The following is a 56401-nucleotide window of genomic DNA, read 5'->3' on the forward strand; positions in this document are numbered from 1 at the left end:
GTCCGACGCGGCCAAGGCCCTGCAGCAGCTGGGGCCGGCCTGGGTGCTGGTCAAGGGCGGCCATCTCGAGGGCGAGGCGGCGGACCTGCTGCTCGGCCCCGACGGCGCCGAGCACTGGTTCCGTGCGCCCCGCTACGACAACCGGCACACCCACGGCACCGGCTGCACGCTGGCCAGCGCGATCGCCTCGGAACTGGCACTCGGTCTGGCCGTGCCGCAGGCGGTGGCTGTGGCGAAGGAGTACGTCACCGGCGCGATCGCGGGCGGCTTCGCCCTGGGCGCGGGCATCGGCCCGGTCGACCACGGCTGGCGGCTCCGCTCGCTCCCCGGGTCGTAAGGCCGGACGGGTCCTGGGTCCAACGGCGGTTCGGGGCACAGCAGAAGGCCGGTCCACCGAGAGGTGGACCGGCCTTCAGAAGCCTGGGCTCAGGTGACCGCGTCAGCGCGACACCTTGCCGGCCTTGATGCACGAGGTGCAGACGTTGAGCCGCTTCGGCGTACGCCCGATCACAGCGCGCACCGTCTGGATGTTGGGGTTCCAACGACGACGGGTACGGCGGTGCGAGTGGGAAATACTGTTGCCGAAGCCCGGCCCCTTGCCGCAGACGTCGCAGTTGGCAGCCACGGGAGTCACTCCAAAGACTTCAGATGCACTTACGTTGACAACCCCGGTGGCGCGGAGGCCGTGGTAGCGACAGAGGTGTTTGGCGACTGCGCTGCTACCGAGGGGTGGCCCGGAGGGATCCGGGCAACCGGAGCAGCATACATCGGCTCACTCCGTACAACGAAACTACCACGTGACCACTGCTTGCTCCGCATCCGCCCGCCATCGCCCGACCACCACACCTGTCCGAGGCGCCACCCGCCGCCCCCAGCTGGCAGTGCGGATAATCTCACCTGGAAGCCACCGCGCGCCGCGTACCCAAGGAGACCACCAGGTGCTGGACACCCTAGACGCTCCCTCCGTGCGCACCTGGTGCCGACTCTCGCTGGCAGCCCTCGGGGAGGCCCGCGAGGAGATCGATGCCCTCAACGTCTACCCCGTCCCCGACGGGGACACCGGAACCAACCTCTACCTCACCGTCGAGTCCGCCGCGGAGGAGGTCGACGGACTGTTCGGCGCGGGGACGCCCGCGCCGTCCCTGCCGCAGGCCCTGCGGGCCATGGCGCACGGCGCGCTGCTGGGGGCCCGCGGCAACTCCGGTGTGATCCTGGCGCAACTGCTGCGCGGCATCGCCTCGGCGATCGGCACGGACCCCGCCGACGGCCCCGCGCTGTGCCGGGCGCTGCGCCGCGCCGCCGACGCCGGGTACGAGGCCGTGGCCAAACCCGTCGAGGGGACGGTGCTCACGGTCGCCGCCGCCGCCGCGAGCGCCGCCGAGCTCCTCGACCCCCGGGCCGGCCTCGCTGCCGTTGCCGAGGCCGCGTACGAGGCGGCCCGGGTCGCGCTGGCCCGCACTCCGCTGCAACTCGAGGTGCTGGGACGGGCCGGAGTGGTCGACGCGGGAGGGCGCGGTCTGGTCACGGTCCTGGGCGCGCTCGCCGACGCGGTCACCGGACACACGCCGATGGGACCGCTGGCGCTGGCCGGAACTCGCGCGGCCGAGCCGACGCCCTCCGGAGTGCACCTAGCGGTGGAGGGCGGCCCCGCCTACGAGGTGATCTACCTGCTGGACGCCCGCGACGAGGCCCTGCCCGCGCTGCGCACGGCACTTGCGGCGCTCGGCGACTCGCTGGTCGTCGTCGGCGGCGAGGGGCTGTGGAACGTCCACGTCCACGTGGACGACCCGGGCGCGGCCGTGGAGGCCGGGGTCGAGGCCGGACGGCCCTACCGGATCCGGATTACGCACTTCGCCGGCGCCGCCGCCGCGGAAGCCGCCTCCATAGCGGCGGCGGCCGGCGCCGACGCGGTCGCCGAATCGCGGGGAGTGGTCAGCGTCGTGCACGGCGCGGGCCTTGCCGGACTGTGCACCGACTCCGGCGCGACCGTGCTGCACGCCGACCCCGACCGGCCGCCGTCCAGCACCGAACTCGCCGCGGCGATCCGCCGGGCACGCGCCCGCGAGGTTGTGCTGCTGCTCAACGACACCGAACTGCGGGCCGTGGCGGGCGCCGCCGCCGAGCAGCTGCGCGCCGAGGGCGTGCGGGTCGCGGTCATCCCAACCCGGTCACCGGTTCAGGGCCTGGCGGCGCTGGCCGTCCACGAACCCGCACGGCGCTTCGACGAGGACGTCGTCGCGATGACCTCGGCCGCCGGGGCCACCCGCTACGCCGAACTCGCCGTCGCGGAGGGGGAGTCCTGGACCATGGCCGGGGTCTGCCAGGCCGGGGACGTGCTGGGCCTGATCGACGGCGATGTCGCCGTGATCGGCAGTGAGATCGGACAGACCGCCGCGATTGTGCTCGACCGGATGCTCGCGGCGGGTGGCGAGATGGTGACGCTGATCCTCGGCGAGGGCGTCCCGGACTCGGTGGCCGACCGTCTGGTCGCCCACGTGCGGCGGGCCAACCCGGTCGTGGACACCCTGGTCTACCGGGGTGACCAGCCCTCGTCGCCGCTGCTCATCGGTGTCGAATGAGTCGGTGCCCATTGAGTCGGTGCTCGATGAGTCGGTGCCCATTGAGTCGGCGCCCATTGAGTAGGCGCTCGATGAGTCGGTGTCGAACGGGCGTGATGCCGCCGGTTGTCAGTGGGCTGGTGTAAAGCTGTGGTGACCGGAGGGAGGCAGAACACCGGATGTCCGCGCTCGACGAACCCCTGAAGATCCTTTTCGCCGGGAACACCGCCAAGGTGCTCGCCGACGGACTCGGTCTGCACACCAACGGCGACCTGCTGCACCACTACCCGCGCCGCTATGCCGAGCGCGGCGAGCTGACCAGCCTGGACGAGCTGGAGCTCGACGAGCACGTCACGGTCATGGCCCGGATCGAGAAGTCCGAGGTCATCCCGTTCCGGGGCCGCAAGGGCAACCGGCTCGAAGTCGTGGTCACCGACGGCCGGGGCCGGTTGAAGCTCACCTTCTTCAACCAGGCCCACCGCGTGCACGAGCTGCGGCCCGGCCGCCAGGGGCTGTTCGCGGGCAAGGTCGGGGTCTTCAACCGGGTTCGGCAGCTCGCCAACCCCGACTACCAGTTGATGGACGAGGACAGCGCGGGTCTCGCCGAGGAGTTCGCCGGGCGGCTGATCCCGGTGTATCCGGCCGTGGCGACCATGCCCTCGTGGAAGATCTCCAAGGCGGTCGACACCCTGCTCGGCAGCCGGGTCCTGGAGGACGTCCCGGACCCGCTGCCGGAGGCGCTGCGCCTCGAACGCGACCTGCTGCCGTTGCGCGACGCGCTGGAGCGGATCCACCGCCCGCGCACCCACGCCGACCGCATCCAGGCGCAGGAACGGCTCAAGTGGGACGAGGCGTTCGTCCTGCAGGTCGCCCTGGCCCGGCGACGTGCCGCCGACTCCGCGCAGCCGGCGGTGGCGCGCGTCCCCAGCACGGGCGGGCTGCTGGACGCCTTCGACGCCCGGCTGCCCTTCGAGTTGACGGAAGGTCAGCAGACGGTGACCGCCGAGATCTTCGGCGACCTGGCCCGGGAGCACCCGATGCACCGGCTGCTCCAGGGAGAGGTCGGTTCCGGCAAGACGATGGTGGGGCTGCGGGCGATGCTCGCCGTCGTGGACACCGGCGGGCAAGCCGCGATGCTGGCGCCCACCGAGGTACTGGCGCAGCAGCACCACCGCTCGATCGTGGAGATGATGGGAGACCTGGCGGAGGGCGGAATGCTGGGCGGCTCCGAGCTGGGCACCAAGGTGGTGCTGCTGACGGGGTCGATGGGCGTCCCCGCGCGGCGTCAGGCCCTGCTCGACCTGATCAGCGGTGACGCGGGCATCGTCATCGGCACACACGCTCTGATCGAGGACAAGGTCCAGTTCCTCGACCTCGGCCTGGTCGTCGTGGACGAGCAGCACCGCTTCGGCGTGGAGCAGCGCGACGCGCTGCGGGCCAAGGCCGACCGCCCGCCGCACCTGCTGGTGATGACCGCGACGCCGATCCCGCGCACGGTCGCCATGACGGTCTTCGGGGACCTGGAGACCTCCGTGCTGGACCAGCTCCCGGCCGGGCGCTCGCCGATCGCCTCGCATGTGGTGCCCGCGTTGGAGAAACCGAACTTCCTGACCCGGGCCTGGGAGCGCGTGCGCGAGGAGGTCGGCAAGGGCCATCAGGCCTACGTCGTCTGCCCGCGGATCGGCGACGAGGACGAGAAGGCCGTGGCCAAGTCGGCCGGTGACGACGAGCGGCGCCCGCCGCTGGCAGTCCTCGACATCGCCGAGCAGCTCTCCGGGGGACCGCTGTCCGGGCTGCGCGTCGAGGTGCTGCACGGGCGGATGCAGCCGGACGCCAAGGACGACGTGATGCGCCGCTTCACCGCCGGCGAGGTGGACGTGCTGGTGGCGACGACGGTGATCGAGGTCGGCGTCAACGTTCCCAACGCGACCGTGATGGTCATCATGGACGCCGACCGCTTCGGGGTGTCCCAGCTGCACCAGCTGCGCGGCCGGGTCGGCCGGGGATCGGCGCCCGGACTGTGCCTGCTGGTCAGCGAGATGCCCGGCGGCAGCCAGGCCCGCCAGCGGCTCGACGCCGTCGCCGGGACGCTGGACGGCTTCGAACTGTCCCGGATCGACCTGGAACAGCGCCGCGAGGGCGACGTCCTGGGCCAGGCGCAGTCGGGGGTGAGGTCCTCGCTGCGCGTGCTCTCCGTGCTGGAGGACGAGGACGTCATCACCGCGGCCCGCGAGGAGGCCGTCCGACTGGTCGGGGCCGATCCGGAACTGACGGACCATCCGGCGCTGGCGAGCACGCTGCGGAGCCTGCTCGACGCGGATCGCGCGGCCTATCTTGAAAGAGGTTGACGCAGCTTGGAGAAGGGCTGACGGTCCGTCGGCGACGGTCGACTGTCAGTGCAACGCGCGACAATGGACGTGTTCAGAACGCCGCTTCACCAGCACGTTTGTGGCGTTCAGTCCCAACGGACTCTGGGGGCACAGCCATGGCTTTCCGTCACCTCAACGAGCTGCCGCTCGGTGACAAGGTCTTCCGGGTAGAACTCACCAGTGAGGACGACCGCGAGGTCACCCTCACCCTCACCGGGTGGCGCGAGGGCCACTCCGCAGAACCGATCGCCTCCGGCCGGCTGCGGCTGCCGGTCGAGGACGTCTCCTCGCTGCGGATCGCGCTCAACCGCGCGCTGCGCGCACTGGCGATCGTCGCCGACGTCTCCGAGCCCATCCCCGACCGTGACGTGCTGCGCGAGCTCTACCCCGGACACGGCGCCCCCTGGGTGCCGCAGCACGAGGAGGAGGCGGTCCGCCGCTTCCACGACAACGAGACCATCGCCCGGATAGCGGCCCGCTTCGGCCGTACGCCGGACTCCGTCCGCACCAAGCTGCGCGAGCTGGGCCACGACCCGCGCCGCCCCGAGTACTGCCCGCCCGACGGCTGCCTCTCCTGGTCCCGCTACGCCTCCCCAGCGCTGCTGGGCGCGGCCGAGCCGGTCGTCGACGGGTCGTAGAAGATCGTCGACGGGTCGTAGAAGAATGGAAGGGTGACTCCGCGCGGTCGCCCCCCGCGCGTACGGATAGCGTGGTGGGCGACCGCCAAGCCGAGCCGCACAAGAGCACAGAGCAAGGACCCAGCAGATGACCCGCGTGATCGCCGGATCAGCCCGTGGCCGCCGCCTGGCCGTACCCCCGGGCGAGGCAACCCGGCCCACCTCCGACCGCGCCCGCGAGGGTCTGTTCTCGACCTGGGAGTCGCTGCGCGGCTCCCTGGCCGGAGCGCGCGTGATCGACCTGTACGCCGGGTCCGGGGCGGTGGGACTGGAGTCGCTGTCGCGCGGGGCGGCGAGCGCGCTGCTGGTGGAGGCCGACCACGCGGTGGTGAAGGCGATCCTGGCGAACGTCCGCACGCTCGGCCTGCCGGGCGCCGAGGTGCGCTCGGGGCAGGTCGAGAAGGTCATCGCCGGATCGGCGCCGACCCGGCCGTACGACATGCTCTTCCTCGACCCTCCGTATGTCGTGACGGACCACGACCTGCGCGAGATCCTGATCACACTCCGGGCAGAGGGCTGGCTCGCCGACGAGACGATCGTCACCGTGGAGCGGAGCACCAGGGGCGGGGACTTCGCCTGGCCCGAGGGCTTCTCGGCGCTGCGGGAGCGCCGTTACGGCGAGGCTACTCTCTGGTACGGTCGCGCCGCCGTCAGCGAAGCCGGGAGTGAGTGAGGTATGGCCGTGCAGGAGAAGTCAGGCGTCCGCCGCGCCGTCTGTCCGGGGTCCTTCGACCCCATCACCAACGGGCATCTCGACATCATCGAGCGGGCCTCGCGCCTGTACGACGTGGTCTACGTCGCCGTTCTGATCAACAAGTCCAAGTCGGGCCTGTTCACGGTCGAGGAGCGGATCCAGATGATCGAGGAGGTCTCCGCGCCGTACGGCAACGTCGTGGTGGAGTCCCACCACGGCCTACTGGTCGACTACTGCAAGGACCGGGACATCCCCGCGATCGTCAAGGGCCTGCGCGCGGTGAGCGACTTCGACTACGAGCTGCAGATGGCGCAGATGAACATCGGTCTGTCGGGGGTGGAGACGCTGTTCGTCCCGACCAGCCCGACCTACAGCTTCCTGTCCTCCTCGCTGGTGAAGGAGGTCGCCGCATACGGGGGCGATGTGTCGCATCTCGTACCGGAGTTGGTGCACCGGCGGCTCGTTGCGAGGATCGCCGAGCGTAAGTAGCGGGATGGCGCAGTAGAGTGCGTACCTCCCAGTCCATTGCCTCCTGTGGAAGACGTGAGCTCAGGTGGACGTGCAGCAGAAGCTCGACGAGATCACCGCAACCGTCGAGAACGCCCGTTCGATGCCGATGTCGGCATCCATTGTGGTCAACAAGGCCGAACTGATCGCCATGCTGGCTGAGCTGCGCGATGCCCTGCCGACCGAGCTCGCGCAGGCGCAGCAGACCGTCCAGCAGGGTGACCAGGTGGTCCAGGAGGCCCGCCGCGAGGCGGAGCGGATCGTCATGGAGGCCCAGGGCGAGCGCGGCCGGCTGATCTCCGGCACGGAGATCGCCATGCACTCGCAGGCCGAGGCGGACCGGATCCTCGCCGAGGCACGCACCGAGTCGGACGAGGAACGCCGCGAGGCCGACGACTACGTCGACAGCAAGCTGGCGAACTTCGAGGTGGTGCTCACCAAGACGCTCGGCGCGATCGGCCGGGGCCGCGCGAAGCTCCGGGCCGGTGGCGCGCCGGTCGAGGGCGAGGACGGCGAGGAGTTCGCCCAGGACGCGTTCCGCTCGCCCAGCCCCGAGGTCGACGAGTACGTCGACGTGAAGCTGGCCGCGCTGGAGACCGCCCTCAGCAAGACCCTGGACGCGGTCGGCCGAGGCCGGGACAAGCTCCTCGGCAAGCGCCCCATCGACGACCTCGGCGCGTACCTGGCCGCGGCGGACCACGCCACCGGCGTCAAGCAGGACGGCAACCGCGGCGTCGACCAGGGCGGGGACCGCCACGCCGCGGTCGCGGCAGAGCTGGCCCAGGCCGGCCTGCTGCCGCCGGAGGAGCAGCCGCACCAGCCGCAGGCCGAACCGCAGTACTGGCAGCCGGTCGAGGTGGACCAGAACGGCTACCCCTACCCGCAGCAGGGCGTCTACCAGGACCCCTATCAGCAGCAGGTCCCGCAGCAGCCGCAGTACGACCCGTACGCCTACCAGCCGCAGCAGGCCCAGCAGCCCCAGCAGGTTCAGGAGTACGACCAGTACGGCTACCCGCAGCAGGTCCCGCAGCAGGCGTACGACGCCTACGGCCAGCCGGTCTTCGAGCAGCCCGTCTTCGAACAGCAGAGTCCGCACCAGCAGCAGGCGGGGCTCGACGAGACCAGCTTCTTCGACACCGGGTTCATCGACGTCAGCAGGCTGCGTGAGCTCGGCGGCGGGCACCAGTAGAGCGCCCGGCGGGGTGCCTGGCCGGGGCGAGTTGGGTCGCGGTCCACTCGTCCGGTAGTCTGACCTCTCCGGCCTGTTCAGCGCCGGGGATTGTCGGCTGCCCCGAACGTCTCGCACGTTCGTCGCCGACGAGCAGATCACCGCAGTCGTGGTTACGACGCGCGCCGTAGAGAGCAGGAAACCCTGAACCGCCTTGACCACCGCAACCCGCTTGTGTTTGACACACACGAGGTGGGGCGGCGACCTGGGTCGATGCGCAAGGTTTCCCGTTCCCTCCCGGCGCCGGAGGGCCTCGGTATCGAGGTGATCGGCGTCCCCGAAGGAAGCGTTGTCGAGCTCGACCTCCGTCTTGAGTCGGTGGTCGAGGGTGTTCTCGTCACGGGCACTGTCGAGGCCGGGCTGAAGGGCGAGTGCGTACGCTGTCTGGAGCCCGTCGAGCAGGAGCTCGAAGCGGAGTTCCAGGAGCTGTACTACTACCCTGACGCCGACATGAACCGCTACGGCGGAGCCACCAAGGACTCCGACGAAGCGGACGAAGAAGCTTCCCGACTCGAGGGCGACCTGTTCGACCTCGAGCCGGTGCTGCGTGACGCGGTGGTGCTCGCACTGCCGCTGCAGCCGGTGTGCCAGGAAGACTGCCTGGGCCTCTGCTCCGAATGCGGAGCACGGCTCACGGACGACCCGGACCACCACCATGACGCCGTCGACCCCCGGTGGGCGGCTCTGCAGGGACTCTCGGCTCTCGCATCTGAGGCCGGAAGCGAAGACAGCGGTACCCGTGAGGGTGCTGCCGAGAACCAGGAGAAGTAGCCGTGGCTGTTCCGAAGCGGAAGATGTCGCGCAGCAACACGCGCCACCGCCGTTCGCAGTGGAAGGCTGCGGTCCCCGCCCTGGTGGCTTGCGACCGCTGCCACGAGCCCAAGCTGGGCCACATCGCGTGCCCGAGCTGCGGCACGTACAACCGCCGTCAGGTCCTGTCGGTCTGATCGGCTGGTGACCAACACGATGTCAGCGTCTGCGCTGCAACACGCCGACACCGGGTACGCCGTCCTGGAGGGGCGGCTCGGGTACACACTCGAGCCGGCCCTTCTGGTACGTGCGCTCACGCACCGCTCGTACGCGTACGAGAACGGCGGCCTCCCCACCAACGAGCGCCTGGAGTTCCTCGGTGACTCGGTGCTGGGCCTGGTGGTGACGGACACGCTCTACCGGATCCACCCCGACCTCCCGGAGGGCCAGCTCGCGAAGCTGCGCGCTGCGGTGGTCAACTCGCGCGCCCTGGCGCAGGTCGCACGCGGCCTGGAACTGGGCTCGTTCATCAGCCTCGGGCGCGGTGAAGAGGGTACCGGCGGACGCGACAAGTCCTCCATCCTCGCCGACACCCTTGAGGCGATCATCGGCGCGGTCTACCTCGACCAGGGTCTCGACGCCGCAGACGAGCTGGTGCACCGCCTGTTCGACCCGCTGATCGAGGAGTCCTCCAACCTCGGTGCCGGCCTCGACTGGAAGACCAGCCTGCAGGAGCTCACCGCCTCCGTCGGCATCGGTGTCCCCGAGTACGTCGTCTCCGAGTCCGGTCCCGATCACGAGAAGACGTTCATCGCCGCCGCGCGCGTCGCCGGCGACGACTACGGCACCGGCACCGGCCGCTCCAAGAAGGAAGCGGAGCAGAAGGCCGCGCAGAACGCCTGGCACTCGATCCGCGAGAAGCACGGGCTGTCGACCGAGACCGAGACCGTGAAGCCTGCCGACGACACCTCGGCCAGTGCCTGAGCTGCGCCGTGCCTGAGCTGCCTGAGGTCGAGGTGGTCCGTCGCGGCCTGGAACGCTGGGTCAGCGGCCGCACCGTGCGCTCTGTCGCCGTGCTGCACCCCCGCGCCGTGCGCCGCCACGTCGCGGGCTCCGAGGACTTCGCGGCGCAGCTCGCCGGTCGCACCCTCGGCCCGGCGCAGCGGCGCGGCAAGTACCTGTGGCTGCCCCTGCCCGGAACCGGAACGTCCCTGCTCGGCCACCTCGGCATGAGCGGACAGCTGCTGGTCCAGCCCGAGGAAGCCCCCACCGAGACCCATCTCCGGGTCCGGTTCAGCTTCGCCGACAGCGACGGGACCGAACTCCGCTTCGTCGACCAGCGCACCTTCGGAGGCCTCGCCGTCGAGGACGCCGACCCCAGCGACCCGGAGGCGGCCCCGCTGTCGCTCGCGCACATCGCCCGCGACCCTATGGACCCGCGGTTCGACGACACCGCCTTCCTCGCCGCACTGCGTCGCCGCAGCACCGGCGTCAAGCGCGCGCTGCTGGACCAGACCCTGATCAGCGGTGTGGGCAACATCTACGCCGACGAGGCGCTGTGGCGCTCGAAGCTCCACTACGAGCGCCCGGCCGACACCCTCTCGCGGGCCCAGGCAAGCCTGCTCCTCGCCTCGGCCCGCAGCGTGATGTCGGCCGCGCTGGCCGTGGGCGGCACCAGCTTCGACAGCCTCTACGTCAACGTCAACGGTGAGTCCGGCTACTTCTCCCGCACCCTGGACGCCTACGGCCGCGAGGGCGAGCCCTGCAACCGCTGCGCCACGCCGATCCGGCGGGCGCCGTGGATGAACCGCTCCAGCTACTTCTGCCCCCGCTGCCAGCGCCTGCCCCGCGCCCGCTGACGCCTGCCCTGGCGGTCCGCCCCGTTCACCGGCTAGACCGGGCTAGAAGCCGAAGTCCTGGGTCCACCAGGGGCCTGCACCGGTGGCGAACTGCACGCCCACGCCCAGGGAGTGGTAGGAGCAGTTGAGGATGTTGGCCCGATGGCCGGGGCTGTTCATCCAGGTGGTCATTACTTCGTCCGGCGTCTGCTGGCCCATGGCGATGTTCTCGCCGCCCAGGTTCGTTATCCCGAGCGCTTTGGCCCGGTCCCAGGGGGTCTTGCCGTCCGGGTCCGTGTGGTCGAAGAAGTTGCGGACGTCCATCTCGACGCTGAAGGCCTGCGCGAGGGCGGTGAGCGGTGCGGACGCGGTGAGGGCCGCGCAGCCGTGCTGGACCCGCTGCGCGTTCACCAGGGCGAGCACCTGGTCCGCGGCGGTGCCCACCACCGGGCTCGCGGTTGCTGAAGCGGAGGGCGCGGTGGAGGGCGCCGTGGCGGAGGCGGAGGGTGCGGCGGTGGTGGCCGAGGGGGAAGGGGTCGGGGTCGGCGCGGCCGTGGGGCTGGTCCGGGCCGACGGCGTCGGACGGGCACTGCCGTGTCCGCCGCCCCCGCCGCCCGGGTTCCGGCCGGGCGTACGACCGGCGACTGGCGCGCCCGCACCGGCGGGAACCTGCGAGGCGACCGCCTTCTGGCCCGCCGGGTCACCGGCCACCACCACGCTCGCCGGCACTCCGGGCGGCAGCGGCAGCACGCCGCTGAAGATGCCGCCGGCGCCCGCTGCCAGTGCCGTGCAGCACACCGCGAGCGCGGTCCTGGGCACACGGCTCGGGCGGCGCCTGCTCGGCGCGGGCTGCCTGCGGTGCGACTCCCCGCGGCGTGTCTCCTCGCGGCTGGACTCCTCGCGGCGCGACTGCTCGCTGCGGGACTGCCTGCGGTGCGAGGGGGGCGCTGCGGCCGGGACGCCGGCTGCGGCTTCGCGGGTCTGCGCGTGACGGGGCATGGTTGGTGCGGTCCCTCCCTGGCCCCCCGACCGGACGGTTGCCTCATCGCTCACCCGTACGGGTGAGCGCAGGAGGAGCGTAGGGCATGAGGGGTGCGGCGTGGGGGAAAGTGTGCGCAAAGGGTGATGAGAGACTCAGGGCCATGAGCGAGGATGTCCGGATGACCGCGTGGGTGCGCGGCGCGGTGCAGCAGGTCGGGTTCCGCTGGTGGACCCGGTCACGCGCGCTGGAGATCGGCCTGCTCGGCTACGCGTCCAACCTCGGTGACGGCAGGGTCCAGGTGGTGGCCGAGGGCACCAGGGAGCAGTGCGAGCAACTGCTGGACCTGCTCCGTCACGGCGACACGCCCGGCCGGGTCGACGGGGTCACGGAGATATGGGGCGAATCCGACGACGGCTATCCGAGCTTCGCGATCCGCTGACCGGAGCACGCCCCGGGTCCACGGCCGGGAGCGCTGGTGCCGTCGCATGTGCCGCTGTCAAGTGGTTGCGCTCTGGTCCGGACCGTGGTTAACTCCGCACCGAGCAGTGATCGACCGGGTACTGGTCGTCACGCCGGTGACACCACAGCTGGACCACGGCCCGCAGCGTGACGAAACCGCTGCCCGGCGACGCGGTCCAGGTAGCACGCTGTGATCGTGTTGACCCTTTTCGCGTTTGGTGAGACGCTGGAAGCCCGCGCACTCGCACGTGCAGCCCAAGGCTTTCGGCCCCGTAGAGCCTTGCGAGGGCTGCTCCCGAGTGCGTACCCCAAACCACGACCCCACCTTCATCGGTCGGTCACTCAGCGTGGAGGACCATCCATCATGGCAAAGGCGCTTCTCGGTTACGTCGGCGGCCCCGACCCGCGCGTGCTCTCCGAGATGCGACGTCTCCAGCAGCGTGTCCAGGACCTGGAATCCGAGCTCGTGCGGATGCAGGCTGAGAACGACGCGTTGTCTGCCGTCGCGGACCACGACCAGCTGCTCCGCAGCATCGACGTACCCCAGCCGGTTCCCGCCTACTCCTGATCCCCACGCCAGTCCTTAGTCCGCACAAACCTGGACTGGTCCGGATCCGGTGGCGGAGACCGCTCACAGATCGTGCAAGGGACGCCCGATGCGGCGTCCCTTCGTCATTGCGGTCATTGCGGTCATTGCGCCCGTCATGCCCCCGTCATCACCCCCGGTGGGTCCGGTTACCCCCTGTTCCTGGGATGCCCTGTCTCCTCGCAGGTGAAACCCGGTCGAGCGTCCCCCGCCCCCAACGCTGCCCCCGGATAGAGTTCCGGTCTGCAAGAGGTTGTCAGCGGTCGTCGGCGGAAGGTCAAGGTGTGCATCTCAAGAGCCTCACGCTGCGCGGGTTCAAATCCTTCGCCTCGTCGACCACGCTGCGCTTTGAACCGGGGATCACCTGCGTCGTCGGCCCCAACGGTTCCGGCAAGTCCAACGTCGTCGACGCCCTCTCCTGGGTGATGGGCGAGCAGGGAGCCAAGTCCCTGCGCGGCGGCAAGATGGAGGACGTCATCTTCGCCGGAACCACCGGGCGCACCCCGCTCGGCCGCGCCGAGGTCGCCCTGACCATCGACAACACCGACGGCGCGCTCCCGATCGAGTACAGCGAAGTCACGATCTCCAGGACCATGTTCCGCAACGGTGGCAGCGAGTACGCCATCAACGGGACCACCTGTCGACTCCTCGACATCCAGGAGCTGCTCTCCGACTCCGGCATCGGCCGGGAGATGCACGTCATCGTGGGCCAGGGCCAGCTCGACTCAGTGCTCCACGCCGACCCGATGGGTCGGCGCGCCTTCATCGAGGAGGCGGCGGGCGTGCTCAAGCACCGCAAGCGCAAGGAGAAGGCGCTGCGGAAGCTGGATGCGATGCAGGCCAACCTCACTCGGGTCCAGGACCTGGTCAACGAGCTGCGCAGGCAGCTCAAACCGCTGGGACGGCAGGCCCAGATCGCCCGCCGTGCCGCCACGATCCAGGCGGACCTGCGCGACGCCCGGCTGCGGCTGCTCGCCGACGACCTGGTGACGCTGCGCCGGGCCGTCGAGGAGGAGGTCGCCGACGAGCTGGCGCTGCGACTGCGCCGCTCCGGCGTCGAGGAGGAGCTGGCAGCGCTGCAGCAGCGTGAAGCCGTCCTGGAGGCGCAGATCGCGCAGCTCGGCCCGCGGGTCGAGCAGGCGCAGCAGACCTGGTTCGCGCTTTCCTCCCTGGCCGAGCGGGTGCGTGGCACGGTCGGCCTCGCCGAGGCCCGGGTCCGGCACGCGCAGAACCCGCAGACGGAGGAGCGGCGGGGACGCGACCCCGAGGAGATGGAGCGCGAAGCCGCCCGCATCCGCGCCGAGGAGGCCGAGCTCAAGGAAGCGCTGGAGGAGGCCCAGTACACGCTCGCCGAGACGGTCGAGCGCCGGGCCGAGCTCGAACACCAGCTCGCGCAGGAGGAGCAGCGGCTGCGCGCCGCCGCGCGGGCCCTCGCCGACCGACGCGAGGGCCTGGCCCGGCTCCAGGGCAAGGTGGCCGCCGCCCGCTCGCGCGCGGTCGGCGCGGGCGAAGAGATCGGCCGGCTGGCCGAGGCACGGGATGCCGCGAGCGAGCGCGCTGCTTCGGCGACCGAGGAGTACGAGCTGCTCAAGGCGCAGGTCGACGCTCTGGACGCAGGCGACGAGGAGGCTGAGGAGCAGCTCGGTCAGGTCAGGGCGGCGCTGGCCGGAGCCGAGGAGGCGCAGTCCCGTGCCCGGGAGGAGCTGGCCGCGGTGGAGCGGGAGCGCGCCGCACTGACGGCGCGTCGGGAGGCGCTCGCGCTGGGCCTGCGGCGCAAGGACGGCACGGGAGCGCTGCTGGCGGCGGGGGAGCGGCTGGGCGGGGTACTCGGCCCGGCGGCCTCGCTGCTGAGGGTGCGCCCTGGCGCGGAGGCCGCAGTCGCGGCGGCGCTCGGTCACGCGGCCGACGCGGTCGCGGTGGACGGCGTGAGCACGGCGGTGGAAGCGCTGCGGCTGCTCCGCAAGGACGACGCGGGCCGGGCGGGTCTGCTCATCGCCTCCGCGGGCGACGGCGCCGGGGGCGATGGTGGCGTCGGCGGCGTCGGCGGCGCCGGTGGCGACGCCGGGTTCGGTGCCGCCGTGGTCGGGGTGCGAGCGGTCGACGTGATCGACGGGCCGGCCGAGGTCGTCGGCGCGGTGCGCGGGTTGCTGCGTGGCTACGTCCTCGTCGAAACCCTGGCCGAGGCCGAGGCGCTGGTCGCCGAGCGTCCCGAGCTGACCGCCGTCACGGCCGAGGGGGATCTGCTCGCGCAGGGCTTCGCCTACGGCGGCTCGGCGGGTGCGCCCAGCCTGCTGGAGACCCAGGCCGCCGTGGACGAGGCGGCCTCGGCCCTCGCCGAGCTGGCCGGACGCCGCGACGCGCTGGCGGACACGCTGGAGCAGGCGACGGCGCGCCGCAAGGACCTCGCCGCCGAGGCGGAGACACTCGCGGCGCGCCGGCGCGCCGCGGACAAGGAGAAGTCGGCAGTCGCCCAGCAACTCGGCCGGCTCGGCGGGCAGGCACGCGGTGCGGCTGGGGAGGCGGAACGTCTCGCCGCCGCGGCGGCCAAGGCCGAGGCCGCAGTGGATCAGGCCGCCGCCGAGCTCGCCGAGCTCTCCGAACGGCTGCTGGTCGCTGAGGAGATGCCCACCGAGGAAGAGCCCGACACCGCGGCCAGGGACCGGCTGAACGACGAATCGGCGCGTTCGCGCCAGGCCGAGATGGACGCGCGCCTCGCCGTCCGCACGCACGAGGAGCGGGTACGCGGACTCGCCGGACGGGCCGACTCGCTGGACCGGGGCGCCAGAGCCGAGCGCGAGGCGCGGGCCAGGGCCGCCGCTCGGCAGCAGCGGTTGCGACACGAGGCGGGGGTCGCCACCGCTGTCGCCGAGGGCAGCAGGCAGCTGCTGGGCTTCATCGAAGCCTCCCTGCTCAACGCCGCGGCCGAGAAGGAGCAGGCCGAACAGGAGCGCGGGGCCCGCGACACCGAGCTGGCCCAGGAACGGGTGCGCAGCCGCGATCTCAAGGCGGAGCTGGACAAACTCACCGACTCGGTCCACCGCGACGAGGTGCTGCGCGCCGAGAAGCGGCTGCGGATCGAGCAACTGGAGACGAAGGCGTTGGAGGAGCACGGCATCGAGGCGAACGGCCTGCTCGCCGAGTACGGCCCGGACCAGCTCGTGCCGCCCTCGCTCGCGGTCGAGGCCGACCCCGCTGCCGACCCCGAGGCCGATCCCGAGGCGGTCCGGAGCGCGGGGGAGCGGGCCGAGCCGGAGTCGCGACCCTACCGCCGCGCCGAGCAGGAGAAGCGGCTGCGGGCCGCCGAGCGGGCGTACGCGCAGCTCGGCAAGGTCAACCCGCTGGCGCTGGAGGAGTTCGCGGCGCTGGAGGAGCGGCACCAGTTCCTCAGCGAGCAGCTGGAGGATCTGAAGAACACCCGCCGGGACCTCCTCACCGTGGTCAAGGAGGTCGACGAGCGGGTCGAACAGGTCTTCACCGCGGCCTACCACGACACCGCGCAGCAGTTCGAGGGCGTCTTCTCACGGCTCTTCCCCGGCGGCGAGGGCAGGCTGGTCCTCACCGATCCGGACAATATGCTCACCACCGGAATCGACGTCGAGGCCCGCCCACCGGGCAAGAAGGTCAAGCGGCTGTCACTGCTGTCGGGCGGCGAGCGCTCGCTGACCGCGGTCGCCCTGCTGGTGGCCATCTTCAAGGCCCGCCCCAGCCCGTTCTATGTCATGGACGAGGTCGAGGCGGCCCTGGACGAGACCAACCTGCGCCGACTGATCGCGATCATGGAGGAACTCCGTGACAGCTCCCAGCTGATCGTGATCACCCATCAGAAGCTGACCATGGAGTGTGCGGACGCCCTCTACGGCGTCTCCATGCGCGGAGACGGCATCTCCCAGGTGATCAGCCAGCGGTTGCGCGACGAACCCCGGCGACCGCCGCGCCGGATCCTGCCCGCGCAACAGACGCACGAGGAGGAGGCCGTCGCTCCGGCCGAGGTTCTGCCGGAATGACGCCGACTCTGGCGCCCGCTCTGGCACCGCTCCGGTCGAGTCTGCCGACCAGCAGCGCCAGCACGGCGGCGGTCGCGGCCGGGGCGACGGCATCGACCAGCAGCACCAGTGTGAATCCGGCCACGACCGGTCGCCCCGCCGCCCGCAGCGCGCGCAGCAACCGCGGCCGGTAGCGGACGGCGGCGCGCAGGGAATGAACCATGACGGTCGTCATGCCCGCCCGGCCCCGGACGGTTCCCCGGAGTTTTTCGCGCGGGCCCGGTCCGTACCCGTGGGCGGCGGGTGACCGTATGTCCACATCCTGCGCCCGGGCTCAGGGATACTGGTCGGGTTATGGAATACGTGATCCTTGCCGTAGTCATCGCGGTGGTCCTCCTCGGAGCCGCCGCCGGTCTCGTCGTCACCGGCAGACGGCGCAAGCAACTGCCTCCGACCCAGCCACCGGCGCAGCTCGAGGAACCGCACGTCGGTGAGGAAGCGGCGCCCCCTCAGGAGGCCCCGGTCCGGACCCTCGAGGAGGTCCCGCTCCCGCCGGCCCCCACCGAGGCCGAGCCCGAGCCGGATTCGGCCGTGCTCGCCGAGGCGCCGGTCCTCGAGGTCCCCGAGCCCACCGCGGGGCGCCTCGTCCGCCTCCGCTCGCGCCTGTCGCGCTCGCAGAACTCCATGGGCAAGGGCCTGCTGGCGCTGCTCTCGCGGGACCGCCTCGACGAGGACACCTGGGAGGAGATCGAGGAGGTCCTGCTCACCGCGGACGTCGGCGTCGCGCCGACCCAGGAACTGGTGGAGCGCCTGCGCACCCGCGTAAAGGTCCTCGGCACGCGCTCCCCGGAGGAGCTGCGTGCGCTGCTCCGCGAGGAGCTGATCACGCTGATCGACCCCTCGCTGGACCGCACCCTGCACACCGCCAGGCACGAGGACGAGGAGCCGCCGCGTCCCGCCGTGATACTGGTCGTCGGCGTCAACGGCGTCGGCAAGACCACCACCACTGGCAAACTCGCCCGGGTCCTGGTCGCCGACGGCCGAAAGGTACTGCTCGGCGCGGCCGACACCTTCCGCGCCGCCGCCGCCGACCAGCTGCAGACCTGGGGCGAGCGCGTCGGCGCCCACACCGTCCGCGGCCCGGAGGCGGGCGACCCGGCGTCGGTGGCCTTCGAGGCCGTCAAGCAGGGCATCGCGGAGGGCGCTGACACCGTGCTGGTGGACACCGCCGGGCGGTTGCACACCAAGACCGGTCTGATGGACGAGCTCGGCAAGGTCAAGCGGGTGGTGGAGAAGCACGGCCCGGTGGACGAGGTGCTGCTGGTCCTGGATGCCACCACCGGCCAGAACGGCCTGGTGCAGGCGAAGGTCTTCGCCGAGGTCGTGGACATCACCGGCATCGTGCTGACCAAGCTGGACGGCACCGCCAAGGGCGGCATCGTGGTCGCGGTGCAGCGCCAGCTGGGCGTCCCGGTGAAGCTGATCGGCCTGGGGGAGGGCGCGGACGATCTGGCGCCGTTTGACCCCGCGGGCTTTGTGGACGCGCTCATCGAGTAGGGAAGCCGGGCCGCAGCCGTCACCCCCCAGGGAGTGGCGGCTGCGCTGCGTTCAGGAGCGGTTCGGGACCGGCGCAGGACCGGCTCAGTGCCTGCCGACGAGCTCCGCGACCCCTCGATGGCAGGCGTAGGCCAGGGTGCCGAGGAGCAGCCGCGCCTCGGGCGGCCGGGCTGCGGTCTCCAGTGTGGGCCGGCGCAGCCACCGGGTCAGCGGCGTGGGTGGCGCGGGGACCGACGAGCCCGAGCCGTGGCAGGCCAGGTCGAGCTCGGCGTCGTCCCATCCCGTCTTGTAGAGCAGGTCGGGCAGCGCCTCGGCGGTGTGCGGGGCGACCAGGAACAGTGCCCGTCGGCCCGAGATTCCGGGGGCGACCAGGACCGGACCCGGCCTGACACCCATCCGCTCCAGCCGCACCAGCGCCTGCACGCCGACGGCCTCCGGGACGTCGAGCACATCGAAGGCGACGCCGGTGAGCAGCCGGAGCTCGGCCTCGGGACGGCGCAGCCACGCGGAGCGGACCTCGGCGGGGCCGGTGCCCGGGGGCAGCTCGTCGCAGTCCGCGGCCCCGGCGGGGGCCTCGACCAGGGCCGCGGTCCAGCCCCAGCGCTGGGTGTACTCGGCCGCGGTCTGGCACCGGGTGGCGCGGGCGCGCCCGCGCAGGCCGAGTGACCGGCCGCCGCCGAAGATCGGGTTGCCGAACAGGATGTCCAAGTCCACTCACCACCAACCTGAAAGGGGTACCGATGGTTACGCCGCAGAGCGCGGTTTGGAGCGCACGTCCTTACGGGGGCGTGCAGTTAATGGTTGTGCGCCCCCCGATGGAGGGTGAATTGCCGATCTCGTTGCCCGGACGGCCCGAATGGGGGATGGTCGTATCCGTGAGCGAGCGGTGGTGGTCCGGGCGCGTGGCGTCCGAACGGGCCGCCCGAGATCCAGTGAAGCGCGCGGGATATGCCAGAGGTTCACTCCCAGGGGTGGCGAAAGGTGGCGTTTCCCCGGGCGAACTCCCCTGGATGGCGGAAAGCGCGCTACGTTCGCTTCACAGCAAGGTGATTCATCGTCCCCGTGGGTATGCCAGCGGCAACCAGCAGGCGGGGTCGGACCTCTGACGGATCATCGGCTGGTTTCAGGCCCGGACGCCCCGGTTCTCGGGGCGGTTGCGGGCACGGCAGCGGGGTTAGCCCGGGATGGGGGCGTTCCGGTGGGCGAGAAGCAACCCAATGAGCAGTTGACGGCATGGTTCGTCAGAAGCGGTTGGTCCAAGGGCGAGTTGGCCCGCCAGGTGAACCGGCGGGCCCGCCAGATCGGCGCGAGCCACATCAGCACCGACACCTCCCGGGTGCGGCGCTGGTTGGACGGCGAGAATCCGCGCGAGCCGATTCCGAAGATTCTTTCCGATCTCTTCTCCGAGCGCTTCGGCTCGCTGGTCGCGATCGAGGACCTCGGACTGCGGGCCGTGCCCAACCTGACGCCGGGGTCCGGGGTGGACCTCCCGTGGAACGGCAGCCAGACGGTCCAGCTGATCTCCGACTACTCGCGCAGTGACCTGATGCTCAACCGCCGGGGCTTCCTCGGCACTTCGCTCGCGCTGACCGCGGGCTCCGCGCTGATCGAACCGATGCAGCGCTGGCTCGCTCCCGCCCCCGGCGGCCTGCCCACCTCCGCCATCACCGCGGCCCGCAACGGCCGCCAGCCCACCGGCCGGATCTCGGCGCCCGAACTCGCGCTGCTCGAGTCCACCGTGATGATGTTCCGGCAGTGGGACGCCCAGAACGGCGGCGGCCTTCGACGCAAGGCCGTGGTCGGCCAACTGCACGAGGTCTGCGACCTGCTCCAGGAGACCTACCCCGCCGACGTCACCCGTCGTCTCTTCCAGACCACCGCGCAGCTCGCGCACCTCGCCGGCTGGATGTCCTACGACATCGGCATGCACCCCAGTGCGCAGAAGTACTACGTGCTGGCGCTGCACGCCGCCAAGGAGGCCGGGGACCGCCCCTTCGGTGCGCTGATCCTGTCGGACATGTGCAGACAGATGATCCACCTCAACCGCAGCACCGACGCCCTGGAACTGATCCACCTCGCCCAGTATGGCAGCCGTGACTCCGCCACCCCCCGGACCACGTCCCTGCTGCATGTGATGGAGGCCCGCGCCTACGCGAACCTGGGCGAGGCCAACAAGTGCTACCGCGCCGCCCGGATCGCCGAGGACTCCTTCCGCGACATCGGCCCAGGTGACGATGAGCCGGACTGGATCTCCTTCTTCTCGGAGGCCGAGCTCAACGCCGAGAACGCCCACTCCTACCGCGACCTCAGCTACCACACCGGCCGCAGCGAGGTGTACGCGCTCCAGGCGCAGCCGGTGATGGAGCGGGCGGTGGAGCTGTTCTCCCAGGACCCGCAGCACCAGCGGTCCTACGCGCTCAACCTGATCGGCATGGCCAGCGTCCACCTGCTGCAGAAGGAGCCGGAGGCCGCCGCGTCCTCGGCCCAGCAGGCCGTGGACATCGCCGTGCGGATCCGCTCCGAGCGGGTCAACACCCGGCTGCGCAAGACCACAGAGGCGGCGCTCGGCGAGTTCCGCGACGTGGCCGAGGTCGTGCGGCTGCGTGACCGGATCGACCAGGAACTGCCCGAGTACACCCGCCAGCAGGCGGTCTGACAGCGTCTTTCAGCCACCGTCGAAGCACCGCCGTGCGCCCGCGCGGGGCGGTTCGAGCTCCGACCGCGGAAACCTTCCACACTCGGCTCCCCCACGCCAGGTCTGCGGGACGGTTTCCGCGGTCGGTCATTGTGCGGCGGCAAGCGTAGCCATCTGTGTGCGTCCCGGTCGGCTGTTCACCGCGCCGTAACACTCCTGTCAGCTTCGTCACCGGCGTGAAACATCGTCAGGCATCGGCCGAAACCGCCCTCCGCCAATCTCCTCTTCATTAGCCGACGCCTCCGGGGGGCACGGGACGGATACCCGGAGGACGGAGCGGCTCAACACTCGAGGAGACGCCGAATGCCTAGCGGCTTCAGCGGCGGGGATACCGCTTTTGTACTCATAAGCGCGGCACTGGTCATGTTGATGACGCCGGGCCTGGCCTTCTTCTACGGCGGCATGGTCAGGGTCAAGAGCGCCCTGAACATGCTGGTGATGAGCTTCATCGCACTCGGCATCGTCACGGTGCTGTGGGTGCTGTACGGCTACACGCTCAGCTTTGGACCGGACTCGTTCCACGGGCTCATCGGTGACTTCTCCATGCTGGGCATGCGGAACATCGGGATGAACCAGCTGACCGGAACTATTCCGGTTTTCGCATTCGCTGCCTTCCAGTTGATGTTCGCCGTCATCACGCCGGCTCTGATCAGCGGCGCGATCGCCGACCGGGCCAAGTTCAGCGCCTGGGCGCTCTTCCTGACGCTCTGGGTCACCATCGTGTACTTCCCGGTCGCGCACTGGGTGTTCATGTTCGACAACGGCAAGGGCGGCTGGCTGGGCGACCGGCTGCACGTCCTTGACTTCGCCGGCGGTACCGCGGTCCACCTCAACGCCGGTATGGCGGGTCTTGCCCTGTGCTTCGTGCTGGGCAAGCGCATCGGTTTCAAGAAGGACCCGATGCGTCCGCACAGCCTGCCGCTGGTGATGCTCGGCTCCGGCCTGCTGTGGTTCGGCTGGTTCGGCTTCAACGCCGGATCGGCGCTCGCCGCCAACGGCCTCGCCGGTATCGCCTTCATGAACACGCAGATCGCCACCGCCGCCGCGATGCTCGGCTGGCTCGCCTTCGAGAAGATCAAGCACGGCTCCTTCACCACCCTCGGCGCGGCCTCCGGCGCGGTCACCGGGCTCGTCGCGATCACCCCCGCGTGTGCCTTCATCAGCCCGCTCGGCTCGGTCGGTCTGGGTCTCTTCTGCGGGGCGCTCTGCGCCTGGGCGGTCGGCCTCAAGTACCGGTTCGGCTTCGACGACTCCCTGGACGTCGTCGGCGTCCACGCGGTCGGCGGTGCCACCGGCGCCCTGCTGATCGGCCTGCTGTCCACCGGTCACGCCGGATCCCCCTACGCGGGCCTCTTCTACGGCGGTGGCTTCACCCAGCTCGGCCGCCAGGCCCTCGGTGTGGTCGTGGTCGGCACCTACTCCTTCGTCCTCGCCTACATCATCGGCAAGGTGATCGACAAGACGATGGGCTTCCGGGTCTCGGAGGACGTCGAGGTCGCCGGCATCGACCAGGCGGAGCACGCCGAGTCGGCCTACGACTTCAGCGCGGTGGGTGCGGCTCTGTCGAGGGCTCTGGCGCCGTCAACGGCCGGCACCGAGGATGAGGCAGAGGAGGCGACGGCCGAGGAGGCCGCCGCAGAGACGAAGGTCGACGCATGAAGCTCATCACCGCAGTGATCAAGCCGCACCGCCTGGACGACGTGAAGGAGGCCCTGCAGGCCTTCGGGGTCCACGGACTCACCGTCACCGAGGCCAGCGGATACGGTCGGCAGCGCGGCCACACCGAGGTCTACCGGGGCGCGGAGTACACCGTCGACCTGGTGCCGAAGGTCCGCATAGAGGTCCTCGTCGAGGACGACGACGCGGAGGGGCTGATAGACGTCCTGGTCAAGGCCGCCAGAACGGGCAAGATCGGCGACGGCAAGGTCTGGAGCGTCCCGGTGGAAACCACCGTCAGGGTACGCACCGGAGAACGCGGGCCCGACGCGTTGTAAGTGTTGTGACAACGGCGCCGCACCACCGCGCCGCATGACCGCGCTCAGGCAGGCGCGCTGCAACAATTCAACTCGCAGGGGCGGGGGGAGTCGGGCTCTGTAGCCCGACTCCCCCCGCTCGACGTTCATTTTCGGACTGCACCACAGCCATGGGAGCTCCGTTGACGGATCGGCAGCAGGCAAGGCCCGGCCACAACCCCACCGCCCCGACGACGCCCCAACCCGCCGCTCAGGAACCGAGCGGCTACGCGGCCCAGCGTCTGCACCTGCTCCGGGAGGACGGCAGAGTCGGAGCACGCCGCCGCACCGCCCTGTCCGAGCTCACCGACCGCTGGCTCTCCGGCCTCTTCGCCACCGCCGCAGACGGCCTCACCGGCGTCGCCCTGGTCGCCGTCGGCGGCTACGGGCGCGGCGAGCTCTCCCCGCGCAGCGACCTCGACCTGCTGCTGCTCCACGACGGTGCCGGCAGCCACGGACGGGCCGTCCCCGCGCTGGCCGAGCAGATCTGGTACCCCGTCTGGGACAACGGCATCGCCCTGGACCACTCCGTCCGCGACCTCCCCACCGCCCGCAAGGTCGCCGCGGAGGACCTCAAGGTCCAGCTCGGCCTGCTCGACGCCCGCCATGTCGCCGGCGACCCGGGACTCACCGCGGCCCTGCGCTCCGCCGTCCTGGCCGACTGGCGCTCCGCCGCCACCCGACGCCTCCCGGAACTCCACGAGATGTGCCGCGACCGCGCCGAGCGGCACGGCGAGCTGGCCTTCCTGCTCGAACCCGACCTCAAGGAGGCCCGCGGCGGCCTGCGTGACCTCACCGCGCTCGACGCCGTCGCCGCCTCCTGGATCGCCGACGCCCCCCGTACCGGCCTGGCCGAGGCGGCGGCCCGCCTCCGCGACGTCCGGGACACCCTGCACCTGGTCACCGGACGGGCCACCGACCGGCTCAGCCTGCAGGAACAGGACCAGGTCGCCCAGGAACTCGGCGTCCTGGACGCGGACATCCTGCTCCGCCAGGTGTACGAGGCGGCCCGCACCATCGCGTACGCCTCCGACGTCACCTGGCGCGAGGTCGAGCGGGTGCTGCGCTCCCGCAGCGGCAAGGTCCGCCGCGCCGTCCGCTTCGGATTCGCATCCAGCACCGCGGGCCGGGGCGTGGTCGAACGCACTCCGCTCGCCGAGGGCGTCGTCGAGCAGGATGGCGAGGCCGTGCTGGCCCATGCCGCCCGCCCGGCCACCGACCCGGTACTGCCGCTGCGCGCGGCCGCCGCTGCGGCCCAGGCCGATCTGCCGCTCGCCCCCTCGACCGTGCGCCGCCTGGCGGCCGAGACCAGGCCGATGCCGGTGCCCTGGCCCGACGAGGCCCGCGACCAGCTGGTCACCCTGCTCGGCGCGGGTGAGAGCGCCGTCCCGGTCTGGGAGGCGCTGGAAGCCGAGGGCCTGATCGCGCGTCTGCTCCCCGACTGGGACCGGGTCCGCTGCCGCCCGCAGCGCAACGCGGTGCACCGCTGGACCGTGGATCGCCATCTGGTCGAGACCGCGGTACGCGCCGCCGCGCTCACCCGCCGGGTCGCCCGCCCCGACCTGCTGCTGGTGGCCGCGCTGCTGCACGACATCGGCAAGGGCTGGCCCGGCGACCACTCCGAGGCCGGCGAGGTGATCACCCGCGACGTCGCGGCCCGCCTCGGCTTCCCCAAGCAGGATGTGGAGACCCTGGCGCTGTTGGTCCGGCACCATCTGCTGCTGGTCGAGACGGCGACCCGGCGCGACCTGGACGACCCGGCCACGGTCGCCGCGATCACCTCGGTCGTCGGCAGCACCGGCGTGCTGGAGCTGCTGCACGCCCTTACCGAGGCCGACGCGCTGGCCACCGGCCCGGCGGCCTGGAGTACCTGGCGCGCCGCCCTCGTCACCGACCTCGCCGAACGCGCCGCAGCGGCGCTCGCCGGTGAGGCCGCGCCGCTGGAGGCAGCGCCCGAGCCCTCTGCCGAGGAGGAACGCCTCGCGGTCGAGGCGGCCCGTACCGGTGGGCCGGTGCTCTCGGTCCACGCCGAGGCGGAGCGCCCGGCCGACCCGGGGACCGAGCCCATGGGCGTCACGCTCACCCTCGCCCTGCCCGACCGCCCCGGCGTGCTGCCCACGGTGGCCGGGGTCCTGGCGCTGCACCGGCTGACCGTCCGTTCGGCTGCGATCCGGGAGCTCGACCCGATCGGGGCGGGGCCGATGCTGGCCCTGACCTGGCAGGTCGCCGCCGAGTACGGCGAGGTGCCGGAGGCCGCGCGGCTGCGCGCCGATATCCGCCGTGCCCTGGACGGCGGCATGGACGTCACTCGCCGCCTCGCCGAACGCGACGCCGCCGCGCCCCGTCGGCGGGGCATCGCCGCCCCGCCGCCCCGGGTCACCGTCGCGCCCGGCGGCTCGGCCAGCGCGACGGTCCTGGAGGTCCGCGCCCACGATGCCCCCGGCCTGCTGCACCGCATCGGCCGGGCTCTGGAGGACACCGGCGTCCGGGTCCGCAGCGCCAGGATCTCCACCCTGGGCGCCGACGCCGTCGACGCCTTCTACCTGACCGGACCCGACGAACGACCGCTTCCGCCGTCCCGCGCCACCGAGGTCGCCCGCTCCGTCGAGCGTGCACTGTCCTGAAGGGGGCGTGCGTCGTCCTGAGCGGGCAGCCGGGTGCGGTCGCCGACCTGGCGGGCCGGCGCACCGGCCCAGATCTCGTACGGGCCGGTGGAGCGGGTGAGCACGGCGTTGGCGCCGACGACAGTGCCCCGGCCGACGGTGAGGACGCCCTCCTTGCAGAGCACCTTGGCGCCGGAGCACAGCACCCCCTCGTCCTCGACCACCACCCGCTCCATCAGGCTCTGCCCCTGCGGCACCCAGGGGTCGGCCCGCCCGACGGTCACCCCGTTGTAGAGGGTGACGTCGGCCCCGAGCGTCACCCACGGATGCAGCACCAGGCCGAATCCCCGGTGGAACACCCGCAGGCCGGGCCCGATCTCGACGGCGGCCGGCACCTCCACCCCGTAGAGGGCGAGTGCTTCCTGGACGGCGCGGCGCAGCAGGGGGTGGCGGCGCCGGTAGATGAGTGAGGCGACGAGCGACATGCCCCACATGCTGCTGATCCCTGGGCCGTCGCGGTGGGAGCCACGCGCAGCCCGCCGTCGGCTTTGTCCGGAAGGCGGGGACGGGTGGAGACCGTATCGCGCACGGGCGGATACCCTGGGGGGCGACTGTCCCATCCGCACCCGAGCCACGAGGACCCGCGACCGACGTGTTCGATACCCTTTCCGACCGCCTCGCAGCGACGTTCAAGAACCTCCGTGGCAAGGGCCGCCTGTCCGAGGCGGACATCGACGCCACCTGCCGGGAGATCCGGATCGCCCTGCTGGAGGCGGATGTCGCGCTCCCCGCGGTGCGCGCGTTCATCAAGCAGATCAAGGAGCGGGCGCTCGGCGCCGAGGTCTCCCAGGCGCTGAACCCGGCCCAGCAGGTCATCAAGATCGTCAACGACGAGCTTGTCAACATCCTCGGCGGGGAGACCCGTCGGCTGCGGTACGCCAAGACCGGTCCGACCGTGATCATGCTCGCGGGTCTGCAGGGCTCGGGTAAGACGACCCTCGCCGGAAAGCTCGGCCACTGGCTCAAGGAACAGAAGCACACCCCGCTGCTGGTCGCCTGCGACCTGCAGCGCCCCAACGCGGTCACCCAGCTGAGCGTGGTCGCGGACCGCGCCGGGGTCGCGATCTACGCCCCCGAGCCGGGCAACGGCGTGGGCGACCCGGTCAAGGTCGCCAGGGACTCCATCGAGTACGCCAAGACGAAGCAGTACGACGTGGTCATCGTCGACACCGCCGGTCGCCTGGGCATCGACGCGGAACTGATGCAGCAGGCCGCGGACATCCGCGCAGCGGTCAACCCGGACGAGGTCCTCTTCGTCGTCGACGCCATGATCGGCCAGGACGCGGTCACCACCGCCCAGGCGTTCCTCGAGGGCGTCGACTTCACCGGTGTCGTCCTCTCCAAGCTGGACGGCGACGCCCGAGGCGGCGCGGCCCTGTCGGTGGCGCACCTCACCGGCCGTCAGATCATGTTCGCCTCGAACGGCGAGAAGCTCACCGACTTCGACGCGTTCCACCCGGACCGGATGGCCTCGCGCATCCTCGGCATGGGCGACGTGCTCAGCCTGATCGAGCAGGCCGAGAAGACCTTCACCCAGGACGAGGCCGCCAAGATGGCCTCCAAGCTGGCCAGCAAGGGCGGCAAGGAGTTCGGCCTCGGCGACTTCCTGTCCCAGTTGGAGCAGGTCGCCAAGATGGGCTCCATCTCCAAGCTGCTGGGCATGCTGCCCGGTATGGCGCAGATGCGGGACCAGATCAACAACATCGACGACAAGGACGTCGCCCGGGTGGGCGCGATCATCAAGTCGATGACCCAGGCCGAGCGCGACGACCCGAAGATCATCAACGGCTCGCGCCGGGCCCGTATCGCCAAGGGCTCGGGCGTCCACGTCTCCGAGGTCAGCAGCCTGGTCGAGCGCTTCTTCGAGGCCCGCAAGATGATGTCGGCGATGGCCGGCGGCAGGGGCATCCCCGGGATGCCGGGCATGCCCGGCATGGGCGGCGGCGGCGCCCGCAAGGCCAAGCAGCAGAAGCAGGCCAAGGGCAAGCAGAAGTCGGGCAACCCGCTGAAGCGTGCCGCGGACCAGAAGGCGGCGCTGGAGCGCAAGGCGGCCGGGCCGGTGGACGGAGCCGCCTTTGGCCCGGGCGCGGCGAAGCTGCCGGAGAACTTCGAGCTCCCCCAGGAGTTCAAGGACCTGCTGTAGGCCCACCCACCTCCCGGTATACGCGATGATGTTGCGATGCGAGTGGAGATCCGAGCCCCGAAACTGTCCGACGCCGCCCTCTACGCCGCCGCCGTCAGGCGCTCGGCCGAGCACGTCGGCCGCTGGAACCCGGTCGAGCCGGACGGCCTGGTCGATCTGGTACGCCGTCAGGGCGCGAACCTGCAGAGCTATCTGGTGATCAATTCCGAGGACGGCGGACTGGTCGGCAGCTGCAACGTCGCCAACATCGTCAGGGGCCGCTTCTGCAACGCGACCCTGGGCTACAACTCCTATCTCCCCTTCAACGGCACCGGCCGGATGACCGAGGGGATGCGGCTGGTCGTGGACCGCTGCTTCGCTCCGGCGAGCGGGGGCGGCCTCGCCCTGCACCGGCTGGAGATCAACGTCCAGCCGGAGAACGCGCCCTCGATCGGCATGGCCAAGCGGCTCGGCTTCCGACACGAGGGCTACTCGCCCCGGATGCTGTTCCTGCAGGACGCCTGGCGTGACCACGAGCGGTTCGCGCTGACCGCCGAGGAGTGGACCGGCGTCTGAGGCGGGCTCAGACGCCGGTGCGTCAGCCGAGTCGGCGGCGTCACCCGAGCCGGTACGTCACCCGAGCGGCCGCGCTACCCGCACCCGCTCGGCCAGCGTGTACCGGAATACGTTCTCCATCCGCACCGAGCCGTCCGCCCGCAGGTACGGGTTCAGCGCCTCGATGACCTCCTTCTCCACCTGCCGCTGCCCCGAGTACTCCGCAGCCGCGTCGAACACGCCCATCGACAGCAGCCCGCGTACCGCGCTCTCCAGGTCCGGGTAGGCGAAGGGGCAGAGCACCCGGCCGCCGCCGCCGAGCCGCAGCCCCGCCCGAGCCACCATGCGCTCCACCGCACCGGGCTCGCTCAGCGCGAACGGCGCGTACGGCGCGCGCCGCAGCGGGTCGGCGAGCCGGCGCGCCACCCGCAGTACGCCCGCGGTCTGGCAGCGCTCCGGCGGCCCCCAGGTCGCCAGCGCCACGTGCCCTCCCGGCACGGTGAGCCGCGCCGCGTCCCGCACCAGTGCGGGCGGATCGGCGGTGCAGGAGAGGTGCTCGAACGCGGTGACGAGCGAGTGCGCGGGCGGGTGCGCCCCGGCGCTTCCTTCCGGGGAGAGCTCCCGGTACACGTCGCCGAGGACCCGCAGAGAGCGGTCCTGGGCGAGCGAGCGCAGCTCCGCCTCGGGCTCCAGGCCGACCACCTCCGCGCCCCGCCCGGCGGCCAGCAGCAGCGCGAGGCCGGACCGGCAGCCCAGGCCCAGCACGCTGGTGGCGGGCCCCACCTCCAGTCGCTCGTACACCGCCTCGTAGAGCGGAACGAGCATGCGCTCCTGGATCTCCGCCCAGTCCCGCGCCCGTTGTCGCGCCCGCGTACGCCCCGTGGTCGCGCCGCTCGCAACCGATACGGAAGCCATCACGTCGGCTCCTCCGATCCGGACCTGCCGCGAGGCGTGAGGGGGCGCCCCGTGCGAGCTCCTAGCCTGCGTCCAGCCAACTCCGCTCGTGCCCGCGCGTCCAGAGCGCGGAGGTATTGATTACGGGTCGAGGCCGTGCGCCCCGTACGATTCGCCCCATGGCAAAGGCTCCCGTTCTCACCCCCCAGGCGGAGGATTTTCCCCGCTGGTACCAGGATCTGATCAACAAGGCCGAACTGGCCGACAACGGTCCGGTGCGCGGCACCATGGTCATCCGACCGTACGGCTACGCGCTGTGGGAGCGGATGCAGCAGGAGATGGACGCGCGCATCAAGAAGGCGGGCGCGCAGAACGCCTACTTCCCGATGTTCATCCCGCAGTCGTACCTGACCCGCGAGGCCGAGCACGTCGAGGGCTTCGCGCCCGAGCTCGCGGTGGTCACCCACGCCGGCGGCAAGGAACTGGAGGAGCCGGTCGTGGTCCGGCCCACCTCCGAGACGATCATCAATGAGTACTTCTCCAAGTGGGTGCAGAGCCACCGCGACCTGCCGCTGCTGATCAACCAGTGGGCCAACGTCGTCCGCTGGGAGCTGCGTCCGCGTATCTTCCTGCGCACCACCGAGTTCCTCTGGCAGGAGGGCCACACCGCCCACGCCACGTACGAGGACGCCCGCGACTACGCCTCGCGGATCCACACCGAGGTCTACGGCGACTTCATGACCAACGTCCTCGGCATCGACGTGGTGCTCGGCCGCAAGACCGCGCGGGAGCGCTTCGCGGGCGCCATCAACACCCTCACCCTCGAGGCGATGATGGGTGACGGCAAGGCGCTGCAGATGGGCACCAGCCACGAGCTCGGCCAGAACTTCGCCAAGGCGTTCAACACGCAGTACCTCTCCAAGGGCAGCGAGCGCGAGTACGTCTGGCAGACCTCCTGGGGCGTCTCCACCCGCATGGTCGGCGGTCTGATCATGTCGCACGGCGACGACAACGGCCTGCGCGTCCCGCCGCGCCTGGCGGCCACCCAGGTCGTCGTGCTCGCCATCAAGGGCGACGACGCGGTGATCGCCAAGGTCCGCGAGATCGGCGCGGCGCTGGAGGCAGCGGGCGTCCGGGTGGTCGTGGACGACCGCACCGACACCCCGTTCGGCCGCCGCGCCGTGGACTGGGAGCTCAAGGGCGTCCCGGTCCGGATCGAGGTCGGTCCGCGCGACCTGGAGAGCGGGACGGCGATGCTGGCCCGTCGCATCCCGGGGGGCAAGGAGCCGGTCGCGGTGGACGCCCTGGCGTCGATCGTCCCGGGCATCCTGGAGCAGGACCAGGCGCTGCTGCTGCGCCAGTCCCGCGAGCGCCGCGAGGCCCGTACCGTCGATGTCGCCAGCCTGGACGAGGCTGTCGAGGCCGCGGCGACCGGCTGGGGCCGGATCTCCTGGGCCGAGCTGGGCCCGGACGGCGAGCGCAAGCTGGCCGAGCAGGGTGTCTCGGTCCGCTGCATCGTCGCGGAGGACGGCTCCGTCCCGGCGACGGACGACCAGGCGGGCAACATCGCCATCGTGGCCCGCGCCTACTGAGGTCGGGCCCGTAGGGGCGGGCTCAAGGGCAGCTCATCTCGAAGGGTGAGATTTCCCTCAGCCAGTTTACGTAGGCAAACCGGTCCGCCAGGTCAGCTCGGATCTGCCGGACCGGTCCCGCCCTTCTGTGTGTTCATCCTCAAGAGTGCTCTCTGACCAGCAAGGTGACTGTCCGTCAGCTTGTGAATACGGGTTTGCCACCGGCGGCCGCTGTGATCGGGGCCTACGCGCGTCCACGACAACCCGCGCGCGCCGGAACATAGCGGGGTTCTCCCTCGTTGGCGTTGCGTGAGCACGACACAACAACCTCTGGTCCTCGCAGCCGAGCTGGCCCTCGCCTGGAGCGACATCCAGCGCCACCACTCCGACCTGCCCAACCTCGCGGCCCCGGAATCACTGATCGGGGAGTCCTCCTCGGCCTGCGGGACCGAGTTGGGCTTTGAGCGCCTTCTGCACGAGGCAGCCCACGGACTCGCCGCCGCGCGCGGCATCCGCGACACCTCGCGCGCCGGGCGCTACCACAACCGCCGCTTCCTGGCCCTCGCCGACGAGCTCGGCCTGGACCACACCGCCGACCCGCATCCCAGCAGCGGCTTCTCGCTGGTGACCATGCGGCCGGAGACCCGGGAGCGCTACGGCGACACAATCGAGCGGCTGCAGCGCGCCCTCGGCGCCCACACCGCCGCGACCAGCGGTCCGGTCACGGATCGTGCCCGCAGCTTCCGCGGACCGGCCACTCGGCACGGTTCCTCCGGCGGCGGCGTGCGGGTCAAGGCCGTGTGCGACTGCGGACGCAACGTCCGGGTGGTGCCGTCGGTGCTTGCCCAGGCGGCGATCGTCTGCGGCAACTGCGGCCAGCCCTTCCGAATCGCCGAAGCCCCTCCGCGCGGCTAGCGCCCTGGGGAGCGATAGGGCTTGGGTCAGCGGACGGTGGGCGCCCGAGCCCTACCGCTCCCAAGGTCGTAAGGGCCGGGGTCCGACCGAGCCGGGGCGGTGCCGCCCCGGCGGCTCGGCCTGCCCGGACCGGCGGGAATCCGACCGGCTCAGCTATGGCACAATGGACAGCTGAGTACTCGGCAGCCGAGCAGGACCCCTCTCTCCTCCGGCTGACGTGTCCGTCGAGCAGCCTGCAGCCGCAACCCCACGTGGAATGCGCGGCTGCTCACCCACGTCAAATCCAGGAGAACCACTCCCGTGGCAGTCAAGATCAAGCTGAAGCGTCTCGGTAAGATTCGCGCCCCGCACTACCGCATCGTCGTCGCCGACGCCCGCACCAAGCGTGACGGTCGCGCGATCGAGGAGATCGGCATCTACCAGCCGACCTACGACCCCTCGATCATCAAGGTCGACAACGAGCGCGCGCAGTACTGGCTGAGTGTCGGCGCCCAGCCGACCGAGGCCGTGCTCGCCATCCTCAAGCTGACCGGTGACTGGCAGCAGTTCAAGGGCCTGCCGGCTCCCGCGCCGCTCAAGGTCGCCGAGCCCAAGGTCACGGACTTCTCGCACCTGTTCGCGAAGGCCGTCGCCGGCTTCGAGGACTCCACCACCGGTGTGGCCATCACGCCGAAGGCCAAGAAGTCGGACAAGAAGGACGAGGCCGACGCCGCGTCCGACGTTCCCGCCACCGAGTCCTGATCATGCTCGAGGAAGCCCTCGAGCACCTGGTGAAGGGCATCGTCGAGAATCCGGACGAGGTCCAGGTGCGTTCGCGAGAACTGCGCCGGGGCCGCATCCTCGAGGTGCGGGTGCACCCCGAGGACCTCGGCAAGGTCATCGGTCGAGGCGGTCGTACCGCGCGCGCTCTGCGTACCGTGGTCACCGCTCTCGGCGGTCGCAGCGTCCGCGTCGACCTGGTCGACGTCGACGGCGTGCGATAAGCCGTCAGGCACCACTCAGGGTCGGTCGGGACTTGCGTCCCGACCGACCCTGCGGCTTTTCCCCCTTTCTTGTCCTTCTTGTCTTCCTTTTCCGCCCCGTTGCAGTTCCTCAGTAGGAGAGCGATCACCGTGCAGCTCGTCGTCGGCCGGATCGGCCGCGCCCACGGCATCAAGGGCCAGGTCTCGGTGGAGGTACGCACCGACGAGCCCGAACTCAGGCTCGCGCCCGGCGCGGTACTGGCCACCGACCCCGCCTCGGCCGGGCCGCTCACCATCTCGGACGGGCGGGTGCACAGCGGTCGGCTGCTGCTCCGGTTCGAGGGCGTCAACGACCGCACCGGGGCCGAGGCCCTGCGCGGCACGATGCTCATCGCGGAGATCGACCCCGATGAGACCCCTGAGGACCCGGAGGAGTTCTACGACCATCAGCTCATCGGCCTGGACGTGGTCCTCGCCGACGGCACCCCGGTCGGCGAGCTCACCTACGTGGCGCACCTTCCGTCCCAGGACCTGCTGACTGTGCGTCGCCCGGATGGCACCGAGGTGCTTGTGCCCTTCGTCACCGAGATCGTCCCTGAGGTCGACCTCAAGCTGAAGCGCGCCGTGCTCACCCCGCCGCCGGGCCTGCTCGACCCGTCCGCCGCGGTCGTCGCCTCCGCCGAGGAGTCCGACAGCCAGGCGTCCGACCGAGAGTCCGACAGCCGAGAGTCCGACAGCCGAGAGTCCGAGTAGGGGTCCGCTGCCTTGCGCATCGACGTCGTCACGATCTTCCCCGAGTACCTGGAGCCGTTGAACGTCTCCCTGGTCGGCAAGGCACGGGCGCGCGGCCAGCTGGACGTGCGGCTGCACGAGCTGCGCGAGCACACCACCGATGTGCACCGCACCGTGGACGACTCCCCTTACGGGGGCGGACCGGGCATGGTGATGAAGGCCGAGCCCTGGGCCGCCGCGCTGGACGGCGTCGTCGCCTCGGCGGGGCCTGCCGACGGCGACGTTCCCACGCTGGTGGTGCCCACTCCGAGCGGCCGCCCCTTCACCCAGGAACTCGCCCAGGAGCTGGCCGGACGCCCCTGGCTGGCCTTCGCCCCGGCCCGCTACGAGGGCATCGACCGACGCGTCATCGAGGCGGCGGCGGGCCGGATGCCGGTGGTCGAGGTGTCCATCGGCGACTACGTGCTGGCCGGCGGCGAGGTGGCGGTCCTGGTGATCGTGGAGGCGGTGGCCCGGCTGCTGCCCGGCGTCCTCGGCAACGCCGAGTCGCACCAGGACGACTCCTTCGCGCCCGGCCGGATGGCCGACCTGCTGGAGGGCCCCGTCTACACCAAGCCGGCCGAGTGGCGCGGCCGGACCGTGCCGGAGGTCCTGCTCAGCGGCAATCACGCCAAGATCGCCCGCTGGCGCCGCGAACAGGCGTTCGCCCGCACCCTGGCCATGCGCCCCGATCTGGTGGCGCGCTGGGACAGGGGCGTGATGGACAAGCACGACCTGCGCGCGCTCGCCGAGCTCGGCGTCCAGTGGGACGAGGCCGCCGGACGATTTCTCCGCACGCCGGTCGGTGTGGAAGAATAAGCGGCTGCTGCCTGTCCTCGGCCGAGTCCCGGAACCCTGAGTTCCCGGAGCCGGACCGGTGCCCCTGCCACGGGGGAGACATCGCCAACCGAGCGGCACACAGCGCAACCCTTTCTCACGACTTTCCGTGGGTGGCCCGTGGCGCCTGCGATGGAGACAATCATGAGCAACCTGCTCAGTGCCGTCGATGCGGCTTCGGTCCGCACCGACATTCCCGCGTTCCGCGCCGGTGACACCGTCAACGTGCACGTCCGCGTCATCGAGGGCAGCCGCTCCCGTGTCCAGCAGTTCAAGGGCGTCGTCATCCGCCGCCAGGGTGACGGCATCCGTGAGACCTTCACGGTCCGCAAGGTCAGCTTCAACGTCGGCGTGGAGCGCACCTTCCCGGTGCACACCCCGATCGTCGAGAAGATCGAGGTCGTGACCCGCGGCGCCGTGCGTCGCGCCAAGCTGTACTACCTCCGTGAGCTGCGCGGAAAGGCCGCGAAGATCAAGGAGAAGCGCGACCGCTGAGTCTCCACACACCGCAGTGCCTTAGGCTGCTGCGGCGATGGAAACCCAACAAGCGCCCGAGGACCGCGACTGCGCCCCCGAACCGGAAGGTCGGGGGGCGCGGTCGCGGTCCTCTGCCGTGCGCAGGCTGCTGCGCGACCTGGGCCTGTTGGGCGGGATCTGCGCGCTGGTGCTGGTCCTGGTGAACGCGTTCGTGGCACAGCCCTTCGTGATTCCCAGCGGCTCGATGGAAGGCGCCCTGCGGATCGGCGACCGGGTCGTTGTCGACAAGCTGGCGTATCGATTCAGCGCTCCGCAGCGCGGTGACGTGGTGGTGTTCGACGGTCGCGGCTCGTTTGTCGACGCCGGCGTGGTCGACGCCGGGGACGGTTCGGGCGACGACTTCGTCAAGCGCGTCATCGGCGTCGGCGGCGACACGGTGACCTGCTGTGACACCAAGGGGCGGCTGAGCGTGGATGGTGTGCCGCTGGACGAGGGCGGGTACCTCTATCCCGGTGACGCACCCTCGGCGATCCACTTCTCGATCAAGGTTCCGGCTGGGCGGCTGTTCGTCCTCGGGGACCACCGGTCGGTGTCCCGCGACTCCCGCGACCACCTGGGCGAGCCCGGTGGCGGCATGGTTCCGGTCGACAAAGTGACAGGCCGGGTCGACTGGGTGGTCTTCCCGCTCGGGCACTGGCGTTCGCTCGACCGCCCGCACGCCTTCGCGGTGCTCACGTCCGCGCTGTCCTCGGCTGCCCTGTCCTCGGCGCGTTCCTCAGCGTCGACGGCGGAGCAGTGGAAGGGCGCCGGGCGTGGGTAAGCGGGGCAAGCCCAGACGGGCGGCACCGGTCACCGCCGAGGGCAGTACCCGCGCCGGCCGGGGACGCGCGGAACGCCGCCGCGCCGCCAAACGCGCTGTCCGCCGTCGCAAGCGCTCGCTGCTGCGGGAGATACCCCTGATCATCGTGGTCGCCCTGGGGATCACGCTGATGCTGCAGACCTTCCTGCTCCAGGTCTTCTCCATCCCCTCGGGGTCGATGCAGAACACCATCGGCATCGGCGACCGGGTGGTCGTGGACAAGCTCTCGCCCTGGTTCGGTGCCCAGCTGCAGCGCGGCGAGGTCGTGGTCTTCAACGATCCGGCCAACTGGCTGAAGGACGACCCGGTGCCCAACAGCGGCCCGGTGCTCGGGGCGGTCAAGAGCGCCTTCACCTTCGTCGGGCTGCTGCCCTCGGACCGGGACCTGATCAAGCGGGTGATCGGCCTCCCGGGTGACACTGTCGCCTGCTGCGACAGCAAGGGCCGGGTGACGGTCAACGGCCAGCCACTCGACGAGCCCTACCTCTTCCCCGGCAACGTGCCCTCGCGGATCACCTTCAAGGTCACCGTCCCCGCAGGGAAGCTCTGGGTGATGGGTGACCACCGGGACGTCTCGGCGGACTCGCGCTTTCACATGAACGACCCGACCGGCGGGTTCGTCCCGGAGAAGGACGTGGTGGGACGGGCGGTCGCGGTCATCTGGCCGGTGTCCCACTGGCGTACCCTGCCGCCGCAGTCGATCCCCGCGGCGGCCGCTGCCGGCGGTGGCGTCGTGCCCGCTGGACAAAGTCTTCGTCAAGTATCGTCCGCAGCAGCCCTCGGACCGGTTCCCGGGGAACTTCCGCTCGTTATGGGTTTGGCTGCGACTGTGCCCCGCTCCCTGGTGCGCCGGCGATCCGGGTCTTCCGGGCGACGGTGACTTTCGGACGGGGCGCTGGACGGCAGTGACTGGACGACCGTCCGGTGCAGTGCAGGTTTGTGCAGCGATCCGTGTGGACGTGACCCGTCCGCCTGGCAAGGAGTAAGGAGACGACGTGGGGGATCTTGTGATCGGTGCCCACTCCGGTGTTGGTGAGCCCGAGGACCCGGCGGCACGTACCGTGGAGTCCGTGGACGAAACAGGGCGCGGGGACGCAGGCAGCGATCAGACCGCACGATCGGCGGCGGACCCCCACGGGGACGGCGTGGACGAGCTGCTCGGCGAGGCCCCGCTCGGGGGCTCCGACGGCCCGCTCAAGGGCGGCAAGCAGAAGAAGCAGCGCTCCTTCTGGAAGGAACTGCCGATCCTGATCGTGGTCGCGCTGGTCCTGGCCCTGCTCATCAAGACCTTCCTGGTCCAGGCGTTCTCGATTCCCTCGGGTTCGATGGAGAACACCCTCCAGGTCGGCGACCGGGTGCTGGTGGACAAGCTCACACCGCACTTCGGTGACCTGCCCTCACGCGGTCAGGTCGTCGTCTTCCACGACCCGGGCAACTGGCTCTCCGACGAGGCGCCGCAGCAGCAGAGCGGCAACTCCGCGATCCGGGGCCTCCAGGACGTCCTCAGCTGGATCGGTCTGATGCCGTCCGCCAATGAGAAGGACCTGATCAAGCGAGTCATCGCGGTTGGCGGGGACACGGTCAGCTGCAGCGGGACCGGGCCGGTCTACGTCAATGGCAAGCCGCTGACCGAGCCCTACATCTACCCCGGTGCGACGCCGTGCGGCGACAAGAACTTCGGCCCGTTGAAGGTTCCCGCCAACTCGATCTGGGTGATGGGCGACCACCGTAACGACTCGCTGGACTCCCGCTACCACATGGACGAGCCCGGCGGCGGCTCGGTGCCGGACAGCGACGTCGTCGGTCGCGCGATCGTGGTCGCCTGGCCGCTCTCGCACTGGGCGACGCTGCCGATCCCCTCGACCTTCACCCAGCCGGGCATCACCACGCAGTCGGCAGGACCGGTCGGCGCCGCGCTGGTGAACCAGCCCGGCCTGGCCGGACTGATCGGTGCCGTGCCGCTGACGTACCTCTACCGGAAGGGCCGCCTCCGTCGCGCGCGCCGGACCGATCGTGCGGGTCGCGACTGAGTCGTGGCTGAACAGTCGCGACTGGACAACGGATCACCGCCAACCCTTGCGAAGGCCGCAGTACCGACCAGTAATCTGCTGGGACGTCCTGCGGCCTTCCGTCTGCTTGGACAACGGAGCTGGGGAGTGGCGACATGGCTGTGCGCAGGCTGCGGGCCGGCGGGATTCTGCAGGCGATCGGCATAGCGGTGGGGCTGCTCGGCTTGGTCGGCGGATTCGTCCTGCTCGCGGTCCAGTACCGCCCCTACTCGGTGCCGACCGACTCGATGGCGCCGACCGTGCAGCCCGGGGACATCGTGCTGGCACACCCCGTCAAGGCCGCCGACATCGGCCGCGGCGACATCGTGGTCTTCCGCGACCCGCTGTGGGGCAACTCGCCCATGGTCAAGCGGGTGGTCGGCATCGGCGGCGACACAGTGGCCTGCTGCGCTTCCGGGGGCCGGATCACCGTGAACGGCCGGGTCCTCACCGAGCCCTATCTGAACACCAGCGCCATCGGCGGCGTCGGCCCCGGCAAGTTCAGCTCGACGATCCTCGCCGGACGGCTCTTCCTGATGGGCGACAACCGCGACGTGTCACTCGACTCGCGGGCCCACCTCGAACTCTCCGGGGGTACCATCCCGGCCTCGGAGGTCGTCGCCCGGGTCGAGGGGACGGTGTGGCCGTTGACCACCGCCCGGACGATCGACCGTACCAACGCCTTCGACACCCTCCCCGGAGCCGACGCCACCGCCCACGGGCCGCTGGCGCCCACCGCCTGGGCGGTACTCGGCGGCGCCGCGCTGGTGCTGTTCACGGCGGCTGCGGGTACGGTCGGGGGGCTGCTGCGGAGACTTCGCGGCAAACAGGGCTGACCTGATCCGACAGAGGAGGCGCGGATGACGGAGCCACGCCGCAGGGCGGCCCGGGTGCTGTTGCTGGACCCGGCCGACCGGATCCTGCTGCTGCACGGGTTCGATCCGCTCCAGCCCGGACGCACCTGGTGGTTCACCCCCGGCGGGGGAGTGGAGGCGGATGAGGAGCTGACGGAGGCGGCGCTGCGCGAGGTCGCCGAGGAGACCGGGATCACGGACGTGTCCCTCGGCCCGCTGGTCGCCCGGCGCTCCACTGCCTTCAGCTTCGACGGTCGTACCTTTGACCAGGACGAGTGGTACTACCTGGGCCGTACCCGCACGACAACGCTGGACGCGTCGGGCCAGACCGAGCTGGAGCGGCGCTCCGTCGACGGGCTCCGCTGGTGGCCTGTCGCCGAACTGCTGGCCGCAACGGAGACGGTCTACCCGGAGGGCCTGGGCGGGCTGCTCGCCGCCCTGCTCGAAGGCGGGGCACCGGACAGCCCGGTCAGGCTCCCCAGCCTTGCCCTGTGGTCCACAATGGACGAACGTACGCACAGCTGAGGGGAACGTGGGGATGAGTGCCGAGGACCTCGAGAAGTACGAGACCGAGATGGAGCTCAAGCTCTACCGGGAGTACCGCGACGTCGTCGGGCTGTTCAAGTTCGTGATCGAGACCGAGCGGCGCTTCTACCTCACCAACGACTACGAGCTGCAGGTTCACTCGGTCCAGGGCGAGGTGTTCTTCGAGGTGTCCATGGCGGACGCCTGGGTCTGGGACATGTACCGACCGGCCCGCTTCGTCCGCAAGGTCAGAGTGCTGACCTTCAAGGACGTCAACGTCGAGGAGCTGGCCAAGAGCGATCTGGAACTTCCCTCGAACGAGGCCGGTTTCGGGCCCTGATTCGGGGCCCGTATCGGCGCCAGAGATCTGCACGTCAACGCTCCGCCACTCGGATCACCCTTCCGAGTGGCGGAGTTTTCCACACCCCCCGAGCTGTCCACAGGACCACCCGGAACCCTCGCCCGACACCACCGGAACCGGCAGATTGCTGACCGGAGGTGATCGTGATGACCGCACGCACACAGGCCCTCGGCCGCTACGGGGAGGACGCCGCCGCCCGGCACCTGGCCGACGCCGGGTTCACCGTCCTGGAACGCAACTGGCGCTGCCGCAGCGGCGAACTCGACATCGTCGCCCTGGACGGCGACACCCTGGCCGTCTGCGAGGTCAAGACCCGGACCGAGCACGGCTTCCAGACCCCCACCGAAGCCGTCGACGCCGGCAAGGCCGAGCGGCTCGTCCTGCTGGCGGAACGCTGGCTCGCCGAACGCTGGAAAGCCCCGCCGCCACCCGGCGGTGTCCGCATCGACCTGCTCTGCGTCGTCCACGGCCGGACGGGCGCCGCCCGCGTCGACCACCTGCCCGGGGCGGTGGGCTGAGATGGCGTTCGCCCACACCGGCTCGGTGGCCCTGCTCGGCGTGGACGGTGTGGTCGTGGAGGTCCAGAACGACCTGGAGCCGGGCGTCGCCGCGTTCACCATCGTCGGGCTGCCGGACAAAGCCCTCAGCGAGGCCCGCGACCGGGTCCGCGCAGCAGTCGTCAACAGCGGCGAGAAGTGGCCGCAGCGCAAGCTCACCGTCGGCCTGTCACCGGCCTCGGTGCCCAAGAGCGGCAGCGGCTTCGACTTGGCCATCGCATGCGCGGTGCTCGCCGCCGCCGAACGCCTCGACCCGGCGGCCATCGCCAGGCTGCTGCTGATCGGCGAGCTCGGCCTGGACGGCCGGGTCCGACCGGTACGGGGCGTGCTGCCCGCGGTGCTCGCCGCCGCCGACGCCGGGTACGACCAGGTCGTGGTGCCCCAGCAGACCGCAGCCGAGGCATCGCTGGTGCCCGGCATGACCGTCCACGGCGTGCAGACGCTCCGTCAGCTGATCGCCCAGCTCAGTGGACAGGTCCCGGCCGAGGAGGAGCCCGACCCCGCCGCCCGCGAGTTGCCCGACAACGCCCTGGCCGGGCTCTGCCTACCCGGCATCGGTGTCCGCAGCCGCAGCGCGGACGAGGCCGACTACCGGGACCTCGCCGACATCGCCGGGCAGTACGAGGCCCGCCGCGCGCTGGAGATCGCCGCCGCCGGGGGACACCACCTCTACTTCAAGGGCCCGCCCGGAGCAGGCAAGACCATGCTCGCCGAGCGGCTCCCGGGCATCCTGCCGCCGCTCACCCCGCAGGAGGCACTGGAGGTCACCGCCGTGCACTCCGTCGCCGGGCTGCTCCCGGCGGGGCGACCGCTGGTCAGAGCTGCCCCCTACTGCGCCCCGCACCACTCCACCACCATGCCCGCGATCGTCGGCGGCGGTAGCGGCCTACCCCGCCCAGGCGCTGTCTCCCTGGCCCACCGGGGCGTCCTCTTCCTCGACGAGGCACCCGAATTCCCGGTCCGCGTCCTCGACGCCCTGCGGCAGCCCCTGGAGTCGGGCGAGGTCGTGGTGGCCCGGGCCGCCGGCTCCCTGCGGCTGCCGGCCAGGTTCCTCCTCCTGCTCGCCGCCAACCCCTGCCCCTGCGGGCGCTGGTCCCGGCGCGGCGAGGGCTGCGACTGCACCCCCACCATGGTCAGCCGGTACCAGGGCCGTCTCTCCGGACCGCTGCTGGACCGGGTCGACCTGCGGGTCGAGGTCGACGCCGTCACCCGGCTCGAACTCATGGAGCGGGATTCCGCCGCCGAGACCACGGCCACCGTCGCCGCCCGGGTGCTGGCCGCCCGCGAGCGCGCCGCCGCCCGGCTCAAGGACACTCCCTGGCGCACCAACGGCGAAGTCCCCGGCCATGAGCTCCGTACGCGCTGGAGGCTGGCACCCGGCGCCCTCCGCGACGCCGAGCGCGAGATGGAACGCGGCCTGCTCACCGCCCGTGGCCTGGACCGCGTCCTGCGCGTCGCCTGGACCACCGCCGACCTCGCGGGCCAGGACGGCCCGGGGCGCGACGAGGTGCGGACCGCGCTGGCCCTGCGCACCGGCTTCAGCCGCGGCCTCCCCGTTGCCCGGCCCTGACCGGGCGCTGCCACGCCCTGCTGGGCTGCCACGCCCTGACCGGCGCTCGACCGGCCACTGCCCTGCCCCGCCACGTGACGCCCTGGAGGCTGGTTCCCCTTGCTGACCGACACCCTCACCGGCGTCCGCACCATCCCGCACGCCGACCGGCTCGCCCGGGCCCTGCTGAGCCGGATCGTCGAACCGGGCGACGAGGTCGCCGGGCTCATGCTGCAGGAGCACGGCGCGATCGAGACCGCCGAGCGGCTCAGCCAGGGCCGGGACCTGCCGGCAGGGCTGGCCCGCAAGGGCGAGGGCTACCGGGCCCGGGCAGTCGGCGCGAACCCGGCAGCCGACCTCGATCGCGCTCACTACCTCGGTGCCCGCCTGGTCTGCCCCGGTGACGAGGACTGGCCGACCCAGCTCGACGACCTCGGCGCGGCTCGGCCCGTCGGGCTCTGGGTGCGCGGCGGCGCGTCCCTGCGCCTGCTCGCGCTGCGGTCCGTCGCCATGGTCGGAGCCAGGGCCTGCACTGCCTACGGCGCCCATGTCGCCGCCGGACTCGGGGCCGAACTCGCCGACGCCGCCTGGGTGGTGGTCTCGGGCGGCGCCTATGGGATCGACGCCGCCGCGCACCGCGGGGCACTCGCGGCCACCGGGATCACGATCGGGATCCTGGCCTGCGGCGTGGACGAGATCTATCCGCGCGGCCACAGCGCCCTGCTCGCACGGATCGCCGAACAGGGGCTGCTGATCAGCGAACTCCCGCTGGGCGCGCACCCCACCAAGCCGCGCTTCCTGCAGCGCAACCGCGTGATCGCCGCGCTGACCCGCGGCACGGTTGTGGTCGAGGCGGCGCGCCGGAGCGGCGCCCTGAGCACGGCGCGCCGGGCGCGCGATCTGAACCGCCTGGTCATGGGCGTCCCAGGGCCGGTTACCAGCGAACTCTCGGCCGGAGTGCACGAGCTGCTCCGCTCCGGGGGAGCGCTGGTCACCGACGCGGCCGAGATCGTCGAACTCGTCGGCGGGATCGGCGCGGACCTGGCTCCGACGCGCCGGGGGCCGATCCTTCCGCGTGACGCGATCGGCGGGGAGGCCCTACGGGTCCTGGAGGCCCTTCCCGGAGGGTCAGTGGGCGCGCCGGTGGAGTACCTGGCCCGCGACGCGGGTCTGCCGCCCGACGCCGTGCTGCAACGCCTCTACGAGCTCGGATCGCTGGGGCTGGTCGAGCGGTGCGGTGCGCACTGGAGGCTTGTGTGAGTGCCCGCGCGCTCCCCCCGTGACCCACCTGATCGAGCGAGCGCCGGTTGTGCATAGCGCTCGGAGACCACTCGGTCACGCTACGCTCGCAACCGCTCGGCTGAACGCGGCCGACGGACGGATCAGCAGAACGGCACAAGACGACGAATGCCCACGTACTCACGCTTCCCGGGGGACGAGCCCCGCACCTCCAGCGAGCGCCCCCGTCCGGCGCGTACCCGGGGGGCGGCAACCCATGGCGAAGCCCAGTACATCCCGGGGGCCCGGGCGAGCTCCCCGGCCGTCGCGGCGGCAGCCGCCGTCCAGGCCGCCGCTGTCCCCGCTGTCCCCGCTGCCCCGGCACCCCCCGGCACCCCGCCCGCCGCAGCACCCACCGGCACCCCGGTCGCAGGCAGCCCGGTCGCAGGCGCCCCGCTCGCCGGCGGCTCCATCGCCGCCGGACCCGCAGCGGTCCCCGCTCCGCAGCCCAGACGTCCGCTGGACGACCTGTGGCGCGCCTACAAGACCGGCGGCGACCCCCGGCTGCGCGAGCAACTGATCCTGCACTATTCGCCGCTGGTCAAGTACGTCGCAGGTCGGGTGGGCGTAGGTCTGCCCGCGAACGTCGAGCAGGCCGACTTCGTCTCCTCGGGGGTCTTCGGCCTCATCGACGCCATCGAGAAGTTCGACCCCGAGCGGGCGATCAAGTTCGAGACCTACGCCATCAGCCGCATCCGTGGCGCGATCATCGACGAACTCCGCGCCCTGGACTGGATCCCGCGATCGGTCCGGCAGAAGGCCAGAGCGGTCGAACGCGCCTACGCCACGTTGGAGGTGTCGCTCCGACGCACCCCCAACGACCCCGAGGTGGCAGCCGAGATGGGTATCGCCCTCGACGACCTGCACACGATCTTCAGCCAGCTGTCGCTGGCCAACGTCGTCGCCCTCGACGAACTGCTCCACCCCGGCGGCGAGAGCGGGGACCGGGTCAGCCTGCTGGACACGCTGGAGGACACCGCCGCGGACAACCCGGTGGAGGTCGCCGAGAGCCGCGAGGTGCGGCGGCTGCTCGCCCGCGCCATCAACACCCTTCCCGATCGGGAGAAGACCGTGGTCAGCCTCTACTACTACGAGGGTCTGACGCTGGCCGAGATCGGCCAGGTGCTGGGTGTGACCGAGAGCCGTGTCAGCCAGATCCACACCAAGGCGGTCCTGCAGCTCCGGGCCAAGCTCTCGGACGCGCGCTGACCTCCGCACGCACCAACACGCCCAACTACGGCAGGCCCTAAGCTGTTGCCGTGCCGAAGATCCGAGCTGCAACCCTGGCCGAGCACCGTCAGCTGCAGCGCGATGCCCTGCTCGAGGCGGCCCGCGCCTTGCTCGCGGAGGGGGGCATGGAGGCACTGACATTCCCCGCGCTGGCCGGCCGGACCGGTCTCGCCCGCTCCTCCGTGTACGAGTACTTCCGTTCCCGGGCCGCCGTGGTCGAGGAGCTGTGCGCGGTGGACTTCCCCGCCTGGGCAGCGGAGATCGCCGAGGTCGTCGCCCGCGCCGACGGTCCTCAGACCAGGGTGGAGGCGTACGTCAGGGCGCAGCTCGCGCTCGCCGGTGACCCCCGGCACCGAGCGGTGGCCGCGATCTCCGCCGGGGAGCTGGACGACTCCGCCCGGGAGCGCATCAGGGCCTCACACGGCCAGCTCGTCGGCCTGGTCGTCACCGCCCTGGCCGAACTCGGCCACCAGCAGCCGGGACTGACCGCCGTGCTGGTACAGGGCATCGTCGAGGCAGCGGTCAAGCGCCTGGAGATCGGCGCGGCCGAGGACCCGTCGGCCATCACCGAAGCCACCGTGTCCCTCGTCCTGAACGGCGTCAGCGGTGTCAGTGCTCTCAGCGGCAGCAACCGGGCACGACCAGGTCCGAGCAGGGCCAGCGGATCCAGGTAGACCCGCCCCCTGAGCAGCCCCCAGTGCAGGCAGCTCACCGGGCAGTGGCCCGGTCCCGCCACAACGCGTCCCACCACCTGCCCTGCGGTGACCGCCGCTCCCTGGGCGAGCAGCGACTCCACCGGCTGGTACGTCGTCCGCAGCGGCGGCTCTCCGGTGCCCGGGTGGGTGACCGCGACCACCCCGGTACCGGCGACCGTCCCGGCGAAGGAGACCACTCCGTCCCGGGGTGACCGCACCAGCGTGCCGACCGGGGCCGCCAGGTCCACGCCTCGGTGCCCGGCGGCCCACGGCATCGGCGGCGGATCGAAGCGCCGCACCACGTCCGAGAGTGAGCCCCCCGTCGGCAGCGGCCGGAACCCGGTGGGGCCCACCTCGTTGGCCCGGGGGCCCGCCCCCTCCGCGCCGGCTGCCACGCGTCCACCGCTCCGAGGATGCGCATGCGCATGTACCTGCTGCGCCTGCGGTCCGGCGATCGTCATCGCCAGCCACAGCAGCAGGCCCAGCACCAGCAGCAGGCGCCGGCCGTCGGGAAGAGGTGGCCGAGCCGTCGCCGAGACGGACCGATCCGGGGAGGCACCGAGAGCTGAGGTCATGCGGCGACTCTCCTCGCCGACGCCGACGGATCGCCGTCCCGCCAGGCCACCTGTGGACAACTCGGGGGGTGTGGAAAACTCGCTCACCCGCAGGGAGGAACGACCCCCACCGGCACGAGTCGCCCGGTGTCCGGCGGTTCCCGTACACTTCACTCGCGACCCGGCGTGCTGGGTCGACTTCGCACGCCCCGCCACCGGTGCTTCGGCTCTATGTCCGCCCGGTGCAGTGCCGCTCGGTCCGCAGGGACTCCAGGGATTCGACGATCCCGGGAACTCCGCTACGGCACGGCACGGTCAGGGCGTCAGGCGCGGCGACCCACCGGTCGCGGCGGACAACCGAGAAACCTAGGAGCACGGCCATGGCCGTCGTCACGATGCGGGAGCTGCTTGAGAGCGGCGTCCACTTCGGTCACCAGACCCGTCGTTGGAACCCGAAGATGAAGCGCTTCATCTTCACGGAGCGCAACGGCATCTACATCATCGACCTGCTGCAGTCGCTGAACTACATCGACCGCGCCTACGAGTTCGTCAAGGAGACCGTTGCCCACGGCGGCAGCGTCCTCTTCGTCGGCACCAAGAAGCAGGCGCAGGAGGCCATCGCCGAGCAGGCCACGCGCGTGGGCATGCCCTACGTCAACCAGCGCTGGCTCGGCGGCATGCTGACCAACTTCCAGACGGTCTACAAGCGCCTCCAGCGGATGAAGGAGCTCGGCGAGATCGACTTCACGGATGTGGCCGCCTCCGGCCTCACCAAGAAGGAGCTCCTCGTCCTCGAGCGCGAGCACACCAAGCTCGAGAAGACCCTCGGCGGTATCCGCGACATGCAGCGCGTGCCGTCCGCGGTGTGGATCGTCGACACCAAGAAGGAGCACATCGCCGTCGGCGAGGCGCGCAAGCTCCGCATCCCGGTCGTCGCGATCCTCGACACCAACTGTGACCCGGACGAGGTCGACTACAAGATCCCGGGCAACGACGACGCCATCCGCTCGGTCACCCTGCTGACCCGCGTGATCGCCGATGCCGTGGCCGAGGGCCTGATGGCCCGTTCCGGTGCCGCCAAGGGCGACGCCAAGGTCGAGACCGGCGCCGACCAGCCGCTCGCCGACTGGGAGCGCGAGCTGCTCGTCGAGGGTGAGAAGAAGGCTGACGACGCTCCTGCCGCCGACGCCGCCCCTGCCGCCGCCGAGGCCGCCCCGGCCGACGCCGCCCCGGCCGTCGTCGAGGCCGAGGCGCCCGTTGCGGCCCCCGTCGAGGCCGCTGCCGAGGCTCCGGCCGAGGCCCCTGCCGCCGAGGCCGAGCAGGCCTGACGACTTCAGGGCGAGGGGTACGGCGGCGATCGCCGGCGTACCCCTCGCATCGTGTCGGGCGTCCGAGACACACCAGGAACTCACCCGGCGCCCGTATCGACCACCTCCACCGACATCGCGAGAAGAGACTGAAGAAGAATGGCGAACACCACCGCCGCGGACGTCAAGAAGCTCCGTGAGCTCACCGGCGCCGGAATGATGGACTGCAAGAAGGCGCTCGACGAGTCCGAGGGGAACGTCGAGAAGGCCGTCGAGCTGCTGCGTATCAAGGGCCAGAAGGGCGTCGCCAAGCGTGAGGGCCGCGACGCCTCCAACGGCGCCGTCGTCTCCCTCCTCGAGGGCGGCAACTCCGGCGTTCTGGTCGAGCTGAACTGCGAGACGGACTTCGTCGCCAAGGGCGGCCGCTTCGTGGAGGTCGCCAACGCGCTGGCCGCCCACGTCGCCAAGACCTCCCCGGCCGACATCGAGACCGCGCTGGCCAGCGAGATCAACCCCGGCCAGACCGTCCAGCAGTTCGTGGACGAGGCCAACGCGAGCCTGGGCGAGAAGATCGTCTTCCGCCGCTTCGCCCAGTTCACCGGTGGCGCGTATGTCTCGGCGTACATGCACCGCACCGACCCCGACCTGCCGCCGGCCATCGGCGTCCTGGTCGAGCTCGACCAGGAGAACGCGGAGATCGCCAAGGACGTCGCGCAGCACATCGCCGCCTTCGCCCCGAAGTTCCTCTCCCGCGAGGAGATCCCGGCCGAGGCGCTGGAGAACGAGCGCCGCATCGCCGAGGCCACCGCTCGCGAGGAGGGCAAGCCCGAGGCCGCCCTGCCGAAGATCGTCGAGGGCCGGGTGACCGGCTTCGTCAAGGAGAACGCGGTCCTGGAGCAGGCTTTCGCCAAGGACAGCAAGAAGACCGTCCAGAAGGTCCTGGACGAGGCCGGCGTCAAGCTGGTCCGCTTCGCCCGCTTCCGCGTCGGCGCCTGACCTTTCGGTTCCTGACCCGCCGCAGGGCGGGTCTGTGGCGGGGGCCCGATCCCGGTCGCCCGCCCATACGATGAGAGTCGTGGAAACGACGAGGAGGCCACTGCCGTGCAGGTATCCGTACCGGTGCCCGCGGCAGTGGCCTCCTCTTGCACGAGCCGAGTACGAGTACGACCAGCAGTGAGTACGACCAGCAGTACGAGCGCTCACATGAGATCGCGCACCAGGAGGAGTCGATGCAGGTGACCGCTGAGGAGAGTACGCGCCGCCGAGTGCTGCTCAAGCTTTCCGGCGAGGCCTTCGCCGGCGGGGGCGCCCTCGGGGTGGACCCCGACGTCGTCCACGCCATCGCCCGTGAGATCGCCACCGTGGTCCGCGGCGGTACCGAAGTCGCCATCGTCATCGGCGGCGGCAACTTCTTCCGCGGCGCCGAGCTGCAGCAGCGCGGCATGGACCGGGCCCGGTCCGACTACATGGGCATGCTCGGTACCGTGATGAACTGCCTGGCGCTGCAGGACTTCCTGATGAAGGAGGGCATCGAGACCCGGGTCCAGACCGCCATCACCATGGGCCAGGTCGCCGAGCCCTACCTGCCGCTGCGGGCTGTGCGCCACCTGGAGAAGGGCCGGGTCGTCATCTTCGGCGCGGGCATGGGCATGCCCTACTTCTCCACGGACACCACCGCCGTCCAGCGTGCACTGGAGATCCACGCCGAGGTTCTGCTGATGGGGAAGAACGGGGTCGACGGTGTCTACGACTCCGACCCCAAGACCAACCCCGACGCGGTGAAGTTCGACACCCTGGAATACTCCGAGGTGATCGCACGGGACCTCAAGGTCGCGGACCTCACCGCGATCACGCTCTGCAAGGACAACAACCTGCCGATCCTGGTCTTCGAACTGCTCGCGGAGGGCAATATCGCCCGCGCGGTGCGCAGTGAGAAGATCGGCACGTTGATCAGCGGGGACGCCGACAAGGGCTGAACACCCCCGCAGGGGATGGACAATCGGCAGGACGTCGGCCAACGTGCCCGTGAGAGCAGCGTGCCCGTGAGGGCAGAGCAGGGGCAGGACCGGAACGACGGTAGTAGCAGTGCCCGCACAGCAGGAGTCGAGACCGGGTAGCACCGGACAGGAGCACATTGTGATCGAAGAGACCCTCCTCGAGGCCGAGGAGAAGATGGAGAAGGCCGTCGCCGTCGCCAAGGACGACTTCGCCGCAATCCGGACCGGCCGTGCGCACCCCGCGATGTTCAGCAAGATCGTCGCCGAGTACTACGGCGCGGTGACCCCGATCAACCAGCTGGCGTCCTTCTCGGTGCCCGAGCCCCGGATGGCGATCGTCTCGCCCTTCGACAAGAGCTCGCTGCGGGTCATCGAAGAAGCCATCCGCAACTCGGACCTGGGCGTCAACCCCTCCAACGACGGGTCGATCATCCGGGTGAACTTCCCCCAGCTCACCGAGGAGCGCCGGCGCGAGTACATCAAGGTCGCGCGCGCCAAGGGCGAGGACGCCAAGATCTCCATCCGGGCGGTGCGCCGCAAGGCGAAGGAGATCCTGGACAAGCTGTCCAAGGACGGCGAGGCCGGCGAGGACGAGGTGCGCCGCGCCGAGAAGGAGCTCGAGGACGTCACCGCGCGCTACGTGGCGCAGGTGGACGAGCTGCTGAAGCACAAGGAAGCCGAGCTCCTCGAGGTCTGATGAACGACGACTCCTTCTGGGGGCCCGCTTCCGGCAACGGAGGCGCCGGGGCCCGAGCGCAGGGCCACGGAATCCCGCCTGAGGGAGTGCTTCCCGGAGACGAGGACGCAACCAGGCTGATGCCGCCGGTGATCGACGGACCGGTCCCCTCCCACTGGGGGGGACCGGCCGTCGGCCACCCGCCGCAGCCTCCGCTGCACGGTCCGGGTGCCATGGCGCAGACTCAGTACATGGCTTCCCCGCATCCAGGACCGGAACGTTTCTCCGGACAGGTTCCCGATTCCGGACAGGGTGCGCAGGAGCCGGTGGCCACCCGCCTGAGCGGCCCGTTGTTCCGCGACGACGCGGTCACGTCCGGACCGGCGCCGGTGGCGTCCGTCGCGCCCGCGGAGCAGACCGCCGTGCTGCCCCCCATCCGTACCGAGGCACCGCCGATGACCGAAGAACCACCGGCCCCCGGGCCCTCCCGAATCCCCAGAGCCTCGCAGGCGGCCGATCCGGCCGCGGCGACGAAGTCTCCCAAGGGGGGCCGTGACCTGCGCGCGGCCATCGGAGTGGGAGTGGGTCTCGGCGCGGTGGTCGTGCTCTCCCTCTTCATCGTGAAGTGGTTGTTCGTCGTCGTGGTCGCCGCCGTGGTGGTCATCGGCATGTGGGAGCTGACGAGCCGCCTCTCGGAGAGCAAGGGCATCCGCGTGCCCAGGCCGCCGCTGGCCGTGGGCGGCGTCGGGATGCTGGTCGCCGCCTATCTCGGCGGACCGGAGTCCGCGCTGGTCGCGCTCGCCCTGACCAGTCTCGCTGTGCTGGTCTGGCGGATGGCCGAACCGCCCGAGGACTATCTGCGCGACGTGACGGCGGGCATCTTCACCGCCTTCTACGTCCCCTTCCTGGCCACCTTCGTGATGCTGATGCTGGCTGCGGACGACGGCCCGCGCCGGGTGGCGATGTTCCTGGTGCTGACCGTGTGCAGCGACACCGGGGCCTACGCCGCGGGTTCGCGCTTCGGTAGGCACAAGCTCGCGCCCCGGATCAGCCCCGGCAAGACCCGGGAGGGCCTGGTCGGCGGCGTGGTCCTGTGCATGGCGGCGGGCGCGCTGGGGATGCAGCTGATGATCGAGCACGGCTCCTGGTGGCAGGGCCTGGTCCTGGGCGCCTGCGTGGCCGTCAGCGCCACCCTGGGCGACCTCGGCGAGTCGATGATCAAGCGTGACCTCGGCATCAAGGACATGGGCACGATCCTGCCCGGCCACGGCGGTCTCATGGACCGCCTGGACTCGCTGCTGCCCACCGCACCCGTGGTCTGGCTGGTCCTCGTGGGCTTCGTCGGCGCGGGCTGACCCGCCTCAGGCACCGCCCCGGCTCCCCTCGGGGCGGCCGGGGCCCCGCCGTTTTCAGAGGACCCGTACGGACCTGCGACACTGGGGGAATCATGCCTAAGCCCATTCCCGGTGAACTCACCTTCGTCGCTCCCCGTGGTGCCAAGCCGCCGCGCCACCTTGCCGACCTCAGCGCCGCCGAGCGCCGCGAGGCGGTCGCCGAGCTGGGCGAGAAGCCCTTCCGTGCCGACCAGTTGTCGCGCCAGTACTTCTCCCGTCTGTCGGCGGGCCCGGACGAGTGGACGGACATCCCGGCCGCGTCGCGTAGCAAGCTCGCCGACGCGCTGCTGCCAGAGCTGATGACCGTGGTCCGCAACGTCTCCTGCGACGACGACAGCACCCGCAAGACGCTGTGGAAGCTCTTCGACGGGGTGCTCGTGGAGTCAGTGCTGATGCGCTACCCCGACCGGGTGACCATGTGCATCAGCTCGCAGGCGGGCTGCGGCATGAACTGCCCGTTCTGTGCGACCGGCCAGGCCGGGCTGACCAGGAATTTGTCCACTGGCGAGATCGTCGAGCAGATCGCGGCGGGCATGCGGTCGATCAAGGCGGGCGAGTTCGGCGCGGACGCCTCGGGCGAGGCAGGAGCGGTCCGGCTGAGCAACATCGTGTTCATGGGGATGGGCGAGCCGCTGGCCAACTACAAGCGGGTCATCGCCTCGATCCGCCGGCTGACCGACCCCGCCCCCGGCGGCTTCGGGCTCTCCCAGCGCGGGATCACCGTCTCCACGGTCGGGCTGGTCCCCGGCATCAACCGGCTCGCCGACGAGGAGCTCAGCGTCCGCCTCGCGGTCTCGCTGCACGCCCCCGACGACGAGCTGCGCGACACCCTGGTCCCGGTGAACACTCGCTGGCGGGTCGCGGAGGTCCTGGACGCGGCCTGGAACTACGCCGAACGCTCCGGCCGCCGAGTCTCCATCGAGTACGCGCTGATCAAGGACATCAACGATCAGGCGTGGCGCGCCGACCTGCTGGGGCGACTGCTCAAGAACCACCGGGCGCACGTCAACCTGATCCCGCTGAACCCCACTCCCGGGTCCAAGTGGACCGCCTCGCGCCCCGAGGACGAGCGCGAGTTCGTCCGGCAGCTCCAGCTGCACGGCGTCCCGGTCACCGTGCGTGACACCCGGGGCCAGGAGATCGACGGCGCCTGCGGCCAGCTCGCCGCAGCGGGCTGAGCGAGCAGACCGGCAGGAGCGGCACCCCAGCTGAGCGCCTGCACAGTCAGAACGTCGGAACGTCAAAACGTCAGCGCGGCGGCAGCGAGTGCCGCCGCGCTCGCGCCCGCGGTGAGCACTACGATCGTGGCCGCTCCCGCGCGCAGCGCCGCCGCCTGCAGGTACACCGCACCCGGCGCCCCCATGCGGCGCAGCGACGCGTAGGCCGAGCGCCGGGCGGTGGCCAGCTCGGCGAGCCGGGTCAGCAGAGCGCCCACGACGCACACCGCGAGCAGCGCGGCCTCGATCAGCGGCAGCGGGCCGGTCGGGCCGTGTCCCGTCGCGGACCTAACGGCCGCGACCGCGCCGATCGCCCCGGTGACCGCGAGCACGGCCAGCGGGGTCCCCAGCCGCCACGACTCGGACTGCAGCCCACGCCCTGCGAGCAGCCGGACGGTCCGCGGCCGTCCCCAGGCGAGCAGCGCGCCGACGCCGTAGAGCAGCAACGGAACGGCGACGGCGATGCCCACAACCGCGAGCAGCCACCCGGTCAGCGCCGCTGCCGATCCCCTCTCGCGCAGGCCCATGAGTTCGAGTGCCGTTCCCGCTGCTGGCAGCGCGATCGCCACGGCAAGGTACGGAACCGAGGGGCGGCGCTGGGCCTGGTCGGACCCGTCGCTCGGCAGCAGGTCGGCCGTGCGGACGGCGGCGGCAGCGGCGAGGCCGCCGAGCAGTGGTACCACCGAGAGCAGGGCCGCGGTGGCGGCGGGCGGAAGCGCCGAGTGGACGCCCAGGGCCAGGTCGAGCCGGGTGCCGGGGGTCAGCTCCAGCACGTGGGACCGCAGGGTCAGGTATCCGACCAGGGCCAGCAGCGTGCCCACCGCGCAGGCCAGCGCGATCTCCCCGGCCAGCAGCAGCCGCATCCGCAGCGGACCGGCCCCGGCGGCGACCAGCCCGGCCACGCGCTCGGGCCGCTGAGTCGGCAGCGAGCGGGCCCAGGCGGTGGCCAGATAGCCGACGGCGGCGAGGGCCGGCAGGCACCAGAGCAGGCGCTGCGCGGCCGCCCCGGTGGTCGCGGGGTCGGTCAGCGCCCGCCCGAGGGCGCGGAGCAGCAGCGCGGCGACGGTGGCGGAAGCCGCGCTGGTGAGCAGCCAGCGGAACAGGTCGAGGGCGCCGTAGCCGCGGGCTAGACGGAGGTAGGGGAACACTGTTCCGCGCCCTCCTCGATCCGCCGTGCGGCGCTCGCGGTGGCCATGGCCTGCCGGCCCCGGACCGGTGCGGCGAGTCTGCCGTCCACCATGGTGGCCACCCGGTCGGCGTAGCGGGCTGCGGCGGGATCGTGGGTGGCGAGGACGAGGGTGATCCGGTGCGAGCGCGAGGCCGTGACCAGTATCCGCATGACCTGGTCCCGGTCCTCGCGGTGCAGCGGGGCGGTCGGCTCGTCGGCGAAGACGACGATGGGGCGGTGTGCCAGCGCCCGGGCGACCGCGATCCGTTGGCGCTGGTCCTGGCGCAGGTCGGCGGGGCGCATCCGGGCGCAGCCGGCGACGTCGAGCCGTTCCAGCCACTCGCCGGCCGCGACGGCCGCCTCCTTGCGCGGGGCCCCGGCCAGCAGCAGCGGCAGGGCGACGTTCTCCCGTGCGGTGAGCTCGGGGACGAGCAACGGTTCGGGGCCGACGTAGCCGAAGCGCTCGCGGCGCAGCCGTTCCCTGGAGGCGCGGCCGAGCGTGTGCACGGGGGCGCTGTTGAACCAGATCTCACCCTCGTCGGCGGGGATCAGACCGCTCAGGCAGTCCAGCAGCGTGGTCTTGCCGCAACCGCGCGGCCCTGTGACGGCGAAGACCTCGCCCTCCTGCACGCCGAGGGACACACCGCGTAGCGCCGGGGTGCCCTGATGGGACTTCACCAGCGCCCGTGCCCAGAGCACGTCGTTGTCCGGTGGGGCGAGGGTCACTGCGGTCCTCCCGGTCGTGATGGTGGCTCACAGACTAGAACGAGTGATCAGCTCCGCGGTTGCGGAGCGGGGTACCGGCGGTGTCGTGTCGATCACCCGAACGGCCGCAGCGACGACCTGGGAAGACGCCGCTGGGCGGCCCCGACCAGGTGGGGTCGGAGCCGCCCAGCGGCGGAGGGCGGGACGGAGCGTCCCGTGACACAGCGTCCTGTGCGGAGCCGGCTACATCCGGTTCCACGCCTCGGTGAGCACCGTGCGCAGGATTCCCTCGATCTCGTCGAAGGTCGACTGGTCGGCGATCAGCGGCGGCGACAGCTGGATGACCGGGTCGCCACGGTCGTCGGCGCGGCAGTACAGGCCGTTCTCGAAGAGGGCCTTGGACACGTAGCCGTAGAGGATGCGCTCGCACTCGTCGTCGTTGAACGACTCCTTGGTGACCTTGTCCTTCACCAGCTCGATGCCGTAGAAGAAGCCGTTGCCGCGGACGTCGCCGACGATCGGCAGGTCGTGCAGCTTCTCCAGGGTGGAGCGGAAGGCGTCCTCGTTGGCGAGGACGTGCTTGTTGATGCCCTCGCGTTCAAAGATGTCCAGATTGGCCAGCGCCACGGCGGAGGAGACCGGGTGTCCGCCGAAGGTGTAGCCGTGCAGGAAGGTGTTGTCGCCCTTGTAGAACGGCTCCGCGATGCGGTCGGAGATGATCGCCGCGCCGATCGGGGAGTAGCCCGAGGTCATGCCCTTGGCGCAGGTGATGATGTCGGGGATGTAGTCGAACTTGTCGCAGGCGAACATCGTGCCGAGGCGGCCGAAGGCGCAGATGGTCTCGTCGGAGACCAGCAGCACGTTGTACTGGTCGCAGATCTCGCGCACGCGCTGGAAGTACCCGGGCGGCGGCGGGAAGCAGCCGCCGGCGTTCTGCACCGGCTCCAGGAAGACGCAGGCCACCGTCTCCGGGCCCTCGAACAGGATCTCCTGCTCGATCTGGTCGGCGCACCAGCGGCCGTAGGCCTCGGGGTCGTCGCCGTAGATCGGGGCGCGGTAGATGTTGGTGTTGACGACCTTGTGGGCGCCCGGCACCAGCGGCTCGAACGGGGCCTTCAGGGCGGGGAGGCCGGTGATGGAGAGGGCGCCCTGGGGGGTGCCGTGGTACGCCACCGCGCGGGAGATCACCTTGTACTTGGTGTGCTCGCCGATGAGCTTGAAGTACTGCTTGGCCAGCTTCCACGCGGTCTCGACGGCCTCGCCGCCACCAGTAGTGAAGAAGACCTTGTTGAGGTCGCCGGGGGCGTAGGACGCCAGACGCTCGGCGAGCTCGATGGCGGCGGGGTGCGCGTAGCTCCAGATCGGGAAGAACGAGAGCTTCTCGGCCTGCTTGCGGGCGACCTCGGCGAGCTCGGCGCGGCCGTGACCGACCTGGACCACGAACAGGCCGGCCAGGCCGTCGAGGTACTTGCGGCCGTTGGAGTCGTAGATGTACGCACCCTCACCACGGACGATCGTGGGGACGGGGTTGTTCTCATACGACGACATCCTGGTGAAGTGCATCCAGAGATGGTCGTAGGCGGTCTTCGAAAGATCCTTGGTGGCCGGGTCGGCGCTCATCGGGTGCCCCAGGTGTAGGTCTGTTTCCGTAGCTTCAGATAAACGAAGCTTTCGGTTCTCCGCACGCCGGGAAGCGCGCGGATGCGCTTGTTGATCAGTTCGAGGAGGTGCTCGTCGTCCTCGCATACCAGTTCGGCCATCAGATCGAAAGAGCCGGCGGTGACAACGACGTAGTCCACTTCGTCCATGGCGGCCAGCGCGTCCGCGACCGGTTCGATGTCACCCTCGACGGTGATGCCGACCATCGCCTGACGGCTGAACCCGACGGTCAGCGGGTCCGTCACGGCGACGATCTGCATGACACCCTGGTCGAGGAGCTTCTGGACGCGCTGGCGCACGGCCGCCTCGGAAAGGCCCACGGCCTTGCCGATGCTGGCGTACGGACGCCTGCCGTCCTCCTGGAGCTGCTCGATGATCGCCTTGGAGACGGAGTCGAGGGGAACGCTGCCGTTCCGGTCACGGTTGGCCACGACGAACACCCTGCCCTATCGAGCGCCCGTTCGCAAGGGATTCCGTCGCGATCGGCGCAAAATCGTACTGATTCCATCGTCCTTCCAGCGCAGGTCTGCCGATAACCGCAGATGCGGCGCTAGGCTGGGCCCGGCTGGTACACATCAGGCACACCGGAGTGCTGGATTCGAGGAGAGGTCCCCGTGAGCGAGCTCCAGAAGCTGCGCAACTACATCAACGGCGCGTTCGCCGACGCGGCCGACGGCCGCACCACCGACGTCGTAGACCCGACGACGGGCGAGGTCTACGCCACCGCTCCGCTCTCCGCCGAGGCCGACGTGGACGCGGCCATGGCCGCCGCCGCGGCGGCGTTCGAAAGCTGGCGCGACACCACCCCTTCGGTACGCCAGCGCGCGCTGCTGAAGATCGCGGACGCGGTCGAGGCCCGGGCCGAGGAACTGGTCGCCGCCGAGTCCAAGAACACCGGCAAGCCGCTCGGGCTGACCGCCTCGGAGGAGCTCCCGCCGATGGTGGACCAGATCCGCTTCTTCGCGGGCGCGGCGCGACTGCTCGAAGGCAAGTCCGGCGGCGAGTACATGGAGGGCATGACCTCCTTCGTGCGCCGCGAGCCGGTCGGCGTCTGTGCCCAGGTCGCGCCCTGGAACTACCCGATGATGATGGCGGTGTGGAAGTTC

Annotated in this window: 55 protein-coding genes and 2 pseudogenes (2 of these 57 only partly in view); 47 read left to right on the forward strand and 10 right to left on the reverse strand. The window is 71.1% G+C overall.

Annotated elements, in window-relative coordinates; genetic code table 11:
- Positions 1–337: the 3' portion of a bifunctional hydroxymethylpyrimidine kinase/phosphomethylpyrimidine kinase gene (gene thiD, locus ABIA33_RS21925; protein WP_370084060.1), read on the forward strand. It extends 482 nt beyond the left edge of the window; the window shows 337 of its 819 coding nt (coding positions 483–819); the start codon falls outside the window, past its left edge; the stop codon is at positions 335–337.
- Between the two features lie 102 nt (positions 338–439).
- On the opposite strand, the gene rpmB is transcribed toward thiD, so the two are convergent.
- The gene (gene rpmB / locus ABIA33_RS21930) at positions 440–625 is read right to left on the reverse strand and encodes a 50S ribosomal protein L28 (RefSeq protein ID WP_123500262.1); all 186 of its coding nucleotides are present in this window, start codon (positions 623–625) and stop codon (positions 440–442) included.
- A gap of 313 nt (positions 626–938) precedes the next feature.
- Between rpmB and ABIA33_RS21935 the strand changes: the two genes are divergently transcribed.
- The 10 genes from ABIA33_RS21935 to mutM all read left to right on the forward strand — a co-directional run bounded on the left by ABIA33_RS21935 (position 939) and on the right by mutM (position 10642).
- Positions 939–2579, forward strand: a complete 1641-nt coding sequence (locus ABIA33_RS21935; RefSeq protein WP_370084061.1) for a DAK2 domain-containing protein — start codon at positions 939–941, stop codon at positions 2577–2579.
- A 158-nt stretch (positions 2580–2737) separates the two neighbouring features.
- Positions 2738–4906 carry an ATP-dependent DNA helicase RecG gene (gene recG, locus ABIA33_RS21940; RefSeq protein ID WP_370084062.1) on the forward strand — a complete coding sequence of 723 codons (2169 nt, stop codon included), beginning with the start codon at positions 2738–2740 and terminating at the stop codon, positions 4904–4906.
- Positions 4907–5043: 137 nt separating this feature from the next.
- Positions 5044–5565, forward strand: a complete 522-nt coding sequence (locus ABIA33_RS21945) for a hypothetical protein (protein ID WP_370084063.1) — start codon at positions 5044–5046, stop codon at positions 5563–5565.
- A gap of 127 nt (positions 5566–5692) precedes the next feature.
- On the forward strand, positions 5693–6277 hold the full coding sequence (gene rsmD, locus ABIA33_RS21950) for a 16S rRNA (guanine(966)-N(2))-methyltransferase RsmD (protein WP_370084064.1): 585 nt from the start codon (positions 5693–5695) through the stop codon (positions 6275–6277).
- A gap of 3 nt (positions 6278–6280) precedes the next feature.
- Positions 6281–6787: a pantetheine-phosphate adenylyltransferase gene (gene coaD / locus ABIA33_RS21955; RefSeq protein ID WP_370084065.1), complete on the forward strand. Its 507-nt coding sequence runs from the start codon at positions 6281–6283 to the stop codon at positions 6785–6787.
- A gap of 64 nt (positions 6788–6851) precedes the next feature.
- Positions 6852–7994, forward strand: coding sequence for a DivIVA domain-containing protein (locus tag ABIA33_RS21960; protein ID WP_370084066.1), 1143 nt, complete (start codon positions 6852–6854; stop codon positions 7992–7994).
- A gap of 252 nt (positions 7995–8246) precedes the next feature.
- Positions 8247–8804 carry a DUF177 domain-containing protein gene (locus tag ABIA33_RS21965; protein WP_370084067.1) on the forward strand — a complete coding sequence of 186 codons (558 nt, stop codon included), beginning with the start codon at positions 8247–8249 and terminating at the stop codon, positions 8802–8804.
- A 2-nt stretch (positions 8805–8806) separates the two neighbouring features.
- Entirely contained in the window at positions 8807–8980 is a 174-nt protein-coding gene (gene rpmF, locus ABIA33_RS21970; protein WP_030263933.1) for a 50S ribosomal protein L32, read from the forward strand.
- A gap of 19 nt (positions 8981–8999) precedes the next feature.
- Positions 9000–9767 carry a ribonuclease III gene (rnc, locus tag ABIA33_RS21975; protein WP_370084117.1) on the forward strand — a complete coding sequence of 256 codons (768 nt, stop codon included), beginning with the start codon at positions 9000–9002 and terminating at the stop codon, positions 9765–9767.
- Between the two features lie 8 nt (positions 9768–9775).
- Positions 9776–10642, forward strand: a complete 867-nt coding sequence (mutM, locus tag ABIA33_RS21980) for a bifunctional DNA-formamidopyrimidine glycosylase/DNA-(apurinic or apyrimidinic site) lyase (protein WP_370084068.1) — start codon at positions 9776–9778, stop codon at positions 10640–10642.
- 42 nt (positions 10643–10684) lie between these two features.
- Here mutM and ABIA33_RS21985 read toward each other — a convergent pair whose 3' ends face one another.
- Positions 10685–11620 (reverse strand): CAP domain-containing protein, encoded by a 936-nt coding sequence (locus tag ABIA33_RS21985; RefSeq protein ID WP_370084069.1) that lies wholly within the window; start codon positions 11618–11620, stop codon positions 10685–10687.
- Between the two features lie 143 nt (positions 11621–11763).
- On the opposite strand from ABIA33_RS21985, the gene ABIA33_RS21990 reads away from it, so the two are divergent.
- The 5 genes and pseudogenes from ABIA33_RS21990 (at position 11764) to ftsY (ending at position 18188) form a co-directional block, all read left to right on the forward strand.
- A complete protein-coding gene (locus ABIA33_RS21990) occupies positions 11764–12042 on the forward strand; it encodes an acylphosphatase (RefSeq protein ID WP_370084070.1) in 279 nt (92 codons plus the stop codon).
- A gap of 384 nt (positions 12043–12426) precedes the next feature.
- A complete protein-coding gene (locus ABIA33_RS21995) occupies positions 12427–12630 on the forward strand; it encodes a hypothetical protein (protein ID WP_370084071.1) in 204 nt (67 codons plus the stop codon).
- Between the two features lie 302 nt (positions 12631–12932).
- Positions 12933–16559 (forward strand): annotated as a pseudogene (gene smc, locus ABIA33_RS22000) (chromosome segregation protein SMC); the annotation flags it as partial.
- 89 nt (positions 16560–16648) lie between these two features.
- Entirely contained in the window at positions 16649–16825 is a 177-nt protein-coding gene (locus ABIA33_RS22005) for a hypothetical protein (RefSeq protein WP_370084072.1), read from the forward strand.
- A 160-nt stretch (positions 16826–16985) separates the two neighbouring features.
- Positions 16986–18188 (forward strand): signal recognition particle-docking protein FtsY, encoded by a 1203-nt coding sequence (ftsY, locus tag ABIA33_RS22010; RefSeq protein ID WP_370084073.1) that lies wholly within the window; start codon positions 16986–16988, stop codon positions 18186–18188.
- An 84-nt stretch (positions 18189–18272) separates the two neighbouring features.
- On the opposite strand, the gene ABIA33_RS22015 is transcribed toward ftsY, so the two are convergent.
- Positions 18273–18896, reverse strand: a complete 624-nt coding sequence (locus ABIA33_RS22015; RefSeq protein WP_370084118.1) for a bifunctional DNA primase/polymerase — start codon at positions 18894–18896, stop codon at positions 18273–18275.
- Between the two features lie 490 nt (positions 18897–19386).
- Between ABIA33_RS22015 and ABIA33_RS22020 the strand changes: the two genes are divergently transcribed.
- The 4 genes from ABIA33_RS22020 to ABIA33_RS22035 all read left to right on the forward strand — a co-directional run bounded on the left by ABIA33_RS22020 (position 19387) and on the right by ABIA33_RS22035 (position 25519).
- Positions 19387–20844, forward strand: a complete 1458-nt coding sequence (locus tag ABIA33_RS22020) for a hypothetical protein (protein ID WP_370084074.1) — start codon at positions 19387–19389, stop codon at positions 20842–20844.
- 342 nt (positions 20845–21186) lie between these two features.
- Complete coding sequence (locus tag ABIA33_RS22025; RefSeq protein ID WP_370084075.1) at positions 21187–22542, forward strand: ammonium transporter; 1356 nt, start codon at positions 21187–21189, stop codon at positions 22540–22542.
- Positions 22539–22877, forward strand: a complete 339-nt coding sequence (locus ABIA33_RS22030) for a P-II family nitrogen regulator (protein WP_370084076.1) — start codon at positions 22539–22541, stop codon at positions 22875–22877. The genes ABIA33_RS22025 and ABIA33_RS22030 overlap by 4 nt, the downstream gene beginning before the upstream one ends.
- 149 nt (positions 22878–23026) lie before the next feature.
- A complete protein-coding gene (locus tag ABIA33_RS22035) occupies positions 23027–25519 on the forward strand; it encodes a [protein-PII] uridylyltransferase (RefSeq protein ID WP_370084077.1) in 2493 nt (830 codons plus the stop codon).
- Here the strand turns inward: ABIA33_RS22035 and ABIA33_RS22040 are convergent.
- Positions 25435–25983 carry a hypothetical protein gene (locus ABIA33_RS22040; protein ID WP_370084078.1) on the reverse strand — a complete coding sequence of 183 codons (549 nt, stop codon included), beginning with the start codon at positions 25981–25983 and terminating at the stop codon, positions 25435–25437. The two genes, ABIA33_RS22035 and ABIA33_RS22040, sit on opposite strands and share 85 nt — an antisense overlap.
- Before the next feature lie 167 nt (positions 25984–26150).
- Between ABIA33_RS22040 and ffh the strand changes: the two genes are divergently transcribed.
- Both ffh and ABIA33_RS22050 read left to right on the forward strand, forming a co-directional pair.
- Positions 26151–27701 carry a signal recognition particle protein gene (ffh, locus tag ABIA33_RS22045; RefSeq protein WP_370084079.1) on the forward strand — a complete coding sequence of 517 codons (1551 nt, stop codon included), beginning with the start codon at positions 26151–26153 and terminating at the stop codon, positions 27699–27701.
- Positions 27702–27737: 36 nt separating this feature from the next.
- Positions 27738–28256 carry a GNAT family N-acetyltransferase gene (locus ABIA33_RS22050; protein ID WP_370084080.1) on the forward strand — a complete coding sequence of 173 codons (519 nt, stop codon included), beginning with the start codon at positions 27738–27740 and terminating at the stop codon, positions 28254–28256.
- A 57-nt stretch (positions 28257–28313) separates the two neighbouring features.
- Here ABIA33_RS22050 and ABIA33_RS22055 read toward each other — a convergent pair whose 3' ends face one another.
- On the reverse strand, positions 28314–29150 hold the full coding sequence (locus ABIA33_RS22055; RefSeq protein ID WP_370084081.1) for a class I SAM-dependent methyltransferase: 837 nt from the start codon (positions 29148–29150) through the stop codon (positions 28314–28316).
- A gap of 158 nt (positions 29151–29308) precedes the next feature.
- Between ABIA33_RS22055 and proS the strand changes: the two genes are divergently transcribed.
- From proS to ABIA33_RS22145, 18 genes are all read left to right on the forward strand, one after another.
- A complete protein-coding gene (gene proS / locus ABIA33_RS22060; RefSeq protein WP_370084082.1) occupies positions 29309–30721 on the forward strand; it encodes a proline--tRNA ligase in 1413 nt (470 codons plus the stop codon).
- A gap of 288 nt (positions 30722–31009) precedes the next feature.
- Complete coding sequence (locus ABIA33_RS22065; protein WP_370084083.1) at positions 31010–31615, forward strand: hypothetical protein; 606 nt, start codon at positions 31010–31012, stop codon at positions 31613–31615.
- Positions 31616–31915: 300 nt separating this feature from the next.
- Positions 31916–32356, forward strand: coding sequence for a 30S ribosomal protein S16 (rpsP, locus tag ABIA33_RS22070; RefSeq protein ID WP_370084084.1), 441 nt, complete (start codon positions 31916–31918; stop codon positions 32354–32356).
- A gap of 2 nt (positions 32357–32358) precedes the next feature.
- A complete protein-coding gene (locus ABIA33_RS22075) occupies positions 32359–32598 on the forward strand; it encodes an RNA-binding protein (RefSeq protein ID WP_030263860.1) in 240 nt (79 codons plus the stop codon).
- A gap of 129 nt (positions 32599–32727) precedes the next feature.
- Entirely contained in the window at positions 32728–33330 is a 603-nt protein-coding gene (gene rimM / locus ABIA33_RS22080; protein WP_370084085.1) for a ribosome maturation factor RimM, read from the forward strand.
- A gap of 12 nt (positions 33331–33342) precedes the next feature.
- On the forward strand, positions 33343–34167 hold the full coding sequence (gene trmD / locus ABIA33_RS22085) for a tRNA (guanosine(37)-N1)-methyltransferase TrmD (protein WP_370084086.1): 825 nt from the start codon (positions 33343–33345) through the stop codon (positions 34165–34167).
- A gap of 162 nt (positions 34168–34329) precedes the next feature.
- Complete coding sequence (gene rplS, locus ABIA33_RS22090) at positions 34330–34680, forward strand: 50S ribosomal protein L19 (RefSeq protein WP_370084087.1); 351 nt, start codon at positions 34330–34332, stop codon at positions 34678–34680.
- Positions 34681–34717: 37 nt separating this feature from the next.
- Positions 34718–35482 carry a signal peptidase I gene (gene lepB, locus ABIA33_RS22095; RefSeq protein ID WP_370084088.1) on the forward strand — a complete coding sequence of 255 codons (765 nt, stop codon included), beginning with the start codon at positions 34718–34720 and terminating at the stop codon, positions 35480–35482.
- Positions 35475–36401 carry a signal peptidase I gene (lepB, locus tag ABIA33_RS22100; RefSeq protein ID WP_370084089.1) on the forward strand — a complete coding sequence of 309 codons (927 nt, stop codon included), beginning with the start codon at positions 35475–35477 and terminating at the stop codon, positions 36399–36401. Before lepB (ABIA33_RS22095) ends, lepB (ABIA33_RS22100) begins: the two co-directional genes overlap by 8 nt.
- A gap of 115 nt (positions 36402–36516) precedes the next feature.
- Positions 36517–37551 carry a signal peptidase I gene (lepB, locus tag ABIA33_RS22105; RefSeq protein WP_370084090.1) on the forward strand — a complete coding sequence of 345 codons (1035 nt, stop codon included), beginning with the start codon at positions 36517–36519 and terminating at the stop codon, positions 37549–37551.
- Between the two features lie 134 nt (positions 37552–37685).
- Entirely contained in the window at positions 37686–38405 is a 720-nt protein-coding gene (lepB, locus tag ABIA33_RS22110; RefSeq protein ID WP_370084091.1) for a signal peptidase I, read from the forward strand.
- A 24-nt stretch (positions 38406–38429) separates the two neighbouring features.
- Positions 38430–38948, forward strand: coding sequence for an NUDIX hydrolase (locus ABIA33_RS22115; RefSeq protein WP_370084092.1), 519 nt, complete (start codon positions 38430–38432; stop codon positions 38946–38948).
- 13 nt (positions 38949–38961) lie between these two features.
- Positions 38962–39288 (forward strand): DUF2469 domain-containing protein, encoded by a 327-nt coding sequence (locus tag ABIA33_RS22120; RefSeq protein ID WP_370084093.1) that lies wholly within the window; start codon positions 38962–38964, stop codon positions 39286–39288.
- A 167-nt stretch (positions 39289–39455) separates the two neighbouring features.
- The gene (locus ABIA33_RS22125) at positions 39456–39827 is read left to right on the forward strand and encodes a YraN family protein (protein WP_370084094.1); all 372 of its coding nucleotides are present in this window, start codon (positions 39456–39458) and stop codon (positions 39825–39827) included.
- A gap of 1 nt (position 39828) precedes the next feature.
- Positions 39829–41436, forward strand: coding sequence for a YifB family Mg chelatase-like AAA ATPase (locus tag ABIA33_RS22130; RefSeq protein ID WP_370084095.1), 1608 nt, complete (start codon positions 39829–39831; stop codon positions 41434–41436).
- A gap of 99 nt (positions 41437–41535) precedes the next feature.
- On the forward strand, positions 41536–42675 hold the full coding sequence (gene dprA / locus ABIA33_RS22135) for a DNA-processing protein DprA (RefSeq protein WP_370084096.1): 1140 nt from the start codon (positions 41536–41538) through the stop codon (positions 42673–42675).
- Positions 42676–43104: 429 nt separating this feature from the next.
- Positions 43105–43902, forward strand: coding sequence for an RNA polymerase sigma factor WhiG (gene whiG / locus ABIA33_RS22140; protein ID WP_370084119.1), 798 nt, complete (start codon positions 43105–43107; stop codon positions 43900–43902).
- A 74-nt stretch (positions 43903–43976) separates the two neighbouring features.
- Entirely contained in the window at positions 43977–44597 is a 621-nt protein-coding gene (locus ABIA33_RS22145) for a TetR/AcrR family transcriptional regulator (RefSeq protein WP_370084120.1), read from the forward strand.
- A 47-nt stretch (positions 44598–44644) separates the two neighbouring features.
- Here the strand turns inward: ABIA33_RS22145 and ABIA33_RS22150 are convergent.
- Positions 44645–45193 (reverse strand): annotated as a pseudogene (locus tag ABIA33_RS22150) (peptidoglycan DD-metalloendopeptidase family protein); the annotation flags it as partial.
- Between the two features lie 359 nt (positions 45194–45552).
- Between ABIA33_RS22150 and rpsB the strand changes: the two are divergent.
- The 6 genes from rpsB (at position 45553) to rlmN (ending at position 51724) form a co-directional block, all read left to right on the forward strand.
- Complete coding sequence (gene rpsB, locus ABIA33_RS22155; protein ID WP_370084097.1) at positions 45553–46500, forward strand: 30S ribosomal protein S2; 948 nt, start codon at positions 45553–45555, stop codon at positions 46498–46500.
- A 138-nt stretch (positions 46501–46638) separates the two neighbouring features.
- Positions 46639–47475, forward strand: coding sequence for a translation elongation factor Ts (gene tsf / locus ABIA33_RS22160; protein WP_370084098.1), 837 nt, complete (start codon positions 46639–46641; stop codon positions 47473–47475).
- A gap of 233 nt (positions 47476–47708) precedes the next feature.
- Positions 47709–48455 (forward strand): UMP kinase, encoded by a 747-nt coding sequence (pyrH, locus tag ABIA33_RS22165; RefSeq protein WP_370084099.1) that lies wholly within the window; start codon positions 47709–47711, stop codon positions 48453–48455.
- A 160-nt stretch (positions 48456–48615) separates the two neighbouring features.
- A complete protein-coding gene (frr, locus tag ABIA33_RS22170) occupies positions 48616–49173 on the forward strand; it encodes a ribosome recycling factor (RefSeq protein ID WP_370084100.1) in 558 nt (185 codons plus the stop codon).
- 119 nt (positions 49174–49292) lie between these two features.
- Positions 49293–50507 (forward strand): phosphatidate cytidylyltransferase, encoded by a 1215-nt coding sequence (locus tag ABIA33_RS22175; protein ID WP_370084121.1) that lies wholly within the window; start codon positions 49293–49295, stop codon positions 50505–50507.
- Positions 50508–50599: 92 nt separating this feature from the next.
- Positions 50600–51724 (forward strand): 23S rRNA (adenine(2503)-C(2))-methyltransferase RlmN, encoded by a 1125-nt coding sequence (gene rlmN / locus ABIA33_RS22180; RefSeq protein WP_370084101.1) that lies wholly within the window; start codon positions 50600–50602, stop codon positions 51722–51724.
- A 62-nt stretch (positions 51725–51786) separates the two neighbouring features.
- Here the strand turns inward: rlmN and ABIA33_RS22185 are convergent, their stop codons facing one another.
- From ABIA33_RS22185 to ABIA33_RS22200, 4 genes are all read right to left on the reverse strand, one after another.
- Positions 51787–52911 carry a hypothetical protein gene (locus ABIA33_RS22185; RefSeq protein WP_370084102.1) on the reverse strand — a complete coding sequence of 375 codons (1125 nt, stop codon included), beginning with the start codon at positions 52909–52911 and terminating at the stop codon, positions 51787–51789.
- Complete coding sequence (locus tag ABIA33_RS22190; RefSeq protein WP_370084103.1) at positions 52890–53657, reverse strand: ABC transporter ATP-binding protein; 768 nt, start codon at positions 53655–53657, stop codon at positions 52890–52892. Before ABIA33_RS22190 ends, ABIA33_RS22185 begins: the two co-directional genes overlap by 22 nt.
- A 222-nt stretch (positions 53658–53879) precedes the next feature.
- Entirely contained in the window at positions 53880–55256 is a 1377-nt protein-coding gene (locus tag ABIA33_RS22195; protein WP_370084104.1) for an aspartate aminotransferase family protein, read from the reverse strand.
- A complete protein-coding gene (locus tag ABIA33_RS22200; protein WP_370084105.1) occupies positions 55253–55726 on the reverse strand; it encodes an Lrp/AsnC family transcriptional regulator in 474 nt (157 codons plus the stop codon). The genes ABIA33_RS22195 and ABIA33_RS22200 overlap by 4 nt, the downstream gene beginning before the upstream one ends.
- Before the next feature lie 183 nt (positions 55727–55909).
- Here ABIA33_RS22200 and ABIA33_RS22205 point away from each other — a divergent pair, with 183 nt between their 5' ends.
- Positions 55910–56401 carry the 5' portion of a gamma-aminobutyraldehyde dehydrogenase gene (locus tag ABIA33_RS22205; RefSeq protein ID WP_370084106.1) on the forward strand. The gene runs 960 nt beyond the window's last position, so 492 of the gene's 1452 nt are visible here — the first part of the coding sequence; its start codon is at positions 55910–55912; its stop codon lies off the right edge, out of view.

It is taken from the genome of Streptacidiphilus sp. MAP12-16, from assembly GCF_041262165.1.
Taxonomy (GTDB): Bacteria; Actinomycetota; Actinomycetes; order Streptomycetales; family Streptomycetaceae; genus Streptacidiphilus.

What these genes read in the sequence shown, in the direction of transcription:
- recG (WP_370084062.1), top strand. Translation starts at nt 2,738, where the DNA reads ATGTCCGCGCTCGACGAACCCCTGAAGATCCTTTTCGCCGGGAACACC.
- ABIA33_RS22040 (WP_370084078.1), bottom strand. Translation starts at nt 25,983, where the DNA reads ATGTCGCTCGTCGCCTCACTCATCTACCGGCGCCGCCACCCCCTGCTG.
- ABIA33_RS22050 (WP_370084080.1), top strand. Translation starts at nt 27,738, where the DNA reads ATGCGAGTGGAGATCCGAGCCCCGAAACTGTCCGACGCCGCCCTCTAC.
- pyrH (WP_370084099.1), top strand. Translation starts at nt 47,709, where the DNA reads ATGCAGGTGACCGCTGAGGAGAGTACGCGCCGCCGAGTGCTGCTCAAG.
- coaD (WP_370084065.1), top strand. Translation starts at nt 6,281, where the DNA reads ATGGCCGTGCAGGAGAAGTCAGGCGTCCGCCGCGCCGTCTGTCCGGGG.
- rlmN (WP_370084101.1), top strand. Translation starts at nt 50,600, where the DNA reads ATGCCTAAGCCCATTCCCGGTGAACTCACCTTCGTCGCTCCCCGTGGT.
- ABIA33_RS22025 (WP_370084075.1), top strand. Translation starts at nt 21,187, where the DNA reads ATGCCTAGCGGCTTCAGCGGCGGGGATACCGCTTTTGTACTCATAAGC.
- ABIA33_RS21990 (WP_370084070.1), top strand. Translation starts at nt 11,764, where the DNA reads ATGAGCGAGGATGTCCGGATGACCGCGTGGGTGCGCGGCGCGGTGCAG.
- proS (WP_370084082.1), top strand. Translation starts at nt 29,309, where the DNA reads ATGGCAAAGGCTCCCGTTCTCACCCCCCAGGCGGAGGATTTTCCCCGC.
- lepB (WP_370084088.1), top strand. Translation starts at nt 34,718, where the DNA reads ATGGAAACCCAACAAGCGCCCGAGGACCGCGACTGCGCCCCCGAACCG.
- ABIA33_RS22055 (WP_370084081.1), bottom strand. Translation starts at nt 29,150, where the DNA reads ATGGCTTCCGTATCGGTTGCGAGCGGCGCGACCACGGGGCGTACGCGG.
- ABIA33_RS22035 (WP_370084077.1), top strand. Translation starts at nt 23,027, where the DNA reads ATGGGAGCTCCGTTGACGGATCGGCAGCAGGCAAGGCCCGGCCACAAC.
- rsmD (WP_370084064.1), top strand. Translation starts at nt 5,693, where the DNA reads ATGACCCGCGTGATCGCCGGATCAGCCCGTGGCCGCCGCCTGGCCGTA.
- ABIA33_RS22030 (WP_370084076.1), top strand. Translation starts at nt 22,539, where the DNA reads ATGAAGCTCATCACCGCAGTGATCAAGCCGCACCGCCTGGACGACGTG.
- ABIA33_RS21995 (WP_370084071.1), top strand. Translation starts at nt 12,427, where the DNA reads ATGGCAAAGGCGCTTCTCGGTTACGTCGGCGGCCCCGACCCGCGCGTG.
- ABIA33_RS22075 (WP_030263860.1), top strand. Translation starts at nt 32,359, where the DNA reads ATGCTCGAGGAAGCCCTCGAGCACCTGGTGAAGGGCATCGTCGAGAAT.
- tsf (WP_370084098.1), top strand. Translation starts at nt 46,639, where the DNA reads ATGGCGAACACCACCGCCGCGGACGTCAAGAAGCTCCGTGAGCTCACC.
- ABIA33_RS22120 (WP_370084093.1), top strand. Translation starts at nt 38,962, where the DNA reads ATGAGTGCCGAGGACCTCGAGAAGTACGAGACCGAGATGGAGCTCAAG.
- lepB (WP_370084091.1), top strand. Translation starts at nt 37,686, where the DNA reads ATGGCTGTGCGCAGGCTGCGGGCCGGCGGGATTCTGCAGGCGATCGGC.
- ABIA33_RS21985 (WP_370084069.1), bottom strand. Translation starts at nt 11,620, where the DNA reads ATGCCCCGTCACGCGCAGACCCGCGAAGCCGCAGCCGGCGTCCCGGCC.
- ABIA33_RS21945 (WP_370084063.1), top strand. Translation starts at nt 5,044, where the DNA reads ATGGCTTTCCGTCACCTCAACGAGCTGCCGCTCGGTGACAAGGTCTTC.
- ABIA33_RS22195 (WP_370084104.1), bottom strand. Translation starts at nt 55,256, where the DNA reads ATGAGCGCCGACCCGGCCACCAAGGATCTTTCGAAGACCGCCTACGAC.
- rnc (WP_370084117.1), top strand. Translation starts at nt 9,000, where the DNA reads ATGTCAGCGTCTGCGCTGCAACACGCCGACACCGGGTACGCCGTCCTG.
- ABIA33_RS22115 (WP_370084092.1), top strand. Translation starts at nt 38,430, where the DNA reads ATGACGGAGCCACGCCGCAGGGCGGCCCGGGTGCTGTTGCTGGACCCG.
- ABIA33_RS22175 (WP_370084121.1), top strand. Translation starts at nt 49,293, where the DNA reads ATGCCGCCGGTGATCGACGGACCGGTCCCCTCCCACTGGGGGGGACCG.
- rpsB (WP_370084097.1), top strand. Translation starts at nt 45,553, where the DNA reads ATGGCCGTCGTCACGATGCGGGAGCTGCTTGAGAGCGGCGTCCACTTC.
- ABIA33_RS22130 (WP_370084095.1), top strand. Translation starts at nt 39,829, where the DNA reads ATGGCGTTCGCCCACACCGGCTCGGTGGCCCTGCTCGGCGTGGACGGT.
- ftsY (WP_370084073.1), top strand. Translation starts at nt 16,986, where the DNA reads ATGGAATACGTGATCCTTGCCGTAGTCATCGCGGTGGTCCTCCTCGGA.
- ABIA33_RS22005 (WP_370084072.1), top strand. Translation starts at nt 16,649, where the DNA reads ATGACGCCGACTCTGGCGCCCGCTCTGGCACCGCTCCGGTCGAGTCTG.
- rplS (WP_370084087.1), top strand. Translation starts at nt 34,330, where the DNA reads ATGAGCAACCTGCTCAGTGCCGTCGATGCGGCTTCGGTCCGCACCGAC.
- ABIA33_RS21965 (WP_370084067.1), top strand. Translation starts at nt 8,247, where the DNA reads ATGCGCAAGGTTTCCCGTTCCCTCCCGGCGCCGGAGGGCCTCGGTATC.
- ABIA33_RS22125 (WP_370084094.1), top strand. Translation starts at nt 39,456, where the DNA reads ATGACCGCACGCACACAGGCCCTCGGCCGCTACGGGGAGGACGCCGCC.